Source organism: Bacillus sp. FJAT-27231 (genome assembly GCF_001183975.1).
GTDB lineage: Bacteria > Bacillota > Bacilli > Bacillales > Domibacillaceae > Pseudobacillus > Pseudobacillus wudalianchiensis.
In genome coordinates, this window is record NZ_LFZU01000001.1 from 2,386,749 (window position 1) to 2,444,419 (window position 57,671).

The window sequence follows — 57,671 nt, forward strand, 5'->3', positions numbered from 1 at the left end:
CGGAGTTTGTCTGAATTCGGTAACCCGAGGGGGGCCCCTAGTCCAAACAGTGCTCTACCTCCAAGACTCTTCCCTTGAGGCTAGCCCTAAAGCTATTTCGGAGAGAACCAGCTATCTCCAGGTTCGATTGGAATTTCACCGCTACCCACACCTCATCCCCGCACTTTTCAACGTGCGTGGGTTCGGGCCTCCAGTAAGTGTTACCTTACCTTCACCCTGGACATGGGTAGATCACCTGGTTTCGGGTCTGCGACCTCATACTCATACGCCCTATTCAGACTCGCTTTCGCTGCGGCTCCGCCTTTACGGCTTAACCTCGCATGAAATCGCAACTCGCCGGTTCATTCTACAAAAGGCACGCCATCACCCATTAACGGGCTCTGACTACTTGTAGGCACACGGTTTCAGGTTCTCTTTCACTCCCCTTCCGGGGTGCTTTTCACCTTTCCCTCACGGTACTGGTTCACTATCGGTCACTAGGGAGTATTTAGCCTTGGGAGATGGTCCTCCCGGATTCCGACGGAATTTCACGTGTTCCGCCGTACTCAGGATCCACTCTGGAGAGAACGATGTTTCGGCTACAGGATTGTTACCTTCTCTGATGGGCCTTTCCAGACCTCTTCGCCTACACCGTTCTTTTGTAACTCCGTATAGAGTGTCCTACAACCCCAGAAGGCAAGCCTTCTGGTTTGGGCTGTTCCCGTTTCGCTCGCCGCTACTCAGGGAATCGCGTTTGCTTTCTCTTCCTCCAGGTACTTAGATGTTTCAGTTCCCCGGGTATGCCTTCTCCTGCCCTATGTATTCAGGCAGGGATACTGTTCCATTACGAACAGTGGGTTTCCCCATTCGGAAATCTCCGGATCCATGCTTACTTACAGCTCCCCGGAGCATATCGGAGTTAGTCCCGTCCTTCTTCGGCTCCTAGTGCCAAGGCATCCACCGTGCGCCCTTTCTAACTTAACCTAAGAAAAAATATAATCGGCGCATTTCGTCGTCAGCTTCATTCCTTCCCTCACGTATGCAAATACGCTCGGTCAGTCACTCAGTTGCTTCCTAGAACTGCTTGCTTCTCTTCTTTCTTTGAAAAATACCTAAAATGGCGATTACTCGGTTATTGCTTGGTTACTTTTATACGATATTATCCAGTTTTCAAAGAACAAGTTTGCTTACCTATATAGAAGGAATTCATCCTTCAAAACTGAACAAAAAACAGTGCCGTTAATTCGTTTATGAGAACGATGTTCTCTGTTGCTACTCTGTGGGGACGAGCCTGTCACATTTCACAAGTTCCTTAGAAAGGAGGTGATCCAGCCGCACCTTCCGATACGGCTACCTTGTTACGACTTCACCCCAATCATCTGCCCCACCTTAGGCGGCTGGCTCCCGTAAGGGTTACCCCACCGACTTCGGGTGTTGCAAACTCTCGTGGTGTGACGGGCGGTGTGTACAAGGCCCGGGAACGTATTCACCGCGGCATGCTGATCCGCGATTACTAGCGATTCCGGCTTCATGCAGGCGAGTTGCAGCCTGCAATCCGAACTGAGAATGGTTTTATGGGATTGGCTAAACCTTGCGGTCTTGCAGCCCTTTGTACCATCCATTGTAGCACGTGTGTAGCCCAGGTCATAAGGGGCATGATGATTTGACGTCATCCCCACCTTCCTCCGGTTTGTCACCGGCAGTCACCTTAGAGTGCCCAACTAAATGCTGGCAACTAAGATCAAGGGTTGCGCTCGTTGCGGGACTTAACCCAACATCTCACGACACGAGCTGACGACAACCATGCACCACCTGTCACCGCTGTCCCCGAAGGGAAAGATCTGTCTCCAGACCGGTCAGCGGGATGTCAAGACCTGGTAAGGTTCTTCGCGTTGCTTCGAATTAAACCACATGCTCCACCGCTTGTGCGGGCCCCCGTCAATTCCTTTGAGTTTCAGTCTTGCGACCGTACTCCCCAGGCGGAGTGCTTAATGCGTTAGCTGCAGCACTGAAGGGCGGAAACCCTCCAACACTTAGCACTCATCGTTTACGGCGTGGACTACCAGGGTATCTAATCCTGTTCGCTCCCCACGCTTTCGCGCCTCAGCGTCAGTTACAGACCAGAGAGCCGCCTTCGCCACTGGTGTTCCTCCACATCTCTACGCATTTCACCGCTACACGTGGAATTCCGCTCTCCTCTTCTGCACTCAAGCCTCCCAGTTTCCAATGACCCTCCACGGTTGAGCCGTGGGCTTTCACATCAGACTTAAGAAGCCGCCTGCGCGCGCTTTACGCCCAATAATTCCGGACAACGCTTGCCACCTACGTATTACCGCGGCTGCTGGCACGTAGTTAGCCGTGGCTTTCTGGTTAGGTACCGTCAAGGTACGGACAGTTACTCCCGTACTTGTTCTTCCCTAACAACAGAGCTTTACGATCCGAAAACCTTCTTCACTCACGCGGCGTTGCTCCGTCAGACTTTCGTCCATTGCGGAAGATTCCCTACTGCTGCCTCCCGTAGGAGTCTGGGCCGTGTCTCAGTCCCAGTGTGGCCGATCACCCTCTCAGGTCGGCTACGCATCGTCGCCTTGGTGGGCCATTACCCCACCAACTAGCTAATGCGCCGCGGGTCCATCTGTAAGTGACAGCCGAAGCCGCCTTTCCATCCTTCTCCATGCGGAGAAGAAAGAATATCCGGTATTAGCCCCGGTTTCCCGGAGTTATCCCAGTCTTACAGGCAGGTTACCCACGTGTTACTCACCCGTCCGCCGCTGACTTCAGGGAGCAAGCTCCCATCTGTCCGCTCGACTTGCATGTATTAGGCACGCCGCCAGCGTTCGTCCTGAGCCAGGATCAAACTCTCCAAAAAGATTGTTTGCATAGCTCATAATTAAAAATAAGAATTAACTTACTGGCATGTATTTTGTTCAGTTTTCAAAGATCAATTCGTTGTCGTTATCAGCGACAGCTATATCATAATAACACTTATCAAAATTAAAGTCAACTAATTTTTAAAAACTTTTTCTAAACTACTAGAACCACTGTTTTCAACAGCGGATAATCAATATATCATGCGGCAATAGATAAAGTCAATCATATAATTTAATATTTTTATTTACTTAGAGTAGCAATAGAAGCATCTTTAAATTTAAGAAACAAAATCAAGAACTGGCTATATCTCTCCTTTAAAGAAGTGAGTGGTTTAAAACTATATTTCTCTCATAGCTTTTTTCAATAGTAAGAAAACCTGTTATATCTCCTTATTGTTATTCATAAAAAAAAGAAAAGAATTTTATAGGAGGCTAAACTTTATGAAAACAAATTATAGAAGATGGTCGGAATACCCTTATCCTGGTGAGCAAAGCCTTCCTAAGGGGTTACCTCAAACAGGGGAGTGGCCAATGTTCTTTATTACTAAAGAACAACACCAGCAATTTTTCGACCCCTTCCACCAACAGATCCATTGGAACATTCAACACCCTAACATGATTGACTGGGAAACGGAATTACTTATTGTAGAACAAACTTTACGCTCTCTCACTCCTCAGCAAATGTGGATCGTACAATATTGGGGCACAGGGGAATTAGTTTCTAAAATAAAGATGTTGATTTTTCATTTAGCTAAAAAATATCAACTAAGTTCAATGACTCTCTCCAGGTTATTAAACTTTTTTCAGGCAGCTGTAAACGATGTATTTGTTATGTCCAGCTTTTTTAAATATTTTTGGGATGCAGCCCGCCCCATTCAATATAATCCGAACCTACCTACATTATTAGTAACTCCTCATTCTCCATCTTATCCCTCTGCTCATGCCGCTCTAGCAGGTTGTACAGAAACTTTATTAAATCACTTCTTCCCTCTAGAATTCTCTACTGTCAAACGATTAATGGATGACATGGCCCTATCGCGTCTCTATGCCGGCGTACATTTCAAAGCAGATATCACTGAAGGCATGACTCTAGGTAAACAAATCGGAAAAATTATTGTTACTTTAATCGAGACACGGAACACATCAGTCTTTTGACGGCTGAAAAAGACAGAGTACTGAGAGAGCTAAAAAATTCCCTTACACTACTTTATTTAAAAATCAACTTCAGATTTATTAATTACTTTGCGTCTCATAAAAAGATCATCCTGTAAAAAACTTTCTACTATCATTTAACGTTGCGACTGTTTTTCTTCTCTTAACTCTTTCTTCCGCTTCCTACATTTTAGTTTCCGTAACCGTATAATCTTCTTCTTGCATGAGTAAATCATCCACTAAGAAATAAAGATCTATCCCTTTAAACTGTCCTTGTTTAATTAAAGTCGGAAGAGCTTTTTTCACATATGGAAGCCAGCTTTCCGGAAAGCGCATATCATAATGGATCTCTTCCGCTTCCTTCCCATTCAGCTCGTAGGCCGATAAAAATTCAGAACTTCGCGTATATTTAATATAATCATCTTCACTATTAAAGTCAGATCGTTTTTTAATCATCAAGGTTCCTCCAGTTACTTGTACAGTCCGTTTTTAATTTTAAATAGTGACTGCCGATATCATTTTTAATTATATGTATCTCCTCTATCTATTCTAATCGAACTCATGCTGGAATATCGTTAGACGGCAATACATTTTCTTTTAGTGTGCCTCGTGATTTTTTTATCCATAATGCGATGAATAAAATGACGATGAAACGAAATGAGATGCCAACTATCCCTCCCTCAGGTCCGTATGCCCCTCCTGAAAACCATGTTTGATCTAACAAATTCAGTTTTACTATCCCTTCTACCTTGAATCCGCTCACCGGAAAACCTAAGATCGGTGCCTGAACGTAATTCCAGGCAAAATGCAGGGCCCACGGAAACCAAATTTTCCGCGTTTTCACGAAAGCGATTCCGAACATAACACCCCCAAGACCATTACTAAAAGCAGATAATAAAGTAGCATGATCATTATCTAAGTGTACATATCCAAAATAAATAGAGGTAATGAGAATGGCGATCCATGGGTTTTTAAACCATTTTATGAGAAGGGTTAGTAAGAAGCACCTAAACACCAGCTCTTCCCAGCCAGCAGCAACCAAAACGAGGCCAGTGTAATACATTAAACTTTTTAGATTAACCCCTATACCTGTCACTTCCACTAAACCTAACAGCAAACTCACTATAAATATTCCAAACATTGCGAACGTTGTAATTCCTACCCCCACTATGACATCTTTCCCCGAATATTTATCAGTCGTTAGCGGCGAAATAAAAGCCTTTACCGTATTCTTTCTTCTCACACTTCCAGCCTCCGAGCTTATTTATAATAGTGAACATACAACTAAGTATACAACATATAACATGGAAGGAATGGAAATTAAATCAATAAAAAGTTCAGTTGAGCCCCTCTTTTTTTCCTCTACAAAATTACAAAAAACATCTAATCTGTATTGATATTGAAATAATTCCAAATTATAATTACTTTACTTTTATTTGTAGGTTAATAGTTGTTTAAAGAAGGAGTGTTGTAGATGCTTATGTTATTTGAACTTTCAGCTGGATGGCCTTTTCTTATTCTTGCTCTTATCTTGTCTATACTTCCGAAGAAGTTTTATCCTCTTCTCTTCAGTACTCTTTTAGATGTTATTTGTATAGGTGCAGGGGATATTTTAAGAAAGCGATATTCTAATGGGATCATTGCTGCATTATCATGTGCGGTCATTCATTTTTTTGCTCTTTTATTTACCTCTTCTCTTTCTTCCTTTGGAAGCTCCGATACGATTCAAGTGATGTCCGCTGTTTTTGGATTGGTAATAGGGATCATAATGATACTTTTCCTCCACGATGCTCGTGTAGATGAACGAGATGAGGAGAAGAGAAGAAAAATGCTTCAAGAAATGGAGGAAAGTATAAAGAAAATAAACCCTCATTATGTTCCGAGCCTTTCTTTTTCAACTAGTTCCTCCTACAGCGATTATAGTAGTGAGGACCATGATAATTTCGATATTTTAAAACAAACGATGGAGTATCAGCAGCAAATGTTCAGAGAAGAACATGAGCGCCAAGCTTTAGAAGATTTAAATATGCATAACCATCATACCCATTATTAAGATACTTTATAATAGTAAAACCCTGCTCAAAAAGCGGGGTTTTAGATTGTCGACAAAGTCTACTTTATATACCATTAGGCTGTTAACAATCTGATCCTCGCATCGAATGAACCTCTTCTATGCATCATTAGCTGATTATTGAATAGTAACCAATGTTTAAAGTATCAGGTTGTCTCTTTACGGAATTATACGGGGAGGTGTAACAGCCGCTCTTTCTTCCTTTATCACTCGAAGCCCTCCTATTACTTCATAAGCTGAACCGAGTGACGCAAGCGCATCTCCTTCAATAGCTACTTTTTGCTCTTGCAGGAGTCTTATTGCATTTGTTTCACCGATCTGACTTATAACGGAAACAGCCTCTAAAAGTTGACCAATCGTCTTAATCCAAACACCTGTTAAAATTTGCTGTTCACCAATTGAACCCTCGTCCTCCTCGATATACAATAACCCGGATAAACCTCTAATTTCAATGATTTGACCAATCACCTGTACCCAGAGACCGAGTACAACCTCTTTTTCCAGTTCTACTTTTTTCTTTTCATAAGCGTTCTCACTTTTCTCTTTTTCTTTGTTTTTGCTTTGCTGACATTTCATTCTTATCCTCCCCCCCAACCGCCTGCAACAGGAAAGTTGAATCAACTTATCAGAAGCTTTAAACTAGTGCAGAGGAAGACTTCTATTGTACGATTCGCTCTGACTTGGGAGGTATAACGATGAAACAGCAAAAATCAATGATGGTTTACTTGGTAACGCTGCTTCTTTTCACTCTCTCTTTCTCACTGCTTGCTCTTAATCAATTGTTAACAAACCAGTCTGCTTCCGATGAAGTAAAACAGACAACCGCTGTGAAACCCGATCCTTTGAACATGAAAGCAGATAAAAAGCAGGCCGCTCCAACTAAAGAGGAAGCGAAAGAAAAACCTAAAGCAAACGATCATCAGGAAGGAACGGTTGCCGAGTGGTTCAAACCATCAACTAAGAAAGACTCTACATCTAATAATGACGAGGCGGCCGCTAAAAAAGACCGCCCCCAAAAAGATAAACCACTCATTATACCCGAGCCTCCTACTATTGAAAAACCTAACTCCCCCTCTTTTAATCAGAAAGAGTAAATGAAGAAAACGAGTGTTTGTCAACCATCTGAAACCTTCTTTAACAATAAGGAAGGTTTATTTCTATTTGGTTGCGTTTATTAAAAAACATTACATTTTCTCCGTTTTCTTTTAACCCGTATGTTAAAAGGCTATAGTGAATCTGATAGGATGATCCTATTTATAAGGAGGGGAATTATGAACAAGATAAGAAAAATTTTGTTAGCTTCTACAATGATGCTTGGTGGAATTAGTATTGCCGATGTTACAAACACCTCGACTGCTAAAGCAGAAGTTAGGGAAAACGTGGGTGTAACAGCTGCTTATTCTTCTCCAGCGGATAATGTTTTCCGAACCACTCTTTTTATAAGTGGCAACTCATCTAATATGACAGATGTTAAAACAAAGCACATCCCTGTTTTTTCCATCAAAAATAGTTCTGGCATTTTAGCTAAAGAAGGTTCTCTTAGCACATGGGTAGAGCGCACGAATCCACTGTTTGATTTATATGAATTTGATAGCATATCCGATATAACTCTCTCTACTCTGCCTCCAGGCAATTATCGTATTCAGGTCACCATTCCTATGGATGATGGCTCTATTAATTCTTCTGTAAATAAAAGCTTTACACGAGCTTTCACGCTTAATCCAGACCGAACGGTGACAAATGTTCGTCCTTAATATTCACAAGGCTCCGGCTTCTAGCTTCCGGAGCCTCTTTATTTTCACTCCTTTTCATTAACCGCTCCTTTCAGTTATAAAAACATACTGATCATCCTCTGGATGCTATAACCGCCCTATTTTTGTTTTTAATTTGGTTGTTGATTTCCCTTCAAGCGGACACTTTCCGCTCTAATCAACCATTAAAAATATTATTTACCTTTAACAGAGCCTAATTTTAAAGCGGCACCAATTTACTAACAAATCCTTATAGTTAAAACAAAAACCATTCATTTAACATAACATCCATGTTTTTTTCATATACCAATTTAATCAGATCTATCATTCTACTTCATTGATATGTCATGAGATTAAAACCTTTTAAAAAAACTCTTTCTATCTCCCTATAATGGTGGTACTATTTTCTTACTAAGTAAAGGTTTTACAGTATACTAACCAAAAGGAGAATAGCACCTTATGTCCAGAAAGAAATTAACATTGTTGAAGCCTCTTGCGGCAGCCGTTCTATCTTTATCGCTGCTTGGCAGTTCATTTACACCTTTTGCAAGAGATCCTATACAAGAAAAAAACCATGCGGAGGCAGCTGTACCACAAACAGCGATTACTTCTAAAGTGAACGAAGTAGTGGACGGTGATACGATTAAAATCACTTATAAGGGAAGAAAGGAAACAGTGAGACTGATCCTAGTTGATACTCCCGAGACAAAAGATCCGAATCGATGTGTTCAACTATATGGCCCAGAAGCTTCTGATTTTACGAAGAAAAGCCTTCTTGGAAAAGATGTGAAAGTGGAGATTGGCATCCAAAGCCGCGATAAGTATGGACGCATTCTTGCCTACATTTACCTTGGCGACAAAATGTTCAATAAAACGTTGTTGGAAAAAGGATTGGCCCGTATTGCGATCTATCCTCCAAACACACAATATTTAGAGGAATTACAAGCTGCTGAAGCAACGGCGAAGCAAAAAAAGCTTGGCATCTGGTCTAACGCGAACGCTATAAATGGAGGTTGTGCGCCGAAAACAACGGCTCCTGTGAAGCCAAAACCAGCTCCAACACCCAAGCCGGCACCTAAAAAAGAGTCCTTTAAAAACTGCACAGAGCTTCGAAAGAAATATCCAAAAGGTGTTGCCAAAGGACATCCCGCTTATGATTCAAAGCATGACCGCGATAAAGATGGCTGGGCTTGCGAGAGGTGATAGCTGGCTGATAAGATCAACCCGAATAGTTAGAAACATCATGGTCAGCGGTCATATATCGAGCGACAGTAATACCCCCTGTCAAAAAGACAGAGGGTATTTTATTACTTATCGTTTAAATCGCTTTTCCCAGCTTTAAAATTAATGCCGGATAGAGGAATTTTCTTGTTGGGCCTGCTGCCGTTGGTTTTGCTGGTTTTGCAGGTATTGTTGGGAACTTAGTTGTTTCAACTGCTGTTGAGACTGATCAATCTGTTGAGTCATTTGGTTAAGAATGCTAAACGATTGAAGAGTTTGCCCTACACTTCCTAACATTTGTGCTGCTTGTTGAACGGTTTGTTGAAGTTGTTGGAAAGATTCTTGTTGTTGACTTTGAGCTTGTCTTCTAAATTGCTGCATTTGCTGAAGCAATTGAGACGCTTGCTCGTTCTGCATCGTAGATGATTGGCCAACAGAACCTAATTGCTGTTGAGAGCTCTGAAGCTGATTCAACGCAGATGACATGGAATCTAACTGCTGTCTTAAAGGAGCTAACTCTTCTCCGATCTCTTCTTCGAACTTTCTTCCAGCTACTCGCTCTACTACTTGCTCAGTTACTTCCTCTGTTGTTTTTTTAGCCATTATAAAGTCCCCCCTTGTTAGATTTGGCACATCTTCTATCGCCAAGTCAGCTGCACTGTTATCCGTTTGCCCTTTCTTGCCTGCGGAAGCAAAATAAATAACAGCCACAATAACCAAGCCCAGTACTAATAACCCAATAATCAAATTTACTACCTCCAGAACTGGCGACTGTGTACTGCATTCCGTGACACATTGATATTATGGACTGGATAGCCAGCTCTTATAAATGTTAATAATAACTTTTTAAGTCTTTATATGGCGCATTTATTACTTCATTTTCCAGTATAAAAAAGAAGGATCTACGCATTATAGAAGGACATCATGATCCTTAGCCATTAGAAAGCACACTTGGACAACCGAATTTTCTCTATGTAAAAAATCCACTTCTCTCCCGTACAGCAAGAAGAGAATTTCTTATTTTCTGTCTGGATCATGCAAAAAAGCCAACATTCCTGTTGACTTTATTTCATTCTGGTCATATTTTTAACGTCATCCACTCATTATGACTGTTGTTTTACCATAGCAATCGCGATTGATAGCCCTTCAACAACGCCCCTCAGATAAGATTCTTTTTTCTCGTTGTCTTTTTTCAGTGCATTTTCGATTTGTTTATTCTCATACAAATCTTTTTCATGCTGCAACATCTCCAGCAGCGCTTTTTTATCCATTGACACCCCTCCTATTTTCCCAGGTTCTTTCGTTTTTCTGAGCAATAAAATCGAGCGCTCATTCATTTCCACAAATAGCTCCGTCTATTTCTGTATCACTAATTTACCCACCAAACAAGCGATTTAATCCACTGCTTTCTCGGAAAAGTAAAAAATGGATTAGCTATTTAATAACCTTTTTAATTTTTTCTCAGCTGCTTCACTTTCCATAGGAAGTTCCGTCAAAATATTGAGCATGATGTTTTTTTCAGCCATTTTCCGTAACGCATAAAATACGTTAGGCTTATACTTTTTAAGCAACGTCATAATTTCGATTGTCGGTAAAGGTTTTTTAGATTGTATTTTTAAGAATGACCGTAAATAAACGACGAAATCATACGCTGCATCGGGGCTGTCTGGATATTTTTTCAATAAGTCATAAAATCGTTGAATGCTATTTTTCAGTTCGCTATTTTCTTCTGTCAAACTTTATCCCTTCTTTCCATTACACGATAATCCGAATGAAAAATACGCTTTTTCCTTGTTAATTAGATAGATCACTTTACTTCTACGCAAAATCATACATTAAAGCAGGCAGTATGATTATTTCATGTTATTGGCTGCTAATGATTCTGCAATTTTCTTTAATTCCCTTGCACGAGAAATAATAAACCTTCTCATATACTTTTCCAAAAATAGCTTATCCGCTAGAGAACCTAACAGGCCGAATGGAGACTTATAGTCAAACTTATCTACCATGATGGTTCCCGCCTCTTCTTCTGTAAATTGGTGAGTATGTACAAAAGAGTGAAAGGCTCCTTTCACCATAACATCCACAAACTGATGAGGTTTTTCCATACAGGCTACTTTAGCAGTCAGCCTTTGTTTAATCCCAAAGTGAACGGCTTCCCAAGTAACGGTATCCCCTTCTTCCAACAGCCCTTTTGTAACGCCGCCAATGGCTCTTTCTTTTGTTTTTTCTGTCGTTTTTGTATGAATCTCTACGTTCCTCGCAAGATCAAAACACAATGCAATAGGTGCTTTAATAAATTGGCGATGCACAATAACAGGCATTCCACATTCTCCCTTCTAAAGTCGCAATATTCCGTTTACAATCACCATAAAGTTGATATAATTTACCTATTATATTTTAGGAGGTTATAAGTTGAGTAAAATCAGTGGGTTCAAAAGCTTACTAGCATTTATATTAGTCTTAGCGATAGCACTGCCTTTTTCTGTAACCACTTCTCAAGCAGCGGGCACTGCTAAAGCTGGCTGGGTAAGTATTGATAGCGGAGCTTTAACCGTTAGAAGCGGGCCGGGGACAAATTATCAGAAGGTCGGTTCATTAATGAATAACGCCGCCGTAACCGTATATTCTCAACTGAAAAATGGCTGGTCCCAAATTAATTATAACAACAAAAAAGCCTATGTTTCTTCACAATACGTTAGAATGTACAGCTTTCTAATGGATAAAACAAAAATATACACTTATAAAACAGAAGGCAGCTATTATAAAACCCAATATGCCGGGAAGTATCGCGACTGGGATAAATGGGTTGATAACGAGGGCTTTTACATTACAAAGGAAGACAATAAAGGCCTGTATACCGACTGGCCTAACGCTGCCTTTTTCACTGATCTTGTCTATCCTTTAAAAGTCGGAACGGAATGGACAGACTGGGAAGTAAAAAATAAAATAATCGCTATCAATGGAACTTTAAAAACTCCAGCCGGAACGTTTAAAAATGTCGTGACGATTAAATCAAGTGATGGCTATACGACCTATTTTGCCCAAAACGTCGGTTTCTTAAAAGCGGTTTCCAACGGCGTCACGATGAGCGAGTTAACTAGCTTAATTAAGAAATAACTAATTAGATCTCTATTCCTTCTATAAATAATTTTTGCATACGATAGTCGTGTGGTTCACTTAATTTTTCTTCAAACATAGAGAAAGCCGCGAACTGATGACACCTCAGTTCGCGGCCAATAAGTAAATACGTTTTATAATCCTCCCGGAGTCCTTGCACTTAATGGGATTTTTTCATAGTCTTCAGGATTTAATTTTTGGACAGATCCATCGGCCACACCATTGATGATTCCCATCAAACCGGTTTCCACTGTTTTGACAAGCTGTCCTTTCTGCTTTTGTCCGAAGGTTTGTGTTTGGCCGCTCACTTCAAACAGAACCGTTCCACTTCCATTTAGCGCAAATGACCCTAAAGCAGTGCCAGGTAAATCAATATTTTGATCATACAATGAAATGTTGGTGAAAACTGACTCTCCTTTTGCTTGTAGAGCATTGTACAAGGCTACATTTAGCTGACGGGAGAAATCATACTTATATTGATCCGCATAGGCTGCATATTTTTCACCGCCAGGACCGTTTGGATTTGCAACAAACTTGCCCGATATCGACATTGTCGCTCTGTCATCTGTTCCCTCTACATAAGGGAAGCCTTGGTGATGAAGATCAATGAAAACATCGACATTTCCAAACTGTGCTTTTAAATCCTTGTATACATCTCTTAGCGTCTGTGCTTCAGGTGTAATATACCAACCGTATTTATTAGATGCTCCTGGGAAGTCTTCTGCTTTCGGAACATAATTTAAGTCTGGATGGAAATCACGGTTTACGTCAAAACCAGGTTTTTTATCATAATTCCAGCTCCCGGGGTAGGAGTAATAGTTCCATGCCGGCTTGGCCGTTGCCAGCTGTGGAAATTCAGCCACAACCTCCGACCAATTCATATCATTCGCACGGCGGCTCAACTCCGAACCATCCACATTCATCATAGGAATGACAACGAGCGTCAGTTCATCTAAAATTTTCTTTGTTTCTGGAGAATTACTTGACCCAATATTTTGTAAAATGTTTAGGAGGGCGACTGTCCCTGTCTTCTCATTTCCGTGAATTTCACTTTGGATCAAGACGACTTTTTTGCCGTGACCTACCGACACCTTATAAATTCCGCGGCCTTGATTTGTGTATCCTGCAGTTTCAACCTTTACTTTCCCTTGACTGGACTTTTGAATCTGCTCTAGCTTTTTGCCGAGTTCTTCATAATTAACGAAACCTTCAATGGATAGATTTTCTCCTTGTTGCGGACTGGGCCCTGGGTCTGCGAAACCCATTGTTGGCACTGCAAATAAAGAGGCAGCTAAAGCAGTAGAGCTTAACACCTTCCAAGCCTTTTTCATTCTTATCCCCCCATTGTTTTATGTAAATCCATGGAAGGAATTCGCTAGTATTTACCCATTTCCTTTCCTTTATTAGAAAATGAATAGAAAAGACTAAAGAGCTTATGGAAGAGGTAAGTATTAATATTCAAATTTTTCTGAACATATTTTTATTAGACTATCTTTAGAACTATTTAGGAAAGTCAGGATTATGAATGACGACTGCTGCTCAACAAAGAAAATAAAGGCGTGTTTTGACAACGATGACTCAAAACACGCCTTTATAGTAAACAAAATTTTATTCTTTTACCTTCAACAGCCTTAAACTGTTAAGCGTAACAAGCAATGTTGCTCCCATATCAGCGAATATGGCAATCCACAACGTTAACCATCCAGGCACTACTAAAAGCAACGCCACTAATTTTATCCCTAAAGAGAAGGTAATATTTTGTTTAATAATGGACAACGTCTTTCGGCTAAGCTTGATCGTGTATGGCAGCTTGCTCAAATCATCGGACATTAGTGCAATATCAGCGGTCTCTAACGCTGTATCCGTGCCGGCACCGCCCATTGCGATGCCTACCGTTGAAGCAGCAAGCGCCGGTGCATCATTTACTCCATCCCCTACCATGGCAACATTTCGATACTTTTCACGAAGCTCTTTTATAACATGTAGTTTGTCTTCAGGGAGTAACTCAGCCTTGATAGCCGAAATGCCTGCTTCTTTTCCAAGTGCCTCCGCTGTACGTTGATTGTCTCCTGTCAGCATAACTGTTTGATCAATACCAGCTTGATTGATTTTTCTAATAACCTCGGCGACAGATTCCCTCATTTCATCCGCTACCGCTATGAAGGAAAGAATTTCTTTTTCCGTCCCTACTACTATGACCGTTTTTCCTTGTGCCTGCAGCTCGATAATGTTTTGCTTAATAGCACTTTCCATATGCCCATGTAATTCTTCAAAAAGGCTCGGGCTGCCTACATAATAAAAGATGCTATTCACATTTGCTTTGACTCCCTTGCCGGTAATGGATTGAAAGTCTTTCACCGCAATATTATTAAAGTCTACTCCCATTTCCTCTGCTTTTCTCGTGATAGCTGAGGCAAGTGGATGCAGTGACCCTTTTTCGATGGCAGCTGTGATCGCCAGAACTTCCTTTTCTGTTTTCTCATGTACAATAATGTCTGTTACAGCTGGAACGCCTTTTGTTAATGTTCCTGTTTTATCAAAAGCAATCACCTTTAAGTGTCCTGCCTCTTCTAAATAAATACCGCCTTTAATTAAGACTCCATTTTTCGCGGCATTTCCTATTGCCGTCACGACAGCCACCGGCGTGGAAACAACTAATGCACAAGGGCAGCCGACTACTAGCACAGCTAATCCCTGATAAATCCATTCACCCCAAGCTCCGCCGAATAATGGCGGTACTACAGCGATGAATAATGCGAGTAAAATGATGACAGGTGTATAGTATTTCGCGAATTTATCCACAAAGGCTTGGGCAGGCGCTCGTTCCGCTTGTGCTTCTTCGACTAAATGAATAATTTTTGACAAGGTTGTGTCTGCCGCATGTTTTGTCACTCTTACTTCTAATAAGCCTTCTTCGTTTAATGTTCCAGCGAATACCTCATCGTCTATCGTTTTGGCAACAGGAACGCTTTCTCCTGTAATCGCGGCTTGATTCAAAGTGGATGTCCCCTTGATTACGGTCCCATCCATTGCGAGCTTTTGGCCTGGCTTTACAATCATAATGTCACCGATTTGAATGTCATCTACGTGGACTATGATCTCTTCTTGTCCCCGCCGGATTAATGCTTCTTTCGGAGCAATATCCATTAAGGATTCAATTGATTGACGGGCCTTATCCATTGAATAACGTTCTAGAGCCTCACTAATCGCAAATAAAATGACGACTGTTGCTCCTTCACCCCACTCACCGATTGCAGCAGCTCCTAAAATCGCAATTGTCATCAGCGTGTGCATATCAAACTTCAATTGGATTAGATTTTTTAATCCCCTAATAAATAATGAATAGCCGCCAATGACAATAGCTGTCGCGTAACCAGCAGTCGATAAAATATGCTCTTCTCCATATTGCTCTCCTAGAAACCAACTCACAACAAGCACTAGCGCTGAAATATACACTTTAATCGTTTGCTTTTGCTTCCAAAAAGGTTCCCGCTCAATCTTTTGTTCTTTTTCATCTCGAATTTTTAAGTTTTCAAACGCCCCTGCTTTTTCTAATTGTTCAATAGTGGTGCTTCCTTGAACATAAATTTTAGATGCTCCAAAGTTTACTCTTGCCTGTTCTACTCCGGGCAGATCTTTTACATTATTTTCAAAGGTGCGTGCGCAGTTTGCGCAAGTAAGTCCTTGAATGCGATAGGTTTTCATCTCTTGTGTGTTATCCATTAACGGTCACTTCTTTCTTATGTGCCAGCGTAACGAACATCAACTGCCGAACTTGTTCATCATGTAGTGAATAAAAGGCCAACTTTCCTTCTTTACGATACTTTACAACCTCTTGTTTATGAAGGGTCCGCAAATGATGGGACGCTGTTGCCACAGAAGAACCAATAATATTGGCAATATCACATACACACAATTCCTCCTCTTGGCAAAGAGAATAAGCTATTTTCGCTCTGTTTTCATCTGCGAGCACTTTAAATAATTGAGCCACTCGTGAAATATTCTCTTTTCGTAATTCTCCTTGTATTCGACTCACTTTTTCTTCGTTATAGCAATACGTTTCACACGTATCTTTTTTGCTCATCAAGCTTCAACCCCTTCATTCAAATATATATTTGAATATAGTATACTCTCTTCTTATTCAAATGTTAATTTGAATGAAGAAATTGAGCAAAAATTCTTTCCAATCCGTCTTTTCCTCTAGTCCCGGCTTCATGACAGCGTTAACGGCAACAGTTTTTAGATTTAGCAGCAGCGTTTCATTCGGAATTAGGTAAACCCTAGTCCGAGCTTTCCACAAATGAAATGATATAAGATATTTTTCATACTTCCAATCAAGATATCCCTCTAAATTAGTAATGTTAAATGCGAGTAATTCTAGAAATATTTCTTAAAAAAAGTATTGAGCAATGGAAGGAATAGCAAAAGTCATTGCAAAATAAAAGAACCGACATAACATCGGTTCTTTTTACATACTGTCAAGTTTTTCAAGAAAACTTGCTTCTTTACTTATATATTTGTTGATAAGCTTGACTTTTCTTTTTAAAGAGCTGCCAACCACTAGTTTTATTTCGATTGACAACAGCTATACCTGCGGCTACGAGTAGAAGTGCTACAAAAGTATTTATCGTTAAATGTTCACCAGGAATAAACACCGCCGATAGGGCTGTCCCAGCAACAGGCATGACAAATTTATAGAGAGAAACTTCTCCAGCCTTATTGTATTTTAACAAAGCTGTCCACAAGGCAAAGGCTGCTGCCGATAAGATGACTGTATAGATGAAAAGCCACCAGCCCTTTAATGTAAAGCTTATCGCATGAGCTTCAAGACCGGGCATTCCGATAAGCAGCATAAAAAACGCCCCTGCAAACATTTGCCAACCAGTCAAAGCGAATGGATGAATACTGGCAGATAACCGTTTGGACAAAAAGGTTCCTAGGGCCCCAGCCAAACCGGAAAACAACATAAACCCTTCTCCCCCAAAAGAGAAGTTTAGCGAAGCGTCCTGGCCCCAGTTTGCCAGTACAATTCCTCCGAAGCCGGTCATTAAACCACAAAATTTGCGCCAATCTAGACGATCATCCGAGTAAATAAAATGAGCCAGAAAAACAACGAAAAAGGCTTCACTGGAGTTTAAAATAGATGCTTTCATTCCAGAAGTGTGGGCCAAACCATTATAGAAAAAGAAATACTGCAGGCTGGTTGACAATATTCCTAAACCGATAATAGCCGGCAGTTGCCGCCAGCTTAATTTTAGAGAGCGTTTGTCTACGAAGAACATCATAACTAGCAACAGAAGGGCTGCCATCATAAAACGCATTCCCGCAAAGACGATCTTCGCTGACAAGTCATCTTCTGCCATACCTAGCTCTTCATAACTGAATTTCAGAACAGGGAAAGCGCTGCCCCATAAGATTGAGCAAAAAACTGCGATAGATATTACCCAATATTTATTTGTGAGAAAGCGCGTATTGCGCTTTATTGCTTTCATGTTGGTCAACTCCAAAGTTCTGTCTATTATTCTGTTACGTCACTTACATCGGAAGTACCTTAAAATATCTACTTTCAAACTATAACCATTATAGCTTCATTTGAGCAAACTCATTTATTGGAAATGTTTGATAGTAGAAATTAAAGAAAACCTGAAGACCTGCAGCCTTCAGGTTCATGATTCGGTTTCATAAGAAAAAGTGTATGGTGATAGATTTATACATTATCCCGGTTAAAGTCACACTCTTTTAACGGCACGACTTTCGTCTTTTTAATTATTTTATATCCTAACCAAAGGATAATGAAGACCGGTAAACTAATATATGAAACAAGCAGACCATACCAGTTAATAGTGTCTCCCGAAATAATATCACTTCCTTGGCCAATAATAACAATAGTACATAATGCTAAAGTTAATAAAGGTCCAAACGGATACCATTTTGCTTTAAACTTTAATTCATTAAGGTCCCTGCCTTGTGCTACGTAAGCTTTACGGAATCTATAGTGACAGATCGCAATACCGACCCATGTCAGGAAGCCTGTTAGCCCTGTCATGTTAAGAAGCCACAAATATACTACTCCATCACCCACAAACGAAGATAGAAATACTATTAATCCAAAAAGGATGTTGGCATAGAGAGCATAGATCGGTACCCCTTTTGAATTGATTTTACGAAGCAACTTAGGAGCTTTGCCGGACTGCGCAAGAGCCCAGAGCATACGTGTTGAAGCATAGGTAGCAGAGTTCCCAGCCGATAGAACAGATGTTAAAATAACGGCATTCATTAATGAAGCAGCGAAAGCCAGTCCAGCTTTTTGAAACACTAGTGTGAATGGACTTATCGTAATATTATCAACATCTGATTTAAGAAGACTTGGATCTGTATAAGGAATAATGAGCCCTATAACAAGTATGGAGAACACGTAAAAAATCAATACTCTCCAGAAAACAGTGCGAATCGCACGCGGGACGTTCTTTTCAGGATTTTCGCTCTCGCCTGAAGCAATACCGACCATTTCTGTCCCCTGAAATGAAAATCCGGCTATCATGAAAATTCCTATAATTGCTAAAAAACCGCCTTTAAAAGGGGCTTCACCTTTCGTGAAATTCTCAAAACCTATTGCAGGACCAGTAAATATACCAAAAATTATAGCAACCCCGACAATTAAAAAGACAGCGATTGTGATAACTTTGATTCCGGCAAACCAAAACTCTGCTTCGCCGTACCCTTTAACGGAAAGCACATTCAAAAGAAATATTAGAGTTAAGAAAATGCCACCCCATAAAAGGTCGGAAGATCCCGGCAGCCAATATTTCATAACTAATGCGCCAGCGGCCAATTCTGCGGGAATGGTAGTGGCCCAACTCAGCCAATAGTTCCACCCAAGAGTGAACCCGAAAGCGGGATCGACAAAGCGAGTACCATACGTTTCAAACGATCCCGAAACAGGTAAGTAAGTGGCCATTTCTCCAAGACTTGTCATTAAAAAATAGACCATGCAGCCGATAGCGAGATAAGCGATAAACGCTCCTCCTGGGCCTGCCTGACTTATGGTTGCCCCGCTGGCAACAAATAAGCCTGTACCGATCGCCCCGCCAATCGCGATCATGGATATGTGACGGGAACGTAATCCCCTCTCCAGCTTTCCAGCTGGAGAGGCAGCATGCTCTTCAATGGTTGGTTTAACTTCTAAATTACTCATAAACTCCCCTCTTTCTCTATAATAACTCTATTTATTTCTGAATTTTCCGCTAATTATAACGTTATTTGCTTAACTTTTTGTAATTGACGATTCAGATAAAGATTGACTAATTTCCTTGCTGTCCATTCCTAACAGTCTGCAAATAACTTCATTTGTAATGTTTGGTACCATTTCTGTCGAGTATTTCAGTTCCATACGTTCATATCTGTTATGAGCATCATATCCGTATGGGCCAATGTTAATAGCAGGAACATTAATCTCTTGAATAGCTTGGTAATTGACATAATGTTTCGTGCCCCAGCTTGGATTGTTTACACTGGCGGCTCCTATGCCCTCTTCATCGTCGCTTAGCGCTACGCAGCTCATGTCGCATACATAAGGGAAGTAGTTTCTTGTGACGATAGGATAAGGATAATGAGGCTGGACAACTTTAACTGCTTCTTCTAGTGCGTTCAGTAAATTTTGTTCGGCTTGATCTTTGCCAGTCAGCTCTATTCGCGGGGAATAGAGTGAAGAATAAAATAAGATAATAGCCGGACTTTTATCAGTCATCCAATTCCATTCTTCTTCTACAACCCTTGCTGAAAACATACGCGTATCAAGAGTGCTGTCTAACAGCAGTTTTTTCTTAAAGGCAGCCATATGTTCAATAAACTTCTCTCCATGCTCCTTAATCAATGTCTTCTGCATATCTTCATAAACGATTACTCTGGTTTTCCATGGCAGTTCGCTGTAAGGATGTCCGCTGATTTCACAGTATCTTTTATGTCTTGCTTTTAAATTGCTTAAAGCATTATCAAAGGCAGTTTCCGCTTGTTCCTTCAGCTTCACTAATACGTCTTTTGGAGACCATGATTGTATAAAAAAATTAAAATATACATAGGCAGCCAAAGCTGTTTGTATGGTGTAAGCTGGCTTTAAATCTGTTTGTTTCAGAGATACTGGAGGAACTGGAGTTTCTCCCAAAGACTGGTCGCATAATTCCGGATTGTAACTAATTTGTCTCGTTAATTCCGCCGCTATATAGTTAGGATCCAATCCTTCAAAGCAAGAACCGGCATGCGTCTCTAAACCTGTAATAAAAAAAGAGGGAAGAAGCTTTCCGACGGTTCCTTTGTAAATGTAGCGCTTTGTATCACCTTCGAATCGAGGAGCTACAAAATCAGAATTAATAAGGGCTAAGTACTCAAATTCATGCTCTTCTTTCCAGCGCTTTAAATCTGTAAGAGCGGACAACACACCATGAGAACTGTCTTCTTCATCGCATTCCGCTAATAAAACAAGGTTGCCAGCTAACTCTTCAGGATGATCGGAATAATATTTTAATAGATAGAGATGGCTCGCGACCCCGCTCTTCATATCTAACACACCTCGGCCGAAGTGCCACTCGCTAGAGTTCAGGTGCTCTTTAACGAGATCGGGAAGGTCTTCACTCGACAGTGCTTCCATAAGCTTATCTGGAAAACATGCTTTGTCTTTTAGATGCCCATAATCCTCAATTCCAACCGTATCAGTATGACCCATCAAAATTACGGTTTTGTTACTCTTTTCCTTTGTACCTTCTACAAACGCCATTACGTTGTAACGTTCGACTTCATCGTTCTCTGTTCTGGATTTAATAAGGCTGCTGGGGTTTTTTTGAAAGTAAGGAAAGGAACTTATAAGCTGATGCAAGCCATTTGCGACATCAATTTCTCCTTTGGTGTTGACAACGCTTTCAATTTGCACTAATTTATCGGTTAAATTTAAAACATCTTTTCCGCAGTATAGCATTGACTAACACGCTCCTTATAAATGCTCATTTATTTACAATACTTGCTGTAAAAAGCGTCGAGTTCTTTCTTCTTTCGGATTAGTGAAGAACACACTTGGATGTCCTTCCTCGATAATGTTGCCGTCAGCTAGCATAATCACCCGATCCGCTACTTCACGGGCAAACCCCATTTCATGCGTAACAATGACCATTGTCATTCCTTCTCTTGCCAAGTTTTTCATCGTTTCAAGAACTTCTCCAACAAGCTCAGGATCCAATGCAGAGGTAGGTTCGTCGAATAACATGACAGCGGGCTCCATTGCCAGTGCCCTGGCGATTGCCACCCGTTGCTTTTGTCCTCCAGATAACTGTTCAGGATAATAAGGGGCTTTATCCTCCAGTCCTACTTTTTGTAAAATGTCCATCGCCTGATCAATCGCTGTCTGCTTGCTTTTCTTTTTTATATGAATAGGCGCTTCAATTACATTTGCCAGCACGGTCATATGAGGAAATAAATTAAAATGTTGAAATACCATCCCCATATCTTCACGTACTTTATTGAGATTCGTTTTCTTTGTATCAATGACTTGACCACTAATTTCAATTTCGCCGCTGTCTTTTATTTCAAGAAAGTTAAGGCATCTTAGTAAGGTGCTTTTTCCTGATCCGCTCGCCCCGATCAAAACGACGACCTCGGATTTGTTAATCTCAAGAGAAATATTCTTCAGGACTTGCAGCCCGTCAAACGCTTTGCACAGCTGTTTTACCTTGATCAAATCGCTTCCCCCCTCTACGCTTTCTGCCTTTGCTCACATCTAATCTTGCCTCAATTCTGTTAAAGATTAACGTGAAGATCAGAACAAGAATCAGATAATACATTCCAACTACAAAATAGGTCTCAAATGGCATATAGTTTTCGGCTTGCGCAGAGAGAGCGTGGTTGAATAATTCTGTCACAGCGATGTAGGCTACAAGTGAAGAATCTTTCAATCCGATAATAAATTGATTGCCTAATGAGGGAACCGCTCTTTTAAAGGCCTGTGGCAAAATAATACGGCGCATTGAAAGAGAGTATGGCATCCCTAAGGAGCGAGCTGCTTCCATTTGCCCACGGTCGATAGATTGGATGGCACCTCGAAATATCTCAGCTATATAGGCGCCAGAATGAATGCCTAAAGCGATGGCACCTGCTGTGAAATCTGATAAAACGAATACACTGGATATGCCATAGTACAAAAACATAAGCTGTACAATTAAAGGCATGCCTCGTACGAGAAAGATGTACGTATCGGCTAGCTTTTCAAGAACGAAAATGTTTGAAACTTTGAAAAAGGCAAAAACTAAACCAATGATCATGGCGATTAATAAAGAAACAGCTGTTAGTTGTACGGTAGTCAACGTAGCTTTTAGAAATTCGAATCCATGTGTTTGAAAAATAGAAATCATACTAGTTATGGAATTCAAGATTACCTCATCTCCTCATCACACTTACTCCAATAAAGTGGGTAAACTTTTTATTTTTCTAAAAGGTTTTCTCCGAACCACTTTTTGCTGATTTTTTCATAAGTTCCATCTTCCACCATAGATGCAATCGCTTCATTTATTTTCTTTAAAAGAACCGGGTTGTCTTTATTGACGGCAACCGCAATATTTTCTTGTTTGAGGATTTCATCTACAGTTTTTATTTTGAGTCCTGCTTCTTTCATAGCATTGATGCCGACGATTTTGTCCGTAATGACAGCATCCACCCTTCCTGGTTCAAGATCTTGCAAAGCATATACATCGCTTGGATAACCTTTTATGTCTTTCGTGTACTTCTCGGCATCTTGTTTGTACGTGCTGGCTTGTACAATCCCGATTCTTTTATCTTTTAAATCTTCTTTTGTTTTCAATGTATCATTTGTTTCAGCTACAAATATTTGAGCACCAGAAATGTAATAGGGATCTGAAAAGTCTACTTGTTTGGCACGCTCTTCTGTAGCGGTCATGCTGCCAATAATGGCATCGTATTTCTTTCCTTTTAACCCTTGTAAGATTGTTTCCCACGGATTTGTTACCGGATTTGGCTCAAGTCCAGCACGTTTAGCTATTTCCTGACCGATTTCTACATCAAAACCAACTAATTTATTGTTTTCTTTGTAGTTGAGCGGCTTAAGCAGACCACTCATGGCGAATGTTAATTTCCCTTCGTTAACAAGCTTCATTTCTTTATCTTTTTCATTTGTTTCTTTCGCCGTGCCAGTTTCTTTAGTTTCGTTGGATGCACAGCCGCCTAATACAAAAAGAAAGAACGTGCTAATAAGTAAAGCTAGTGATGCTACCTTTTTCATTTACATACACCTCTTATCAATAGGATTTTTCTCACTCACTGCTGTTACTTTATTGAAGGAAAATTAGATAAGGGAGGCAATCAAGTTTGAGCTTGATTGCCTTCCGGATTTATATGCGTTCTGGCTGTTTTGTTTTCTTCTGATAGGCTCTCCATGTAATGCACCATTTTTCAGGATCGTCGAGAAAGTCTTGTTCATCCAGTTTATGAATTGTACTGTTGTACGGAGCATTCTGAACAATTTCCGGATTCTCATAGGCTTCTTCAGAGATCTGTTCAAGAGCTGCAATATACTCATCCAAATCGGTTTTTGAGTAGCTTTCAGTTGGCTCTAAAGTAAACGGCTGAGGCACTATATACGGATGGTGGCTAGTCCAGTAATGAAGACCGAAGTCTGTCATCCTTCTCTGTACATCTTCTGTCGTGACGCCTGTTTCTTTTGCCATCTGCTCCCAACTGTAGCGCACCTGTTCCAAGCGCTGTCCTTTTACATAAGGAGCACTTGCACCGCGGATCTTTTGCACTTTGTGATACAAATAGTTGTTGTTAAGTACGGCTGTTTGAGCAACTTCTTTTAACCCGTCTGGCCCTAGTGCACGAATCCAAGCATAGGATCTTAAAACTGTTTGAGCTACACCGTGGAAGGCACGTACTTTGCCGATTGAATGTTCCAGATCTTCGTTAAGGTAATACTTATCTCCATCAAACTCCACAATCGGAGCAGGTAAAAATTCTTTTAATTCTTCCACTACACCGAGTGCACCTGTTGCCGGGCCTCCGCACATGTGAGGAGCGGCAAATGTTTTATGAAGGTTAAAGAAGCACATATCAAACCCGGCTTCTTTAGCGCGCGTGATTCCTAAAAGGCCATTAGCGTTTGCCTGATCGTAATAGCAGATGCCTCCTGCTTCGTGAACAATATCAGTGAATTCTTTGATTCTAGGGTTGTAGATTCCTGTGTCTTCAGGATTTGCCACCACAAATCCAGCTGTGCGTTCTGAAACAACTGCTTTCAGTTTTTCAATGTCAGGGAATCCATCTTCATCGGGATGCAATGTAATGACTTTAAATCCTTTTACAGCAGCGGTAGCGGCCTGAGAAGGATGAGAAAAAATCGTCGTGATAATTTCATTACGCTGGTCAGCTTCCCCGCGAGATTCATGATACTTTCTAGCAATTGACGCCATTGCAAATAATGCTTGAGTTCCGCCGCTTGGTTGGAAAGAAAAATGATCCATTCCGGAAATCTCTCTCATACATAAGTCGAGTTTATAAATAATTTCGAGCATTCCCTGGACCGTGCTCTCATCTTGGAGAGGATGCAATTCCATAATTTTAGGGTTTCTTACTAACAGCTCATTAATCTTTGGGATGTACTTCATCGTACAAGTTCCTTGACCGATTTCAACATTGAAATCTGATCCTAGCGTTTCTTGAGAGAGGCGAACATAATGTCTGAGGACGCGAGCTTGCCCAATCTCAGGAAGGTTTGGCTTTTCTTTTCTGGCCATACTGTTAGGGATTGCTGAAATCCCATCGCCTACTTCTGATACGATCGCTTTATTGGAAAGAGGAATTTCGACTCCTCTTTCCCCTTTTTGATGCAATTCAAAAATAACGGGTTCATTCCACTTTGCCTGGTGAAAATCCCTTACTTTGCTCTTTCTTTGAATTCTTTCCATTTGTCAGGTCTCCTTTCTTCTTGCGCAGTTTAGTTCGTTACTATTTCTTTTAGAGCATTAATTAATTGATTAAGGTCATCTTGTGTGTGCACTTCTGTCACACAATATAGAGCGGATTGACCGTACTCTGGAAACTCCTTAGAAAGATCCTTGCCGCCAAAAATCTTTTTCTCTAATAACTTTTTATTAATAGTTTCAACTGAAAGGCCTGTATCATTAAAATCGATAATAAATTCTTTAAAGAAAGGAGAGCTCAATCTCGAGCCTTTTATTCCTGGAATTTTGTTAATTTGCTTAACTGCATATTGGCTATTTTGCATAATGGTTTGTCCCAGCTCGTACATTCCATTTGGGCCAAGCAAAGATAGGTATACACCGGCTGTAATTCCCCATAATGCCGTTTGCGTTCCTACAGATTCTTTTCCTTTTTCGCGCAAGGCAAAGGACGTTCGTTCGTAGGCTACATCGCCAAATCCATATTCACCTTCTTTGACTGTCGGTACGATGCCAAATAGGCGAGAAGGATACTCATTTACAAATTTCTCTTCGTCCCGTGTAGCGATGAACCCAGCGTGGCCGCCGCTGTAATTCATGTGCATTCCAAGAGGCTGCAAGTCACCGCAAACAATGTCAGCGCCATATTGGCTTGGCGGTGCGAGCACGCCTAATGAAATTGGGTCTACTCCAACAACCATAAGAGCTCCATGCTTTTTAGCAAGCTTTGAAATTTCAGCTCCTTGGGACTCGATGAACCCCAAGTAGGAAGGATTTTCAAAATAGATCGCTGCTGTGTCATTGGATAATTTGCTTGTTAGATCGTCCAAATCTAACAATCCTGTATTTTCCTCGAAGCCAACAAAATCAAATTCAAGCTCCGGAGATCCATAATTGACAACAATTTTTGATCTTTCTGGTGCAACAGTGCTTGCTAATAAGATTTTCTTTCTCCCTGTTATACGAGCTGCCATTCTAATGGAGGTAGCTGCTGCTTGCCCCCAGTCAAACGTAGGTACGTTTACAACATCCATATCGACGAGTTCTGCCAGCAAACTTTGGTATTCAAATAGAGCCTGGTAGCGACCATGATCTTCATAAGGTTCACCAGCATAAGCGGTTAAAAATTCTGATCGCTGGTTCACTTCATCACAAACAGCCGGAACAAAATGCTGCCAGCACCCCGCTCCCAAGAAATTTAAGTATTCGTTGGCACTAATATTTTTGCTTAATAAACCTTCTACATGACGGCGTAGCTCATATTCCGTCAGCGCTTCCGGGATATTCATGTCTTTCTTGAAATGAAGCTCTTCAGGAATGCAGGAGTACAGCTCCATAGTAGACTGAGCGCCGATTTCTTTTAACATTTCTTCTTTTACTTCAGGCACCATATTAGGTATGTAAGGATGCACCTTGTTTGTCATAGTAATACCTCCTAAATTTTTGTGATTAAGCTAAACCGCCTCCATCAACAACTAGCTCTGTCCCTGTCATCCAAGCGGATAGATCACTTGCCAGGAATAAGACGCCCTTTGCGATGTCACGCGGTGTGCCAATTCTAGCTAATGGACGGTCTGTTGCCGATCCTTGAAGGAAAGCTCCTTCTTCTACCTGCAATTGTTTAGCCTCGTCTCTTAATAACGGTGTATCAGTGTCGCCTGGACAGATACAGTTCACCCGGATATTTTGCGGTCCATGGTCAATGGCCATGGCTTTTGTCAAATTGACAACGCCCGCTTTTGCAGCGCAGTAGGCTGCAGCCTTATCGCCGCCTTTTAAGCCCCATCCTGAACCGGTATTAATAATGCTCCCACCACGTTCGCTGTCCATGACAGGAATTAGGTATTTTGATAAAAGGTATACACCTTTTAGAGAAACATCAATAACGGCATCCCATTCGGACTCTTCTAGATCAACCACTGTCTTTCTTCTTATGATTCCTGCATTATTAAAAAGTACATCGACGTTTTTATACGTTTCCTTGATGTAGTTGCCAACTTCTTCGCAATCCAACTTGCTAGTGACGTTGCACTTTTTAAATTCTGCTTGAAAGCCTTTATCGCGCAAACTTTGTGCAGCTTGTGAACCCTTTTCCTCATCAATATCAAGAAGAATAACTTTGGCTCCCACCTCAGCTAGAAGTTCTGCTGTAGCATACCCAATTCCTGATGCTGCCCCTGTCACAACAGTGACTTTATCTTTTAGTTGAAAATAATCCTTTTCCAAAAAATAACCTCCTTTATGGTTTTGCTAGTCTATGTTGCAATAAGTATGCCAAGTTTATAAACTACGTAAAATCAACGATTGTACAACAATGTTTCAGCATCACTTTGACAAAAATGTCAATATCTATTCGATATTGACATTTTTGGAATCCAGAAATTATAATCATGAATAATATATTTCTCTCCAGTTACTTAGACCTAGAAAAATTTCTAAAACCTTTCAAACTCAGGTTCTAATACTGAAAGCTATCCGTAAAATTTTCATCATGTCTTTAATCTTTCATCTCTTTATCACACGTTCCTAAATAGTTTCCATTTGAAGGAGGGTTTCTTTTGTCGTCAGCCAGTGTCATCACAAAAGTCATTCATACATTTTCAGAACTTTTACAAATCGAAATAGCCTTTTTTAATCATGAAGGTGTACTGACCGCTTCAACAGAGGAGTACAAGAAAAGAAAAGGAAGCCGGGTACATCTACCGTTTTTTAGAAAGCTGTATAAGCATCCGATCAGCTTTCTTCACAAACCGGGACATATGAAAATGTGCCAAGGCTGTCATTTTCAAAAAAACTGTCCATCAACCGTTGAGATTGTACGAAACATCGTTGAAAACGAAAAACACTACGGCTATCTTGCATTTGTGAGCTTTTCTCCGGACGGTGAGAAAAGACTAATGGAAAGCCAGAAAGAATACAGTCATTGGATGTCACAATTAAGTGACGTTATCATGAACATCCTTCATGAACTTGGGGATTTTAAACTGATATCAAAGAAAGAGACGGAGAAGACAGACTATATTCTCGGAAATAGTCAGACCTTACAGGAATTAAAAGGGTTGATGAAAAGCCTTGTTAACAGTACCTCTTCTATCATTATTACAGGAGAAACCGGGACGGGAAAAAGCTTATTAGCAAAGATGCTTCATGAACGAAGTATCTTTCGGCAAGGAAACTTTGTTGAAATAAATTGTGCAAGTATTCCAGAATCTTTATTTGAAAGTGAATTATTTGGTTATGAAGAAGGAGCTTTTACCGGAGCAAGAAAAAAGGGAAAGCCAGGATATTTCGAATTAGCAGATAGAGGAACCCTTTTTCTAGATGAAATTGCTGATCTTCCTTTACAAATGCAGCCTAAATTGCTAAAAGTATTGCAGGATGGTATCGTGCAAAGAATTGGCGGAACGGTTTCTAAAGAAGTAAATGTTCGTGTTATTGCAGCAGCTAATCAGTCATTAGAGCAGTTAATGGAATCAAAACAATTCCGTTCCGATCTCTATTACAGACTTAATGTTATTCCTATTCATTTGCCTCCTTTGCGGGAAAGAAAAGAAGACATCGATGAGATCGTGCCTGTGCTCATAGAAAAACTTCAGACAAGAACAGGTAAATTTATTCAAACATGCGACATTGAATTTTTAAGAAGATTAAAACAACATCACTGGCCTGGGAATATTCGTGAGCTAGAAAATGTGATTGAGTATAGCATGAACATGGAAAAAAGTACTCAGTTAAGCATTTCATCCTTGCCGCCATTTCTCAGAAAGTTGGAAACTACTAATAACTCTATTCAAAAGGAAAAAAGAGCTTTTAAAGAAATGGAGAGAGAAATGCTTATTCAAAAGCTCAATCAATATGGTTACGATCATGAAGGGAAAAAATTAGTCGCAGAAGACTTAGGAGTAAGTGTAAGAACAATCTATAGAAAAATAGACAAGTTACAGATACCTATATCAGCTAGATAAGAAGAGTAATTTTGCGATACTGGCTTAAGGACGTCTCCAAGGCGTCCTTTTCTACATGTAATAAACTTCTATACTTTTTATTTAAAATCTATTTCCTCCCGACTTCCTGCAAATATCTTTTTTCCACAATTAATGCTCCATTGTACCTTATAGCTGAAGCTTTTTTAGGAATTTGCAGAAGGAATGAACTCTACTTATACAAGCTTAGAAAATATTATATCTTCTGCTATGGGTAGTATCTTGTTTGACCTTAATATTCATTTCCCTTATATCTTCAATGCCATTATCCTAGCGGTTGCCCTATTTATCACGATATCTTGGAAAGAGCAGCAATTGATGGATAGAGCCGCCGGATAAAATAATTCATTAAATATTTGTTGAATTACGTGCTGTGATCCCTAATATTGCAGCGAAGCTTCTCTGACTGTTCCCCTTGGAAAAGATATTGTGTAAAGACAGTGACTTCACCGTCTTTACACCCTAATATCTCCCGCATTTCTTACGTATACAGATTGCGCTGCTGTTCTTTAATATGTAAGAACATACAGATGGCTCCTTCTTTAATGCGTATTTTTGTTTACATACTTTCCATAGTCGGGTACAGCAATCTGATCAAATTCGTTAACGAGTTTTTTTAGGCTTGTTGTTAGCAATTCACCGGACATTGGCAGCCCGTGGCCGGTAACAGCAACTGCAGGCTTTAACTCACTTAACTTAATGACTGATTCCTTGGCAGCTTCCCAGTCTGTTGTTAGATAGCGAGGAGGACCGCTTATCTCCTGTTCCTGGGTGAACACTTTGTACAGATATTCCTGTTTCACCGTAACGAAAGCATCTCCAGCAATTAGCGTCCGGTCTTTTTCTCGGAATAACGAAATATGGCCCGGAGCATGTCCTGGTGTATGAATCCATTTAAATCCTGGCATATGAGGAACAGTTCCATCAGAAGGAAGCGCTTGTACATTATCTCCTAAGTCTATCGGTTCATTAGGGAACACTGGGGACATTTTTGCTACCATCCCGCCCTCTACCGTAGGGTCCGGTTCCGGATAGCTTTTCTGACCTGTCAGGAAAGGCATCTCCATTTGATGGGCATAGACCGGAACATTCCAATGCTTGACCAGTTCAATTAGCCCCCCCACATGATCAAAATGGCCGTGGGTCAAAATGATCGCTCTCGGTCGGCTGTTGGCGCCAAACCGTTCTTCGGTGACAGAAATAATTTCATCAGCAGATTCAGGCATGCCGGCATCCACTAAAACAAAATCAGCTGTTCCTGGATTCCCTGCTAAACAGATGTTGACGATCTGAATAGTGTGACAAAATAAATCAGGTAATACTTCGATCCCAATACCACTTCCAATTGAAGTAGCTGGAATGAACTTGTAATCACTCCCATAATTCATTTCTTTATCCATTTTTAACCCTCCTTAAGTTACTTCAATGCCTGATGTTATTATTCCCTAAAGAAAAATGCATCTAGTAGTTTCTTCTTGGTAAAAAGTGAAAGAAAAGGACAACGGCCGCCTTAAGTTCTCTAAAGCCCTTCTACCTGTCCACTGATCCCTTAGTGCATCTATACAACCGAAACCAGCAATACAGCCTATATCTAAAAAGTGTTGATCACAAGAAATGACGTATATCTTGGTTTCTGTTCTCCTATGCTAAAATCACATCAAGCTTTTCTTGATCTGTGTAAGGGATTAGCCCACAGTCGTAATACTTGTTTTTTTTGGTGGTACATCTAAATGAAGGGATACACACGATCGAAAAAAGGTGGTGGAAGTTTTTCATAGTATCACACCATTCTGGAAAATGAGTAAAATCGGTCTTTTACAATGTTCAAATGAGAGTCAGACCTCTAGTGAATAAGAAAACCGATTATTCCTGAGCGTAGGAATAATCGGTTTTTGATAGTGAATACTACATACTTCTCTTTATATTCATCGTTCAGTTCTTGTTAAGAACTAGCTTGACTGGAAAATACTCTGTAATCTTCAATACATGATCTGTCAATTCAGCTATATTTCATTTAAGCAAGCCCAGTCAATTGCTGAACAGTATTTTATCATCTTAGACTAGTACGACGAATTAAACTCTAATTTTCATTTTTAGAATTTATGCTATATGCAATGGCACCTCGGCAAATGGTGTATTGAACATTTATTTCATCGTCTACTATTATCACATCGGCATCTTTCCCAATCGAAATGCTGCCTTTGCGGTCAAATACTCCGATCTGCTTTGCCGGATTGACAGAAGCCATTTCAATAATATCCGAAAGGGTGACCCCCTTAAGCTTTAGCATCTTTTTGGCGCCGTCATTCATTTTGAGAATACTGCCGGCGAGCGTTCCATCTGCTAAAACGGCACGATCTTCTGTCACTTTCACAGGCTGTCCACCAAGCTCGTAATCACCGGGAGCAAGCCCCTTAGCCCGCATCGAATCAGTAATCAGCATCAGCCTTTTGCTTCCTACATGATCGAAAATCAACTGTAACATCTCTGGGGATACGTGTATTTCGTCTGTAATCAGCTCACTTCTTAACTCCTCTAATTGAAGTGCCGCTCCTACGACGCCAATATCCCGATGATGAATGCCTGACATCGCATTACACAAATGCGTAGCCTGACGAACTCCAAAGGAAACGGCTCTTTTCATTCCAGCAAAATCCGTATCCGTGTGTCCAGCTGATACGTTTACGCCAGACGCTGTTAACCCTTTGATAAAGACTCCGGTTGGGTCATGCTCAGGCGCCATCGTAACCGTTTTAATCCGGCCGCCTGAAAGCTGCTGCCATTTTTGAAACAAGTCAAGATCCGGCTCGATAATGTATTGCAGCGGCTGGGCACCAGCCCGCTTTTTTTCTACAAACGGCCCTTCCAAGTGAACACCGATTATTTCTGCCTGTCCCTCTTTATTTTGATGCTTTGCTAGATTTATTAAAGCTTGCTCAATGTTTTCCGGAGCTTGCGTAATCGTCGTGGCAAGAAAACTGGTCGTTCCTTCGCTCGGTAAAGCCGACGCCATTACTTCTAATGCACTCTCTGTAGCATCCATTACATCTGCGCCATTCGCCCCATGAATATGACCATCAATGAAGCCCGGCAGAGCTAGCAAGTTTGCCCCGTCAATGACCTGGACATGTTCAGGCAACTTCTCAGGGTTCTGTTTAAAAATGCCGGCGATTCGCCCTTCTTTTATGAGTAAATATCCCTTCTCAATCGTTTCTTCTTCAGCATAAATCGTTGCATTCTTTATTAAAATCGGATTCAACACAATCGATCCTTTCCTCTCAAACGGAGATAGGATTAATAAAGCTTGCTGGCAATATTTTCAGTAATCTCCATTTTTACTTTTTTCGCTTCTTGATAGTTTTTCACTGTAAGACCGGTACAAATTAAATCAATTAGATAAAGCTGAGTCACTTTCGAGACGAGCGATCCACTATCAAGCGGGTTTTCTTTAGCAGAAGTGAGCAAAATGTAATCAGCATATTTCGTTAAAGGAGATTTAACATAGTTCGTTAAAGCAATAACCGTTGCCTTTTTTTCCTTGGCAATTTGGACCGTATCCACAATGTCCTTTGTACTTCCTGTTAAACTGATGGCAACCACTACCGATTTTTCATTTAGTGAGGAAGCACGCATCACTTGGAAATGGGGATCGGTAATAATACTGACATTTTTGCCAATCCGCATTAATCGGTTATGCATATCAAGGCCGGCAATTCCTGATGAACCAATTCCAAAAATGACAACGTCTTCAGATTGATCAATAGCGGCAATACTGCCTTCAAGTGATGGAACATCTAAAATATCATACGTATCCTCAATTGACTGAACCATGTTCGTTCGAATTCGTTCCATGTAAGTCTCTTGCGAATGCTGATTTGATTCAGCTGCCACTTCTTGAGCTAATAAAAATTTAAAATCTTGAAATCCTTTATACCCTAATTTGCGAAAGAAGCGCAGCACGGTCGCTTCTGCCACCTTGCTTGCATCGGACAACTCCGTTAATGAATGGTAGAGAACCGATTCCGGATTTGCTAGAATGTATTCGTAAATTTTTTGATCCGACTTGGTGAAGTTATGTTTGTTTTGCTCCATAACGATGGAAGGCTTAGGACCATTCATTGACCTCGTTTTCATCATTACGCTCTCCCCTATGATTTAAATGTTTAATAACTTGCCATTTAAAGCCATTCTATTTACGTTAAACTTTCATGCATCATCAGAAAATGCTTAGCTGCCCCTAATAGGTTCGCTCTGTTATCTTGCTGGGCGAGCTTGACTTCTAGTGTCTTGCGGTGATTCGGCATGATCTTTTTATAAAGGGAGGACTTTACAGCGTCCAATAAAAAATTCCCCTGAGCAGAGATGCCTCCGCCAATGACAATTAATTGCGGATTGAATATATGAACAAGAGACTGTAAGCCTGTAGTAAGATCATCTACCCAATGCTCAAAGACCGCTACTGCTTTTGCTTCTCCTTGCTTGGCCTTCGTAAAAAATTCTTTTAAATCTATTCTCGTCCCAAATTCAGCTTTCACAAGCTCTGCTAATGCTGAACTAGAGGCATATTGTTCATAACACCCCTTATTCCCGCACGTACAAGGCTTGCCGTGAGGATAGAGGCACAGATGGCCTATTTCCCCTGCTGAAAAATGAGCTCCTGTATAAAGTCTGCCATTTAAAAATAGGGCTCCGCCAATCCCCGTTCCAATTGTAATACAAAGAAAATCGTTGATTCCCTTTGCTACACCCTGCCAATAATCGCCGAGTGCCGTACAGTTTACATCATTTTCGACGGCTACCGGAAGCCCTGTGTGCTTAGCAACGAGCTCTGCTACGGGTGTTCCAGTATAGCCGGGAATATTGTCTGTTGCGAAGACAACAACCCCATTTCGGTGGTCAATTTGACCGGCAGAGCTAATCGCGATCCCTTCTAGTGTATACTGTTCCATCAGTTTGTCACAAATAATGAAGACTTTTTCCATCAGTGCCTTTCCGCCTTTAAGAGCATCGGTCGGAGTAGAGTCATGACTAACAAGGATCCCCTCCCTGTTAACGACTCCATATTTAATGGAGGTTCCTCCAATATCAATCACGCCCAATTGCATCATGGTCCATTCTCCTTTTTCATTTTAAATAAGAAAAGTACCGGTGGTTAACACTAAAAAGAGAAAAACCTATATACAGGTTTTTCTCACTTTTTAGTGGACGATAAAAGAAAGCTATTGATTTAGAAACGTAAATTGCAGCGTTCCAGCCTGTGGTTCCGATACGAATAAACGCTTCTCAAATGCTGGATCTTCACAAGGGTAATCCTCACGGTAATGAGCTCCCCTGCTTTCTCTTCTCTCAAGCATCGATTGTAGTAAAATTTGTGAAAGCTTCATAAAATTCTTTACTTTTATCGCAAGTTTTCTTGTAATAGGCTGTTGAAAAATTAGACGAACATTTAATTGTGATTCCAATATTATAATTTCTTGAAGCGCTTGTACTAGCTGCTTCTCAGTACGAACCACATTTCCATCATACCACATGATCTCTTTGATTCTGTCAATCACGTGGTGAGCTTGTTCCTCTAAGTTCTTGTATTCATGGCCAATAATCTCCTTATTGCTATGACTAGCCCTGAATAACTTCTCTAAGTGAGCAAGCTGCTCCTCTTCGCTAATCTCATATTCTTCTGTTTTCCGGATGTACTCTCCACAGTCGGCCGCGGCTCGCTTGCCAAATACCATACAAGCACCTGTAGAGTTTCCTCCAAGACGGTTGGCTCCTTCAATATTGCAGGAGAGTTCCCCGATTGCATACAAGCCATCCATTCCAGTGCGGCCATTGGTGTCAATGTAGACACCACCGTTGCTGGCATGAGCAAAGGGAGCAATCCGGATTTCGTTTTCAACTAAATGAATATTTTTTTCTTTTAACCAATTTAAATAAACGGTGTAAAATTCCTCTTCATTCTCATACAGCTCTTGATCATATAAAAGCTGAAAGCCTCTTTCATTTCTTGAAGAAATAATGTTCTTCATCATGGCAATATCAAAATACTTAGATTCCAGTGAATGAGTAAACGGTCCATGTGTACTTCTGATTTCCAAGCATTCTTTTTTGGAAAGATCTTTAGGAAGAAAGGAATCCAACAAACTTCCCCCAGTCTCGTCTATAATATCGTGACAGTACATAAGAGTATGTTCTCCAAATAAGGTTTTATAGCGAGGAGTTGTAATACCTGGTATAAATTGAATGAATTCCATATTAACGAGGCTGGCACCTGCTTCAAGAGCGAGAATATGTCCAGAACCATCAACATCATTTGGATTTAAATTGTGTTTATAAATACTTCCAAACCCGCCCGTGGCCAAAACAACAGCCTTACATTCAACTAAAACGAGATCATTTTTTTCATCTAGGAGCAGTGCTCCAACAATCCGCTCTGCGTTCTTTATTAAAGTAATGACGACGTTTTTTTCCATGATAGCAAGATGACCATATTGCGCAAAAATGCCTCGAACATTTTCCCGAATTTGATCCCAATCACTTAACAAATAAATATCACGGGAATGGGGCGCAAAACAAGCCTTGCGCTCCCCTTCTAACTTCTTAGCCTTAACACCGATGTCTTGGTATTCTTTGACTCTTTCAGCAATCTCCTGAACGTATACCTCAGCCAAGTCTTGACGATGCATGCCCCGGCTTAACTCTTCGATATCACTTAAAAAAGTCTGCTCATCTTTTTTATCCTTGGATACTTGTGTTCCAAGTGAAGCTTTTAAAGGATAAAAGCTTGAGCCAGATGCCACCTTCATCTTTGTTGCCAGCAGAACATGATGCTTCTGATCAGCCAATTCTTTGCTGACTTTTATCCCTGATAATCCGCTTCCCACGACCAAAACATCGGTTTTGACTTTCTTATCAATTTTCATGCTGATCTCACCTGGTTCTATCCTCTATTGTTGTTACCCTAACTCTTTTTTATCGTAAAAAGTTAATTCTGCGCCTTGGGCTTTGCTTTTTTCATTAAAGAGCAAGCTGAAGCCATATCCAAATACAAGAGAAGCAACTAGATTGATAATGGAATAAGCCCATAATGATATGTCAGTAAAATAAGAAACGTAAATAGCGACAACCGTCGTAGCAACAAAGCCTAACAACGCCCCCGTAGAGTTTGCCTTTTTCGTCATAACACCTAGCGTGAAGGTACCTCCGATGATTCCTAACGCTAATCCCATTAGCCCGTTAAACCATGAATAGGCCGAAGACACATCGGAATAAGCAAGCACAATAGCAAAAGCAATGGAGAAAATCCCAACAAGAGTGGAAATGTTTCGGGCAATTTTCGTACTCTTTTCATCACTCATATCCGGCTTAAGCACCTTTTGAATATCCAATGTCCAGCTTGTTGCGACACTGTTTAACCCAGTTGACAAAGTGGATTGACCTGCCGCGAATAAGCCGGCAATTAGTAAACCAGATACCCCAGCCGGCAGTTCACTAACGATAAAGTTAGCAAAAATTAAATCTGCCTTACCTTCTGGCATCGAGCCTGCTTGCTGAGTATAAAACACATACAGTGATGTACCAATAAAGAAAAACAAAGTGGCCGTTCCAAGAGAAAGAAATCCATTTAAGTACGTCATTTTGTTCATTTCTTTCAAGTCATTCGTCGTCAAATAGCGCTGAACCATATCCTGGCTTGAAATATAAGAAAAGGCTGTCGACAATCCTGCACCAACCAGGACGAGAAGAATGCTGTTATTTACAAAGTTCGGATCGAACAGCACCGTATCAGTAAAGAATTTGTGGTCAGCCGAACCGACACGCAACACTTCTCCGACTCCGCCATCGATCGAGAAAAGCAAAATAATCAAAGCAAAGATTCCGCCGCCGATCAATACAACCCCTTGGATAAAGTCTGTCCAGAGTACAGATTTGATTCCGCCGAAAGCTGAATAAATCGTGGCAATAACACCCATGAACAAAATAATGACGACAGTATTGATGCCTGTGACAGCCGCTAAAGCAATGGCTGGCAAATACATAATGATCGACATCCGTCCCACTTGATACACGATAAAGAGGACACTGCCAAGGATTCTCATCTTTCTATCAAAACGCCGCTCTAAATACTCGTAAGCTGTATCTAAATTTAACCTTCTATACACTGGAAGGAAGAAGTAAATAGCAATCGGCACGGCAATAAACAATCCTAACTGAGCGAACCACAGCTCCCATGTACCTAAATAAGAGTTTCCCGCAAGTGATAAAAACGAAATGGGACTTAAAAGCGTGGCGAATAAACTTACGGATGTTACCCACCAAGGAATCGAACCATCGCCTTTAAAAAACTCTTTCCCTTGCATTTCTTTTTTAGCTACAGCAATTCCCACATAGAGAATAAACAATAAATAGGCAAACAAAATCACATAATCAATAATGGCAAATTTCCCGTCCACTTTAATCCCCCCTTACCGAGTGCTTACAGATATCTTTCCGCGATCTGTTTTGCTTTTTCGATTTTTTCATCCGTTAGAGTTTTCATTGGCTTTCTGCAAACACCAGCGTCTACACCTTTTAGTTTTAAAATTTCTTTGATCGTTTGATATAACCCATTTTCTAGAATGGCGGAAATAAGATCATTCGTTACTTTTTGAATTTCTCGTGCTTCGGCAATTTGACCCTTCTGCGCTAATTCAAAGATCTGCTTGGCTCTCTGTCCATTCACATTGAATGTGCTGCCGATGGCTCCATCTACATTTAAGACACTTGCCGATAAAAGCATCTCATCAAAACCAGAATAAATCAGCTTTTCAGGGTAGGCGTGGCGAAGTCTCTCTAATAAGAAAAAGTCTGGAGCAGTAAACTTCACACCGATAATTTTCTCATTTTCAAAGAGCTCGCCAAATTGATCTAAGTTCATGCTGACTCCCGTCAAGGCTGGAATGGAGTAAATGATCATTTGGTTATCTACGTTTTCTAGGATGGTATTGTAGTAATCCTTAATTTCTTCAAAATCAAACTTATAATAAAAAGGGGTAACCGCTGAAATAGCGTCGTATTTTAAATCCGTTACAAATTGGGCAAGCTCTACTGCCTCATCAATGTTAAGAGAGCCTACTTGGGCAATCAGTTTTACTTGTTCTTTCGCTTCATCTTTTACAATTTCAAATATTCGCTTTTTTTGCTCTGTGGAAATTAAGAAATTTTCTCCTGTACTTCCATTTACATAAAGACCGTCCACTTTAGACTGATCAATATTGTAACGAACGATTTCTCTTAATCCTTTTTCGTTAATTTGTCCTTTCTCATCAAATGAACACATTAATGCTGTAAAAATCCCTTTCATGTCATCACCTTCTAATTATTTTAATTAGTACTTTGGAATAAGTTAGACGCTTCTGTCCGATGCCATTAGCAGTCACTTATTGCATTTGTAAATTTTTCTGTAATGTACTTTGGACGAGTAATGGCACTTCCCACAACCACTGCATGTGCCCCCATGTCCAGGGCTGCTTTTGCTTTTTCAGGTGTATCGATGTTTCCTTCTGCAATGACAGGAACAGAAACATGGGCGACTACTTGTTTGAGTAATTCCAATGGAACGGTCCCTTCAGAATAAGGAGTATATCCCGCCATGGTCGTTGCTATAATGTCCACTCCCATTTTTTCAGCAGCTACCGCCTCTTCAAGTGTAGATATATCGGCCATAAATAATTGGTCTGGATAGTTTGCTTTTGCTTCCGCGAAAAACTCCTGAGCACTTTGTCCGCCAGGTCTTGCCCCTTTTGTCGCGTCAAAGGCAATGATGTCGACCCCCTCCGTATAAAGCTCTTCGACTTCCTTTAAAGTCGGGGTAATATAAACCTCGCTATTCGGAAGATCCCTTTTGATAATTCCAATAATCGGAAGATCCACTTCTTGCTTAATAGCTTTTATATCTTCTACCGTGTTAGCACGAATTCCCGATGCTCCACCAAGCTTTGCAGCTAAAGCCATTTTGCTCATAATAAAGGAACTATGGAGCGGCTCATTCTCCAATGCTTGACAGGATACAATTAATTTCTTGTTGATTCGGTCTAAACTATTCATTTTACTCTCCTACCTTATTGCCAATAGTTTCATTTCTTTTCCTTGTTTCTATGCGTGTGTTATATCCTACCTTGCACCATGAAAGAAAACGATTTCATAATCAAAATATATCACCTTGATATTTAATTGTCAAAAATATTTTTAAAAATGACAATTAACAATCATGAAAAGCAAATTGAGTAGATATAGATTTAATAGCAGGTTTGAGATCGTTATGGAGACAGTAATGATTTAGTTTTAAATATGTTTTTGAATTTTGCACATTATGTATTTTATAAAAGTCTAGTATATCTTACTATGTTTCTTTATTTACTAGTGAGCAAGATGTTTAGAGAAATCAAAATTCGAAAATCTAATGAAGTTTCTGGTTTGCCAATCAACTTAGTTGCTGACTCCTCTTCATAAAACCTTAGTGTATTTGTTAACACGTTTTAATTCCGAACACTATTCTGTCAACTTACACAATGGGCTTGTTCATGTCATATACAAATGGCTGGCTAAAATCCCTCATACCAAAAAACCCCTTCTCAAAAAAGAAGGAGTTTTGGTTACTTTTTTATCTTCAGCTTAAAGTACTTCTGGAATTAGCCGGGTACTTAACAAGTCTGTTGCTAAAGGTTCACTAGACCCGTTCTTCGCCCCTCGCAATAAGCATGTTATTAAGTTTCATGCTGTCTAGCAAAAACCCTTAACTTTCTTCTGCTTTTTTAATAGCTAATCCATTCGCTTCAGGGACAGTAATAGAGTAATTCATCTTACGTTTCATTGGGAAATAATAAAGTGCTGCCGGTAAGAAAAGTCCTACCGCCCAAGCTAAATCAGCCCCATTTAGCATTTTGGCTATTGGCCCCATATAAAAGGAGGCATTGACGAAAGGAATTTCGGCAATGATAGAGGCTACAAAAGCAAATGTTGCAATCCAATTGACCTTCCCATACTTCCCATTCAGATCAAAGATATCTTTAACACTATATTCACCTGAGCGCAATACATAATAATCCACAAGGTTAATAGATGTCCAAGGAATCAGGAAGTAACTCATAAAAAAGATAAAGTTCAAGAAAAACTCTAAAAAGTTACCTTGGCCTACAATACATAAGCCAGTTGCTATGAATGTGATCGCAAGAAGAAACATAAAGCGAACTTTAGGAGTTACTCTAAATTTAAAAAACGGCTCAATCGTTGTAATCGAAGACATAAATGCTCCATACAAGTTGAACACATTGATTGCAAGCTGCCCGAAAATAATCAATATATACATTAGAATGGCAAAGCTCCCGTACAGCGCAGCTAAATTCCCCCCTGTATTATCAAAGAAGTTCGGGATCGCTATTGTTAAAACTGCCCCTAATACCATCATCCATACAGCACCGATGACTGTGCCCGAATAACTGTACCAAAATGTTTTTGAGGGAGGTGTATCACTAGGAAGATACCGGGAATAATCGGCAACATATGGAGCGTATGACAATTGCCAAGTAACAGCGATACTCACGGAAAGTAGAAATGCTGACAAGTCAAATTCAGAAGGCAGCCATTGCTCGGCAGGTACCGGCAGTTTAAAAACAATGTAGGTCATGATTAAGAATATGACCAATGAAGCGGCTGAAAACCACTTTTGTACTTTATGAATTAAATCGTACCCGTAGAGAGCTACAACAAAACAGACAGCACCAATAAAGATGATATTCCAGGTTTGGCCAATTGGAAGGATATCTCCAATCGTTTGAGCAGCGAGCAGCGTATTGCTTGCAAAAAACCCCAAGTATATAAACATAACAAGAAATAAAGGGATAATGGCGCCAATAACCCCAAATTGGGCCCTGCTCTGTATCATCTGCGGGATTCCCAGCTTAGGCCCTTGTACAGAGTGAGATGCCATGAAAATTGCTCCGACAAGCGCTCCGATAATGATAGCGGCCACACTCCAGAATAAGTTAAGTCCCAACATAATAGGCAGCGATCCTGATACGAGCGTTGTTATATTCATATTAGCCCCAAACCATATTGGAAATAAATCTTTTGCTTTCCCATGCCGCTCATCTGCCGGGACATATTCAATACTCCGCGTTTCTACTTTCAAATGAATTCCCCCCTTTTTGAGTATACATACGTACTTTCTTTTCATCGTTCATAGTTAGAAAATTCCAAATGAGACTACTTATCTGAGAGCCGTGAAAACACTGTTTTTAGATTATCCGGTGAAAACTGGAGTTGATCCGGGCTGGATGATTCCCATCCGCGGAACTCCTCTCCATTTAATTGGCCCACCATCTGCTCCGCATCATAAACTTTAAGGTCATATATCCAGTTGACCATCATTAGTATGGATGCCATATGGGCCCCTAAGGTTGTAGTTCCACACATATCTTTAACAAGATTAACTTGATAATCCCGATAATAAGCATCTAAAACTGTAGCTAGCACACAACAGTCCGTGAGTACTCCTCCAACAATCAAATGTTTAACACCTAAACTCTTAAGTATTAAATCAAGGCTTGATTCATAAAAACCGCTATATCTGTATTTATCGATAACAATGTCGTTTGCTTGAGGCTTTATCTCATCAATAATTTCAATCGTATTTGTTTGGTTGTTATAATAGATGGGTTCTCCCTGCTCATTGACCGGTTCTTTGTTAGCAAGACCAATGGCATCAGCCCTGCTAATATGGCGGGTATAAATCACAGGCAGTCCCTGCTGGCGGCATGCTTCAATAAGTGTCCTGGCATTTTGAACGACTTCACTCATCCCGACAACATCCGAGGTACCGCTTTCTTTTTGAAGATCAATCAATAAAAGAGCTGTTTTTTTCAAATCCATTTTGCTTCACTCCCAATTTGCCTCTCCTGTTTTCCCTATTTCTTTCGTTCGGTTATCTCAAAGCATCATGCTGAAAGACCTAAATTCTACCATGTACCATGCCAGAATTTGCGAAAAGAAAAATAATCTCTATAGGAAGCTAACTTGTAGCATCCTCATTAAACTGAATAATCGAAAAATTACCCACACACCTTGTCATTCCATTGCTTAGATCTCTTCTTCGTTTGTATTCAAATATCCAGTTACCTTTTATACAATGTGCCATTCCTTTATCTCTAGTCGCCGAGCTCTTCCAACAACATGCGGATCTCTCACTGCTAAAGAAAAGGCTTCCTCAAAGGTGTCAGCAATGTACACAACAAGCCCTCCTGATCCGTCCAAAAAAGGACCTCTTGCATAGATTTTCCCCTGCTTATCCAATTCATCTAAATAGGCTATATGAAGCGGCCTAGTCTTTTCATTCTTTACAGGATCAATCATATACAACATGGCTGCATAATAAGCCATTTTCGCATCCCCCTAATTGCGGTTCCAAACAACAAGCTTTAATTCTGTCATTTCTTCCACAGCGTATTTTAGCCCTTCGCGTCCAGTTCCGCTTTCTTTCACTCCCCCATAAGGCATATGATCAACCCTAAATGTTGGAATATCGTTAATCATTACTCCTCCAACATGCAGATGATCCGCCGCCTCTAAGGCAGTATGAATATCATTGGTATATACGCCTGCCTGCAGTCCGTAACGTGAGTCATTCACTTTCTCAATTGCTTCTTCAACTGATTTTACTTTATTGATTAAAACAATTGGGGCAAATACTTCCTGACAAGATACTTTTAAATCGGCCGGAGCTTCCAAGAGAACAGTAGGATAAAGCATATTGCCTTCTGCTTTTCCACCTGCAGCTATTTTCACTCCCGATTGTTCAGCTTCTCTTATCCATTCCAAGGTGCGGTCAACATCTCCAGGCGTAATTAATGCCGATACATCTGTTTTTTCATCAAGCGGATCACCTAATGTTAAACTGTTTGTTTCTGCAACAAATTTTTCAACAAACTCATCATACAATCCTTCGTAAATGTAGATTCTCTGTAAGGAGATACAAACCTGGCCTTGGAAAGAAAAAGCTCCTGTTACACACCGGGAGATAATCTTATCCACATCGACTCCCTTGTCGATAATTACAGCCGCATTTGATCCAAGCTCTAACGTTACTTTTTTCAAACCTGCTTTATTTCTAATACCAATACCGACTGCCGGGCTCCCTGTAAATGTAATCATACTCACCCTGTCATCGGTCACAATTTTATCACCTACGATTCTTCCGCTCCCTGTAATAACATTAAGCGCTCCTTCTGGCAATCCGGCTTCCTGAAGAAGTTCTGCAATAAAAAATGAAGACAGCGGCGTTTGTGAAGCAGGCTTTAAAACAATAGTATTGCCGCTCGCAATTGCTGGCCCCACCTTGTGAGCAACAAGATTCATAGGAAAGTTAAAAGGAGTAATAGCTCCAATGACACCTACCGGTTCGCGCATCGTATAAGCAAGTCTGTTAACACCACCACTTGCAGCATCCAACGGCAATGTTTCACCATGAATTCTCTTTGCTTCTTCCGCCGCAAACTTATACGTTTCGATAGTCCGGGCTACTTCACCTCTCGCTGTTGTCATGGGTTTTGCTGCTTCTAGGGCAATAATTCCAGCCGCTTCTTCTCTTCGCTCTTCCAGTAACCGAACGAGATTTTCTAAGATCTCCGCGCGTTGGTAGGCAGGCAGCTTCGCCATAACTTTACGTGCTTTGTATGCTGCTTCAATCGCTTGATCAACCTCTAATTCTGTAGCCACAGGAACCTCTGCAATAATTTCTTGCGAATAAGGCGAGCGCAAGGAAGCGTATTCTTTTGTGTCTACCCACTTTCCGTTAATCAACAAAAATTTTCTCATTACGCTATCTACATGGGCCATGCTATTTCCAATCCTCCCTTTCATGAACATACTAACCTTAGAAATTAGAGGCCGTTTTTGAATAGGTTCCGGAAAAATACTCCTGTAAATTTATAGTCAAGCCCCCGGTTCCAAACTTTTGTTTCGATCCTGATTCCCCGTTTTTTCTCTGTAAATAATCAAGAAAAAATAAAATATTTTTGCGGCGGTCCAAAATATTCGTTACACCTTGTCTGTAAAACCAAGCGTCAATCGTATTGTAAATCCCCTTGTTAATTCCGTAATTTTCAGAGCACAAGCGTATAAATGATAAATCATTTAGATGGATTCTCTCTTCTACTGCTGGATTCATGATGACCCTCCTACCTAGGGAAAACATATTGACTAATGGTTTGTTCTTAAAATCTCTTTTGAACAAAATCAATGTCCCTTGTTATTTGTCCCACGAGCTGATCTAAAGAGTTAAATTTTGTTTCTTTTCGTATAAAGAAGCACACATCTATCGTCAGTATCTGATCATAAATCATTTGACTAAAGTTTAAAATATGCACCTCATAATGGATTTTCAAATCCTTGCTGTTAATTGTTGGACGTGTTCCAATATTCATTATTCCAAGGTATAGATGATTGTCATGAAAAACACGAACACCGTACACGCCCTTTTCTAAAGAGAGATCTTCTTTGTCAATTGATAAGTTTGCCGTTGGAAAACCAATTGTGCGGCCGATTTTATTTCCACGAACCACTTTACCTGTCATAGTGCCAATCAGCTTTTTAACGCGACCGGTTTCTCCCTTATTTCTTGACATGGTTACATTTTCAGCTGTGCTGATACTCATGCCGATTTCCCTTTAATGCCTTTTGCATGGAAACAATCTCGTTGCTTAAATTAGCGATTCGTTCTAAAACATGTTCATCGACTAGTTCTCCCTGAGCGTTAAAATGGTCGTGTTGCACATAGACAGAGCCCGGTGTAACGTATGACCTGAAGTAACCGGCGATTGGTTTCAATTGGTTCTCAATGACTAAATAGTGCTGATATGTGCCTCCTGTAGCAGCGAACCCAATTACCTTATTGCGAAAAACTTTAGGAGGAACTAAATCAAACAAATTTTTCAGCGCCCCAGTCAAGGAACCTTGGAAAATCGGTGTACCAATAATGTAAAAGTCAGCGGAGGACACTAAATCGATCACTTTCTTCGTATCTCCACTATAAGACGAAGGATCGCGACCATCACAGAACTCAACCTTATAATCTTTTAAATCAAGCAGTTCTACCTCGATTTCCGGATAATTGTTTTTTACTTCTTCTAATAATTTCTTGATTACTGTCTTTGTTTTTGATCCTGTAATTGTTCCTGAAATTCCTAATAACTTCATTGAAATCTCCTCCCTTTGGTCAATCTCTGATGTCTTTTCGGTCATCTATGCTCTGTTACCGCATGATAAATGGATCTGGCATTGGTTCAGATGATGTATTGATCCAAACAACTTTACTCTGTGTATATTCGTGAATGGCCTCATAGCCGCTTTCTCTGCCATAACCGCTGAGTCCCGAACCTCCAATAGGTGCAATTGGAGAGATACTCCGATATGTGTTCACCCAAACAATTCCTGCCCGAACAGCCTTCGCTACACGATGAGCCTTCGCTATGTCCTTCACCCATATGCCAGCTGCCAAACCATAGTCCGTACTGTTGGCCAGTTGAATAACCTCTTCCTCACTTTTAAATGGAATGACACTTAATACCGGTCCAAAAATTTCTTCTTTTGTAATACGAGATGCGTGATCTGTATGTTCGAAAATAGTTGGTTCAAAATACCATCCCTTCGTTAAATGTTCCGGTTTTTTGCCTCCATAAGCTATTTTCCCTCCATTCTCTAGTCCAATAGCTACATACCGTTCTACACGTTCTAATTGTGCTTGCGTGGCAAGAGGCCCCATTTCTGTTTCATCCTGAAGCGGGTCACCGACTTTAATTTTAGACACACGATCAATGAGTCTTTCCATCACTTTATCGTAGATGTCCACATGTAAAAATGCCCGTGAACCAGCGACGCAGCTTTGACCGGATGCCCCAAAAATCCCAGCAATAATTCCCATAGCTGCGTTATCTGGGTCTGCATCATCAAAGACAATATTTGGAGATTTCCCTCCAAGTTCAAGCGTTACTTTTGCAAAGTTTTCTGCTGAATTGCGGACTACATGGCGAGCCGATTCTGCTCCACCAGTAAAAGCCACACGTCTCACAAGTGGATGTGATGTTAATGAATCACCAACCGGCATACCGAAACCAGTCACAACGTTAACAACTCCAGGTGGAAAACCAGCTTCTTCAACAAGCTTAACTAATTCTAATAAGGAGGCTGATGTCATTTCCGAAGGTTTAATCACAATCGTATTCCCTGCGACAAGGGCAGGTGCTAGTTTAAGGGTTGTTAAATAAAGAGGTGAATTCCAAGGTGTAATAGCAGCAACAACTCCGAGCGGTTCCCTTGAAGTGAACACAAACATATCTTTTTTATCAATCGGCAGTGTTTCTCCGTGAATTTTGTCTGCTAGTCCTGCGTAGTAATAGAAGAATTCAGGGAGGTACTTTAACTGACCGCGCATTTCACGGATTAATTTCCCATTATCCAGCGTTTCGAATTGCGCTAGCTCTTCTACACGTTCAGCAATGAGTTCACCAAGCCTTCGAACAAGACGCCCCCTTTCTGTGTACGTCATTGTTGACCACTCTGAATTTAAAAATGCTTGATGGGCTGCTTTGACAGCAAAGTCTACATCTTCCGCCGTTCCCTTTGCCACATAGCACCAAGGTTCACCTGTAGCTGGATTATAACTAGGAAAATATTCTCCGCTCGTTGATCCTACCCATTCACCATTTATATACATATTGTATTTTTTTAGCTTTGTTTGAACTGACTCTGTCATCCTGTCCCCTCCTCACTTTGCTGGAATTGCTTGTTTTTCAATAAAAAATCTAATTGCTTTATTTACAGTATCCGCTCCTTCTATCGGCAGCATATGTTTCATCCCCGGTACAATTAAAACCTCTGAATGTGCAATTTCATGATGCATTTGCTTTGCCATTGCTGGGTTTGAACCAATATCATGTTCTCCTGTGAGGATAAGCGTCGGCTGGCTAATTTGCTTAAGGCTAGGCCATAACGCTTCATCTGCTGTAGCAAATAGTGTATAGGCTGCTAAGTAGGAAGATGGATCATTGGTTTCAAGCCTCTTTCGGATACGATCGACTATCGCTTTTTCTTTCTTCATAAATTCTTTGTTAAACCACCGCTGGATCGCCGGCTCAATTGTCGATGCCGCTCCTGTTTTCTTTACCTCTTCCACTCTTAGAAGGATAGCTTTTCTTTGTTCTGCTGTTCGATTCGCTACGGCACTCATAATTGTCAGCGTTTTCATTTTCTCTTGATATTTTAATGCAAAAGCCTGCGCAACCATTCCGCCCATTGAAAAGCCGACAACATGACTTTTCCCGATTTTTAGATGATTCATTAATCCAGCTAACTGTTCTACAAATTGAGAAAGTGTATAGGGAGCAGGAGGATGCTCAGATCCTCCATGCCCGACCATATCATAGACAATTACACGAAAGTGCTTTGATAAGCCCTCCACTTGTTTTTCCCACATTGTATGATCTAAGCCGACACCATGAATAAGGATAAGCGGTTCTCCCATTCCTTTTTCTTCATAACGAATAACTCCCTGATCACACACTGCAATTGGCATTAAACAAGCCCCATTTCAACCATATCTTGATGGCGATTTCCTGTTCTAGGGAACGGACGGCCGCCTGTAGAAGCGCCAATCGCGACTACAATTTCATCTGCCCGCGGTGCATCCGGAATAGAAGCTTCAAATGTGATATAGTGAGAACGCTGCGATTCATCATTTTTATGAACCATTGGAATGATGACTGCCGACCCTGCTCCACTACGCTTATTTGTAAAAGGTAATATGCTTTTTGCTTGGACAGCATCCCGGAACTTGTTTCCAAACTTTAATGTATGGATGAAGGCAGAAGCATGTTCTACTTCTCCATCTACCCCAACAATTGCCGCTTTTCCAAACGCTTCAACATCATCTGCAGAATTAATGTGCTTGAACAATTCTTTTACTAATACCTCGCCAATTTCCGGCGCATACTCGTTAATCTCCGGCATTAAGTTCTCCACAAAACCTTTGCCAGCCCATGGATTTTTCATCACCAGCATGGCAGCAATCATCTTAATTGGTGTTTCTAGCTTTCTGCCGCCTTCAATGCGAGTTTCTTCAATAGCTGTGTATACTTTACGAATTTCTAGCATGAACTTTTACCCCCTGATTTTCATTTGCAAATTTAGGCATAACTTCTTCTGTGAATAATTTCAAGCTCTTCATCATTTTGTCGTGAGGCAATCCATTGTGATTTACCCACAAGAGCAATTCCTGTAAATTCAATTCTTCTTTCAGTTCTTGAATTTTTTCAGCTACATATTCCGGCGTACCAAATAATAAGTTTCTCGGATGCAGGAAGTCATAGTTTAATTCTTGACCTTCTTTTACTTGCTCTCCTGGATCCATTAAATTGCCAAGCCCTCTCCAGTGGCAAATCCAACGATAGTTGTTCAACACAGCCTCTGCTGCGTCTTGACGGGCTTGTTCCATCGTTTCGGCAACGTAGACATCGCGTACCAGAGCAATACCTTCGCCGAGTGGCACTTCATAACCGCGTGCTTTTGAAGCGGTTTCACGATATAGCTCGAAACGTTCTTTTAATTCTTTTACAGTCGGCATCCAGAACATGCCTTTTACGTTATTTTCCGCAGCCCATTTAATGGAACGGGGTGAATCAATCACCTGCCATAGCGGCGGCATTGGCTTTTGATATGGTCTAGGCATTAAGGAAATTTTATTAATTTCACCTTTTTCCATATCCATGAATTCAGGAGAAGCAGGACTCATCGGATGATTCCACTTCAGACCTTTTGGAGGAAACTGATAAATTTCTCCTTCATGAGCGAAGAAACGATTTTCCCATGCTTTCTTTAATATTTCTAATGTTTCTTCAAACACTGCGCGGTTCTGCTCTTGATTTGTCGGGTCAGCTAAAGTGTTTAAGTTAGCTGCTTCTCTGCCGTATAATCCGCGTGCCAAACCCACTTCTACACGACCCTTGCTAAGCTGATCAAGCATTGCAATGTCCTCTGCCAAACGAAGAGGATGCCAGAAAGTAATGACATTAGCTGCTTGCCCAATCCGAATTCTCTTTGTACGTGCAGCAATATCTGCTCCCATTAGAATAGGGTTTGAAATTAATTCGTTTCCTTCATGTCCAAAATGATGCTCTGTATACCAAATAGAATCATAGCCATTTTCATCGCAGTAAATAGCTTGCTCGCGAGCTTCATCAAGAACTTTGTAATATTCTTCGTGCCGTTCTGGCCCGCTAAGATTTGCGAAAATTCCGAATTTCATAATTTTGTTCCCCCTAAAATTATTTTCCCTCGTATAGCTTTTTGGCTATGGCCTCTTTTAAGCGCATTCCGCTCGACCTTACGTGTTCTCGCATAGTTTTTTCTGCTTCCTCACGCTTTCCATCTTCGATAGCTTTTAAAATTGCTTGGTGCTCTGCTAATGATTTTTTACGGCGGTCAGGAAGACCAATACTTAAATAAACATAGCGAGTATAAGGAATTTGATTAAGCAGCATATTTAACATAAAGTTTAGCTTTGAGTTATCTGCGCCATCTAAAATAGCTTCATGGAATGCATCATTGGCCTTAACATAGAGGTCATTATCGGATGTCTGAATAGCTTTTTCCATATCAGTTACAGCTTTTCGAATGATGTCAATCTCTTTTTCACTTCCTCGTTCTGCTAGTAAACCAGCAGCAAGGCCTTCCAAAACTTCTTTTAATGTAAATAACTCATCCAATTCTTTCTCGGTTGGTTTTGTTACACATGTCCCGACTCGAGGAATAATTTCAACCAACCCTTCTCTTTCTAACTGTTTCAAGGCCTCCCTGATCGGAGTTCGGCTAACCTTGTAGTGTTCTGACAAGGCAGCTTCTGATAATTTCCTTCCAGGCTCATATTCTCCTTTCAGGATGGCTTCACGTATTGCATTCGTTACTTGGGAAGTAATACTAGTTGTTAGAATAGTAGTAATGGGAAATCCCTCCTTGTTTGTACCATGTACCATGGTAGAACATTCGATGATTCATTTCAGGATTTAAAATAAATCCTTTCTCCAATAATTCCTTCTCTGATCAAGAATATTGGATTATTGTCTTTTAAATACCTTTTAGGCTACCATGTACCATACAAGATATTACGCTTAGTATAATTTATCCAATAAAATACGTCAATTGTTTATTTAAAATTTTCTAAAAATTTATTCTTATCTTACTATAAAACTTATATGCTATTAACATCTTGTACCTTATTAGCCTGCTGTGTAACCATTTCTTTCTCCTCAACTATCCCCTGCTCTCTCCCCATCTCTTTAGCAATTCGAGGAGCATGCCATAGTATTGGAAGCATTAAAATTGAAACGGGCACAGCTGCTATAACGACGAATGATTGCAAAGCCCCAATCCCTCCGCCTCCTATTTTAATCAGAATGATCGCGATAACCGCCATAATGACTGCCCAAAACACACGCATAGCCTTCGGAGGGTTTTCTTCACCTGTTACACTCATGGCAATCGAATAGGACATTGAGTCAACAGTTGTAACAACGAAAAGCACGGTTAATATAAGAAAGACAGTCGGCATGATGGATCCTAGCGGCATTTGTTCAGCAATAGCAATAATAGCTGCTGGCAAACCGCCTTCTGTTAGAGGAGTACTGACTGACCCAGCACGATGTAATTCATAAAAAATTCCCGTGCCTCCTAAAACCGTAAACCAAAAGTTTGTTACTAAAGCTGACAGAATAGAAACCATCAAAAAAACTTCTCTAATTCTGCGCCCTCTTGAAATCCTAGCGACAAGTAACGCAACTAATGGGCCAAAGCCAATAAACCATCCAAAGAAAAAGAGCATCCAAGCGCCCATCCATTCTGGGCTTCCGCGATAAGTACTCACAGGAATAAATTCACTCACATACGTTCCAGCAGACGAAATGAACGAATTAATAATGAACTCCCCAGGACCAAAGAACAATAAAAATATAGCGATTGCTACCGCCATATTTACATTTAATCTACTCAGCCATTGTATCCCTTTATCAATACCAGTCAACGTTGAAAATAATACAACGCCTGTAAGGGCAATAATGATGATCACCTGCGTACTGTAGGTGTCTGCCCATCCAAAAATCGCATTTACACCATAACTTACTTGTAAACCAAGGAACCCAATGGGACCTATTGTTCCCGCCACCGCTCCGATAATACAAAATACATCAGCAAATGTTCCCCAAAGACTATCCTTAATTTTTTCACCGAAAATCGGATACAACAGTGTTCTCGGCTTAAGAGGCATTCCCTTATGGTAGTGAGCGTACATAATAACAATCGTACTAATTGCACCGTAGATCGCCCAGGCTGTAAATCCCCATGACATATAGCTTTGTGCTAGCGCGGGTCCTATCGCTTCTGCGGTTCCGGCTTTAATCCCTGAATACATAGGTGGAACCTCTATAAAATAATACATTGGTTCGGCAGCTGCCCAAAACACTCCACCTGCTCCCAGACCAGAAGTAATAATGATGGCAGCCCATTTAAAAAAGCTCATTTCTGGCCTGTGTAAATTTCCAACTCTTACTTTTCCATACCTTGAAAGAGACAATACACCGCCTACAACAAAAGTAGCTAACAAAAGCAGCTGCCAATAAGCTCCAAAGTATCTAATCGAAAGATCAAAACCAGTATTTACATACTTTGTAACCATATCCACTTTTACCACTGATAAAAAAACAAAGAGAATCATAATTCCGCCACTAAGACTAAAAACAGGCCAATCCACTTTCTCTTTAATAAAGTTCCAGTAATTGCTCATATAGTTGCCTCCTAGCCATTCATATATTTTTCTGTTGAACTCTAATTAACTCTTTATTCTCTAGCAAGCGCTTTCAAACAACAAAATATGATGCCTGCTGTCAATGAACAAATAGTTACTTTTAACCCCTCCTTATCATTGTTATTCGACAAACAAAATTAGCAGTCTATACCTTTGTACAACAATACAGCTTAAAATGATTAACCACTTTGTTGCATGTACCATGGTAGACAATCATAAAATATACTATCTTCGTTAAGTTGTCAATAAATTTAGTAAATTCAAAATAAAAACAATATATTTTTAATACCTTTCATTTAAATGATGGCTTTTCTTTTTAATCTTCAGCTTTGAGAATTAAGTCTAAATGCATGTTCAGGGGACACTACCCTTCTGCGAGATTCTACTTTTCCAATCTATAATTAAATGCAAAAACTTCCTTTCTAAATGTAATTTCCTGTTCATCTTTCGTTCATATAAGGCATGTAGACTAAAGGCATCAAATAAAGAACTGGGAGGAACGATGATGAACATCGCCTGGAAAGAAATAAAAAAGAATAAAGGCCGCTTTCTGATTTTAGGTTCCATCATTTTTTTAGTGAGCTTTCTGACGTTCATTATTTCCGGATTGGCAAACGGCCTTTCACAAGACAACGCCGCTTTAATTAAGGATTTACCGGACGGTCAATTTTATATGAGTGCCGATGCTGACGAAACCTATAATTTATCGAAAATAGAGAGCCCTATCCAAGACAACATGCTAAACGAGAAAAAGGATGCTGTAGCACTGTCGATTCAAATGGGATTTTTAAATGATCAGAATGGCAAACAACAAAGTGTCGCCTTTGTCGCTTCGACCGATTCCAAGCTGTTTGAACATGTGAAAGATGGCGAAGTCATACTAGATCGCTCTATGAAGGAGAAAGGAATAAAAGTTGGAGATGTTTTAACGAACAATCAATTTAACGGCAAATGGATTGTGAAGGGGTTTGCGGATGATAAGAAATTCAGCCATGCACCTGTCGCCTTTGTAAATATAGAGAACTACAAAGAAATGTACCGGACCGATGCTATGCAATTGGTTTTCGTGCCTGGAGAAGAGAAAGCGCAGGCAGCTGCCGGATTACAATCCTTTTCAAAAAAAGAATTCCTTTATACGATTCCAAGCTATAGTGCAGAGCAAATGTCCCTTAATATGATTGTTTGGTTTTTAGTCGTGATTAGCGGCATGTTGTTCGCTATCTTTTTCTATATGATGAATGTTCAAAAGATTGGATTGTATGGGATCTTAAAAGCGATTGGTGTGAAGACCAGTACGTTATTTAAAATGATGTGGACGCAAATGATTTTTATTACCGTACTGTCTCTTGGATTATCTGTTGCATTCAGCCAAGGATTTAACATGATGTCGCCTGATGGCATGCCTTTTCATTTAACTCTTGAAACAACACTCCAATTATCCGTTGTCTTCCTCGTTATTGGATTTATTGGTGCTACACTTTCTGGAATGCAGATCAAGAAGGTTGAACCATTACAAGCGATTCAACAAGGAGAGGTTTAATATGTCCGTTTTTACAATTGATGAAGTGAAAAAAACGTTTACTAACGGGGAAGTAGAAGAGGAAGTGTTAAAAGGGGTAAATCTTTCTCTTACAGAAGGAGAAATTACGGCATTAGTGGGGGCCTCTGGTTCCGGCAAAAGCACCCTTCTCACGATAGCAGCGGGACTTCAGCCTGCTTCAGACGGAAAGATATGGTTCGAAGGGCAAAATATGAATGGAATGAACCAGGAGCAAATCCGAAAAATACGGGCAAGCAAATTCGGTTTTATTTTTCAGTTTGCTCATCTCGTCCCCTTTCTTACAGTAGAAGAGCAGCTCACGCTTATGCTCGATGTGTCAGAAACAAAGTTAAAAAGACAGGAACAGCAGAAAGAAATTGACAACGTTTTAAATCTAGTCGAAATGGAACATCGAAAGAATGCTTATCCTTCATCCCTATCTGGCGGGGAAAAACAACGGGTTGCCATTGCTCGCGCTATTATCCATAAGCCTAAGGTTCTCTTTGCAGATGAACCTACTGCAAGCTTAGATTCAAAGAGATCTAAAGACGTCATGCAGCTCATCCAGCGTTTAACTAAAACACTGAACATCACCACTTTGCTCGTCACGCATGATGAAGAAATGCTTGCTTATGCTGATCGTGTCATTAAAATGAGCGATGGACTCGTTTCATAAAGTGAAGTCTCACCCCCTGTGTTCAATTTCTATTCCATAGCCCCGGCACATGGCGGGGCTATTTCTTTTTACTAAACATAACGGGATTGAATTTTGCTATACATGACAACATTAGAAATAAATCCAAGGTTTTATCATTCTTTAGTTATTCGTGTTAATTGGCCACAAGAGTCATTTAGAGGAGTAGGTACGATGACAAATATTATAATTGTTGATGATGATCCTAGCGTGTTAAAGCTGCTAGACATCCACCTGCACGAAGAAGGGTATCGAGTATGCCAAGCAAAGAATGGCGTGGAAGCTCTCGAAATCCTAAAGAAGAAAAAGTGTGATTTAGCCGTCATTGATGTCATGATGCCTTACATGGACGGTTATACTTTAACACAAGAGATCCGTAAGCAATATGATATGCCCATTATTCTTTTAACAGCTAAAAGTCAAATCGAAGATAAAGCACATGGTTTTCAATCAGGAACAGATGACTACCTTGTCAAACCATTTGATCCAAAGGAATTGCTCTTTCGCATCAAGGCACTGTTGCGACGATATCATCCACCATTAGATGAGTCGCTCGTTCGCCTAGGAAAGACAACGATCAATAAAAAAAGTTATGAAGTTCAAATTGGCGATCGCACGATATGGCTGCCTTTAAAAGAATTTGAATTGCTGTTCTTTCTAGCCGCAAATTCTATGCAGGTGTTTTCCCGAGATCATCTTATTGAACAAATTTGGGGATTAGATTATGAAGGGGATGAACGAACAGTAGACGTGCATATAAAAAGACTAAGAGAACGCTTTTCTACACTGACGGACGATTTCTGCATTAAAACGGTTCGCGGAGTTGGCTACTTATTGGAGGCCAAACGCTCATGAAGTCTCTTTATACAAAATTCATTGTCATAACAGCTGGAATTATGCTTCTGAGTGGCCTTTTAGCTTTTTTTATTTCTAATACTTATTACCAGCAAAGATTAAAGCCCTATAACGATCAAAAAAACACAAAAATCGCACTAGGTATTGCTGCCTTTGTGGATGAGCATCCTGATACGAACCTTAAAGAGTATCTGCAGAATATTTCCTCTGTAGGCTACCAAATTTACCTCGTTGATCAGGCAGGAAATGACGTTTATTTTGGAGCTCCCTTCAGAGTGAACAATCTCTCTGCTTCTATAAAGGAGCAAGTTCTAAAAGGGACTCTTTATCATGGCATTCTTTCCTTTCCTCAGGAAACCTTTGTAACCGGCTTTTTTGCGAATGAATTAAAGAATACAATTGGCGTCCCGTTGGTGCACAACGGAAAAAATTACGCTCTCTTTCTTAGACCGGATATTAAACTTCTCTTTAACGAGATGCACCTTTTATTCGGGTGGCTGCTCGCCCTCACGATCGCTTTAAGCATTTTTCTAGTAGTGTTTAGCACAAAATATTTAGTGAAGCCCATTTCTAATCTAACGGCAGCGACAAAGTCACTCTCGAATGGCGATTTTAATGTTGAGCTAGATGTAACCCGACATGACGAGTTAGGCGAACTTTCTACCAGCTTTTTGCGAATGGCCCGAAAATTAGAACAAATGGATGACATGAGAAAGGAGTTTATTTCCAATATCTCACACGACATCCAATCACCGCTATCCAATATAAAAGGCTATACCAACTTGATAGAAAATGATTCCGTAAGCCGAGAAGAACGAGCTTCCTATATTTCTACTATTAATAGTGAAATTAAACGGCTTTCTACCTTAACTGAACAATTATTGCTTCTTGCCTCACTGGACCGCAATGAAGACATTGTGAAAAAGAAAACATTCAATGTCGGGCAGCAAATCAAGGAATTAGTGCAAAGTTATAAATGGATAATCGGTGAAAAAGGACTGATGCTTAGCTACTCCTTGCCGGATATAGACATTACTGGCGACCCTTCTTTGCTCAATACTGTATGGGACAATCTTTTAACAAATGCCATTAAATATAATAAACCAAACGGCAGCATTGAGATATTAATTGAACAAAAAGAAGAATCGGTCGTCATAACTTTTAAGGATACAGGAGTAGGATTGAGCCCAGCGGAATTGGAAAGGATCTTTGACCGCTTTTACCGCGCAGACATTACACGTTCACGTACCGTTGAAGGAACAGGGCTAGGCCTTTCCATTGTCGCGACGATCATTAAGCTTCACAATGGTCAGGTAACGGTAAGCAGCAAAGAGAAAGAAGGAACAATCTTTATTGTGGAGCTTCCTCTTCGTTAGCAACGTGTTTCACAAGTGTCATCAAGGCCTTTGCTCCTTCGTTTTTAACATCACATCCTTCTATTCGATATTAAAAATGCTGCAGTGCTTCCCCCCTCTCCGGTCAATGAAAATGAATAAGTCTAAAACTGGGAATGCAGGCAAAATCCTCACTCCCAGTCTGAGTTTGCATTATGGTTTTTCCACATTTACTATCACATTTCCAAAAAGCTTTTCGCCAAAATAGGCTTCTAGCTTCCACAACCCTTCACTCGGCAGCGTCATCATGGACGGTATATGATGATCCGCTCCTGAGTTAGGTGCCAGCACGTGATTACTTGGAAATTCAAAAACAGTTACTTCCTCATCCGTTTCTTTGCTCACTCCAACGACTTTGAATGGTTTGGTTAACACTTCTTTCCCGCCCCAAAATGCCACATATGCTTCTGTGGTTCCCCTGCAATAAAAGGACCGTACTCTCCAAATCCCAGCTTTCCATTATCGCCAATCCGAAAAACGAAATCATCTGTTTTTCCGTCATCCGTAATGACCACTTCTCTGACTAACGCCGGACTTTCTCTCCACTCTTCTGCTCCTATAACGGTTTGTTCTGCTTGGGAACACCCGACTAACAAAAGACCAACCGTTATGAATAGACTCCATGTTTTTCTCATAACTCCCCCTTGTACAGACTGTCATGAAATTTATATACACTTTGTAATTGGACTAACTATGTAACATTGTTTTTCTACGCTTATAAATCTTGAGATAAGCGAATCATATCTCTGCATCGTATGCCATTTTCGAAAATTTCTTCTGAATAATGCCTTATAAAAAAATCAGGATCGACTCCAATCATCCTGAAGCCGCATTTTTGATAAAGAGCTAATGGCCCGATGCTAGAGTTGCCAGTGCCGACTTCTATTGTTTTGTATCCTCTTTCCTTAGCTGCTTGGATGGCATGCATCACCAGCCTTTTGCCTATCCCTTTTCCATGCTGTTCCTTTGCCACGGCAACATTTACTAGCTCTACAGTATACGGTCTCGTAGGCAGCAGTACATACACTCCAACAACCCCTCCAGCATTTACAGCAATAAAGCTTTCTCCTCTTTTTACATACTCCTTAATGGTTTCTTGGGAAGGATCGGCTAATAACAGCAAATCCATTGGCGGTTTTTCATTTTTCTTTAGTTTCCTAATCTCCATCTCTTTTTCTTCATTCCATTCTAAGAAAATTTTTTATAATA

At 40.5% G+C, this 57,671-nt stretch carries 54 protein-coding genes, 2 rRNA genes and 1 pseudogene (1 of these 57 only partly in view); 11 read left to right on the top strand and 46 right to left on the bottom strand.

All coding sequences use genetic code 11. The features are described 5' to 3' along the window. A 23S ribosomal RNA gene (locus AC623_RS11325) occupies positions 1–963 on the bottom strand (it extends 1,969 nt beyond the left edge of the window). A 332-nt stretch (positions 964–1,295) separates the two neighbouring features. Next, positions 1,296–2,848 (bottom strand): 16S ribosomal RNA (locus AC623_RS11330). Together the 16S and 23S rRNA genes form the textbook arrangement of a ribosomal RNA operon. Positions 2,849–3,290: 442 nt before the next feature. On the opposite strand from AC623_RS11330, the gene AC623_RS11335 reads away from it, so the two are divergent. After that, on the top strand, positions 3,291–4,004 hold the full coding sequence (locus AC623_RS11335; RefSeq protein WP_049662526.1) for a phosphatase PAP2 family protein: 714 nt from the start codon (positions 3,291–3,293) through the stop codon (positions 4,002–4,004). A 180-nt stretch (positions 4,005–4,184) separates the two neighbouring features. On the opposite strand, the gene AC623_RS11340 is transcribed toward AC623_RS11335, so the two are convergent. Then, complete coding sequence (locus AC623_RS11340) at positions 4,185–4,457, bottom strand: hypothetical protein (RefSeq protein ID WP_049662529.1); 273 nt, start codon at positions 4,455–4,457, stop codon at positions 4,185–4,187. A gap of 103 nt (positions 4,458–4,560) precedes the next feature. After that, entirely contained in the window at positions 4,561–5,244 is a 684-nt protein-coding gene (locus tag AC623_RS11345; protein ID WP_049662532.1) for a CPBP family intramembrane glutamic endopeptidase, read from the bottom strand. Positions 5,245–5,475: 231 nt separating this feature from the next. Between AC623_RS11345 and AC623_RS11350 the strand changes: the two genes are divergently transcribed. After that, positions 5,476–6,054: a hypothetical protein gene (locus AC623_RS11350; RefSeq protein ID WP_049662534.1), complete on the top strand. Its 579-nt coding sequence runs from the start codon at positions 5,476–5,478 to the stop codon at positions 6,052–6,054. A gap of 177 nt (positions 6,055–6,231) precedes the next feature. On the opposite strand, the gene AC623_RS11355 is transcribed toward AC623_RS11350, so the two are convergent. After that, entirely contained in the window at positions 6,232–6,648 is a 417-nt protein-coding gene (locus tag AC623_RS11355; RefSeq protein WP_049662536.1) for a hypothetical protein, read from the bottom strand. A 119-nt stretch (positions 6,649–6,767) separates the two neighbouring features. Between AC623_RS11355 and AC623_RS11360 the strand changes: the two genes are divergently transcribed. From AC623_RS11360 to AC623_RS11370, 3 genes are all read left to right on the top strand, one after another. Beyond that, positions 6,768–7,166 (top strand): hypothetical protein, encoded by a 399-nt coding sequence (locus tag AC623_RS11360; RefSeq protein WP_049662537.1) that lies wholly within the window; start codon positions 6,768–6,770, stop codon positions 7,164–7,166. A gap of 177 nt (positions 7,167–7,343) precedes the next feature. Continuing rightward, positions 7,344–7,826, top strand: coding sequence for a hypothetical protein (locus AC623_RS11365; protein ID WP_049662540.1), 483 nt, complete (start codon positions 7,344–7,346; stop codon positions 7,824–7,826). Between the two features lie 456 nt (positions 7,827–8,282). Next, a complete protein-coding gene (locus AC623_RS11370) occupies positions 8,283–9,026 on the top strand; it encodes a thermonuclease family protein (protein ID WP_049662543.1) in 744 nt (247 codons plus the stop codon). Positions 9,027–9,167: 141 nt separating this feature from the next. On the opposite strand, the gene AC623_RS11375 is transcribed toward AC623_RS11370, so the two are convergent. The 4 genes from AC623_RS11375 to AC623_RS11385 form a co-directional block, all read right to left on the bottom strand. After that, positions 9,168–9,791 carry a hypothetical protein gene (locus tag AC623_RS11375; protein ID WP_049662545.1) on the bottom strand — a complete coding sequence of 208 codons (624 nt, stop codon included), beginning with the start codon at positions 9,789–9,791 and terminating at the stop codon, positions 9,168–9,170. A 356-nt stretch (positions 9,792–10,147) separates the two neighbouring features. Beyond that, complete coding sequence (locus AC623_RS21495) at positions 10,148–10,315, bottom strand: hypothetical protein (RefSeq protein ID WP_156187032.1); 168 nt, start codon at positions 10,313–10,315, stop codon at positions 10,148–10,150. Between the two features lie 159 nt (positions 10,316–10,474). Then, entirely contained in the window at positions 10,475–10,780 is a 306-nt protein-coding gene (locus AC623_RS11380; protein WP_049662547.1) for a hypothetical protein, read from the bottom strand. Between the two features lie 117 nt (positions 10,781–10,897). Further along, positions 10,898–11,368 carry an SRPBCC family protein gene (locus tag AC623_RS11385; RefSeq protein WP_049662549.1) on the bottom strand — a complete coding sequence of 157 codons (471 nt, stop codon included), beginning with the start codon at positions 11,366–11,368 and terminating at the stop codon, positions 10,898–10,900. Between the two features lie 91 nt (positions 11,369–11,459). On the opposite strand from AC623_RS11385, the gene AC623_RS11390 reads away from it, so the two are divergent. Beyond that, positions 11,460–12,164: an SH3 domain-containing protein gene (locus AC623_RS11390; protein ID WP_049662550.1), complete on the top strand. Its 705-nt coding sequence runs from the start codon at positions 11,460–11,462 to the stop codon at positions 12,162–12,164. Positions 12,165–12,298: 134 nt separating this feature from the next. On the opposite strand, the gene AC623_RS11395 is transcribed toward AC623_RS11390, so the two are convergent. The 12 genes from AC623_RS11395 to AC623_RS11450 all read right to left on the bottom strand — a co-directional run bounded on the left by AC623_RS11395 (position 12,299) and on the right by AC623_RS11450 (position 27,343). Beyond that, positions 12,299–13,495 (bottom strand): M14 family zinc carboxypeptidase, encoded by a 1,197-nt coding sequence (locus AC623_RS11395; RefSeq protein ID WP_197090964.1) that lies wholly within the window; start codon positions 13,493–13,495, stop codon positions 12,299–12,301. Positions 13,496–13,772: 277 nt separating this feature from the next. Next, positions 13,773–15,887, bottom strand: coding sequence for a heavy metal translocating P-type ATPase (locus AC623_RS11400; protein ID WP_049662554.1), 2,115 nt, complete (start codon positions 15,885–15,887; stop codon positions 13,773–13,775). After that, positions 15,880–16,248 carry an ArsR/SmtB family transcription factor gene (locus tag AC623_RS11405; RefSeq protein WP_049662557.1) on the bottom strand — a complete coding sequence of 123 codons (369 nt, stop codon included), beginning with the start codon at positions 16,246–16,248 and terminating at the stop codon, positions 15,880–15,882. Before AC623_RS11405 ends, AC623_RS11400 begins: the two co-directional genes overlap by 8 nt. 421 nt (positions 16,249–16,669) lie before the next feature. Continuing rightward, positions 16,670–17,656: a DMT family transporter gene (locus AC623_RS11410; RefSeq protein ID WP_049662558.1), complete on the bottom strand. Its 987-nt coding sequence runs from the start codon at positions 17,654–17,656 to the stop codon at positions 16,670–16,672. A gap of 215 nt (positions 17,657–17,871) precedes the next feature. Beyond that, complete coding sequence (locus tag AC623_RS11415; RefSeq protein WP_049662561.1) at positions 17,872–19,359, bottom strand: amino acid permease; 1,488 nt, start codon at positions 19,357–19,359, stop codon at positions 17,872–17,874. Positions 19,360–19,428: 69 nt separating this feature from the next. After that, positions 19,429–21,132: a M20/M25/M40 family metallo-hydrolase gene (locus AC623_RS11420; protein ID WP_049662563.1), complete on the bottom strand. Its 1,704-nt coding sequence runs from the start codon at positions 21,130–21,132 to the stop codon at positions 19,429–19,431. A 33-nt stretch (positions 21,133–21,165) separates the two neighbouring features. After that, positions 21,166–21,888, bottom strand: a complete 723-nt coding sequence (locus tag AC623_RS11425) for an amino acid ABC transporter ATP-binding protein (RefSeq protein WP_049662565.1) — start codon at positions 21,886–21,888, stop codon at positions 21,166–21,168. Beyond that, a complete protein-coding gene (locus AC623_RS11430; RefSeq protein WP_049662566.1) occupies positions 21,854–22,558 on the bottom strand; it encodes an amino acid ABC transporter permease in 705 nt (234 codons plus the stop codon). Before AC623_RS11430 ends, AC623_RS11425 begins: the two co-directional genes overlap by 35 nt. Before the next feature lie 68 nt (positions 22,559–22,626). Beyond that, the gene (locus tag AC623_RS11435; protein ID WP_049662568.1) at positions 22,627–23,442 is read right to left on the bottom strand and encodes an ABC transporter substrate-binding protein; all 816 of its coding nucleotides are present in this window, start codon (positions 23,440–23,442) and stop codon (positions 22,627–22,629) included. Between the two features lie 109 nt (positions 23,443–23,551). Beyond that, a complete protein-coding gene (gene gcvPB, locus AC623_RS11440; RefSeq protein WP_049662569.1) occupies positions 23,552–25,123 on the bottom strand; it encodes an aminomethyl-transferring glycine dehydrogenase subunit GcvPB in 1,572 nt (523 codons plus the stop codon). Between the two features lie 29 nt (positions 25,124–25,152). Then, positions 25,153–26,541 carry an aminomethyl-transferring glycine dehydrogenase subunit GcvPA gene (gene gcvPA, locus AC623_RS11445; protein WP_049662571.1) on the bottom strand — a complete coding sequence of 463 codons (1,389 nt, stop codon included), beginning with the start codon at positions 26,539–26,541 and terminating at the stop codon, positions 25,153–25,155. Between the two features lie 25 nt (positions 26,542–26,566). Next, positions 26,567–27,343, bottom strand: a complete 777-nt coding sequence (locus AC623_RS11450) for an SDR family NAD(P)-dependent oxidoreductase (RefSeq protein ID WP_049662572.1) — start codon at positions 27,341–27,343, stop codon at positions 26,567–26,569. Between the two features lie 332 nt (positions 27,344–27,675). On the opposite strand from AC623_RS11450, the gene AC623_RS11455 reads away from it, so the two are divergent. Then, complete coding sequence (locus AC623_RS11455; protein ID WP_049662573.1) at positions 27,676–29,082, top strand: sigma-54 interaction domain-containing protein; 1,407 nt, start codon at positions 27,676–27,678, stop codon at positions 29,080–29,082. 560 nt (positions 29,083–29,642) lie between these two features. Here AC623_RS11455 and AC623_RS11460 read toward each other — a convergent pair. The 22 genes and pseudogenes from AC623_RS11460 to AC623_RS11560 all read right to left on the bottom strand — a co-directional run bounded on the left by AC623_RS11460 (position 29,643) and on the right by AC623_RS11560 (position 51,958). After that, a complete protein-coding gene (locus AC623_RS11460) occupies positions 29,643–30,500 on the bottom strand; it encodes an MBL fold metallo-hydrolase (RefSeq protein ID WP_049662574.1) in 858 nt (285 codons plus the stop codon). 680 nt (positions 30,501–31,180) lie between these two features. Continuing rightward, positions 31,181–32,362 carry an N-acetylglucosamine-6-phosphate deacetylase gene (nagA, locus tag AC623_RS11465; protein WP_156187033.1) on the bottom strand — a complete coding sequence of 394 codons (1,182 nt, stop codon included), beginning with the start codon at positions 32,360–32,362 and terminating at the stop codon, positions 31,181–31,183. A gap of 32 nt (positions 32,363–32,394) precedes the next feature. After that, positions 32,395–33,237, bottom strand: a complete 843-nt coding sequence (locus tag AC623_RS11470; RefSeq protein WP_331456994.1) for a MurR/RpiR family transcriptional regulator — start codon at positions 33,235–33,237, stop codon at positions 32,395–32,397. Between the two features lie 56 nt (positions 33,238–33,293). Next, positions 33,294–34,208, bottom strand: a complete 915-nt coding sequence (locus tag AC623_RS11475) for an ROK family protein (RefSeq protein WP_231603485.1) — start codon at positions 34,206–34,208, stop codon at positions 33,294–33,296. Between the two features lie 111 nt (positions 34,209–34,319). After that, positions 34,320–36,020, bottom strand: a complete 1,701-nt coding sequence (locus tag AC623_RS11480; RefSeq protein WP_049662575.1) for an FAD-binding protein — start codon at positions 36,018–36,020, stop codon at positions 34,320–34,322. 33 nt (positions 36,021–36,053) lie between these two features. Next, the gene (locus AC623_RS11485) at positions 36,054–37,550 is read right to left on the bottom strand and encodes a sodium:solute symporter (protein ID WP_049662577.1); all 1,497 of its coding nucleotides are present in this window, start codon (positions 37,548–37,550) and stop codon (positions 36,054–36,056) included. A 23-nt stretch (positions 37,551–37,573) separates the two neighbouring features. Beyond that, positions 37,574–38,440 (bottom strand): N-acetylneuraminate lyase, encoded by an 867-nt coding sequence (locus AC623_RS11490; protein ID WP_049662578.1) that lies wholly within the window; start codon positions 38,438–38,440, stop codon positions 37,574–37,576. Between the two features lie 65 nt (positions 38,441–38,505). Next, positions 38,506–39,183 carry an N-acetylmannosamine-6-phosphate 2-epimerase gene (locus AC623_RS11495; RefSeq protein ID WP_049662579.1) on the bottom strand — a complete coding sequence of 226 codons (678 nt, stop codon included), beginning with the start codon at positions 39,181–39,183 and terminating at the stop codon, positions 38,506–38,508. 688 nt (positions 39,184–39,871) lie between these two features. Then, positions 39,872–41,266: a purine-cytosine permease family protein gene (locus AC623_RS11500; RefSeq protein ID WP_049662581.1), complete on the bottom strand. Its 1,395-nt coding sequence runs from the start codon at positions 41,264–41,266 to the stop codon at positions 39,872–39,874. A gap of 74 nt (positions 41,267–41,340) precedes the next feature. Continuing rightward, positions 41,341–42,006: a cysteine hydrolase family protein gene (locus tag AC623_RS11505; RefSeq protein WP_049662584.1), complete on the bottom strand. Its 666-nt coding sequence runs from the start codon at positions 42,004–42,006 to the stop codon at positions 41,341–41,343. A gap of 249 nt (positions 42,007–42,255) precedes the next feature. Continuing rightward, positions 42,256–42,513 (bottom strand): YciI family protein, encoded by a 258-nt coding sequence (locus AC623_RS11510; RefSeq protein WP_049662586.1) that lies wholly within the window; start codon positions 42,511–42,513, stop codon positions 42,256–42,258. 12 nt (positions 42,514–42,525) lie between these two features. Next, positions 42,526–43,968 carry an aldehyde dehydrogenase family protein gene (locus AC623_RS11515; protein WP_049662588.1) on the bottom strand — a complete coding sequence of 481 codons (1,443 nt, stop codon included), beginning with the start codon at positions 43,966–43,968 and terminating at the stop codon, positions 42,526–42,528. 37 nt (positions 43,969–44,005) lie between these two features. Then, positions 44,006–44,299 (bottom strand): hypothetical protein, encoded by a 294-nt coding sequence (locus tag AC623_RS11520; protein WP_049662590.1) that lies wholly within the window; start codon positions 44,297–44,299, stop codon positions 44,006–44,008. A 46-nt stretch (positions 44,300–44,345) separates the two neighbouring features. Beyond that, positions 44,346–44,786: a riboflavin kinase gene (locus AC623_RS11525; RefSeq protein ID WP_053104133.1), complete on the bottom strand. Its 441-nt coding sequence runs from the start codon at positions 44,784–44,786 to the stop codon at positions 44,346–44,348. Continuing rightward, a complete protein-coding gene (locus AC623_RS11530; protein ID WP_049662592.1) occupies positions 44,767–45,327 on the bottom strand; it encodes an NADPH-dependent FMN reductase in 561 nt (186 codons plus the stop codon). Before AC623_RS11530 ends, AC623_RS11525 begins: the two co-directional genes overlap by 20 nt. Positions 45,328–45,382: 55 nt before the next feature. Continuing rightward, positions 45,383–46,882: an aldehyde dehydrogenase gene (locus AC623_RS11535; RefSeq protein WP_049662594.1), complete on the bottom strand. Its 1,500-nt coding sequence runs from the start codon at positions 46,880–46,882 to the stop codon at positions 45,383–45,385. Between the two features lie 12 nt (positions 46,883–46,894). Further along, positions 46,895–47,701 carry an alpha/beta fold hydrolase gene (locus AC623_RS11540; protein ID WP_049662595.1) on the bottom strand — a complete coding sequence of 269 codons (807 nt, stop codon included), beginning with the start codon at positions 47,699–47,701 and terminating at the stop codon, positions 46,895–46,897. After that, a complete protein-coding gene (locus tag AC623_RS11545) occupies positions 47,701–48,279 on the bottom strand; it encodes an amino acid synthesis family protein (RefSeq protein ID WP_049662597.1) in 579 nt (192 codons plus the stop codon). Before AC623_RS11545 ends, AC623_RS11540 begins: the two co-directional genes overlap by 1 nt. Next, a complete protein-coding gene (locus tag AC623_RS11550) occupies positions 48,263–49,429 on the bottom strand; it encodes an LLM class flavin-dependent oxidoreductase (RefSeq protein WP_049662598.1) in 1,167 nt (388 codons plus the stop codon). The genes AC623_RS11545 and AC623_RS11550 overlap by 17 nt, the downstream gene beginning before the upstream one ends. 19 nt (positions 49,430–49,448) lie before the next feature. Beyond that, positions 49,449–49,970: a GntR family transcriptional regulator gene (locus AC623_RS11555; RefSeq protein WP_231603619.1), complete on the bottom strand. Its 522-nt coding sequence runs from the start codon at positions 49,968–49,970 to the stop codon at positions 49,449–49,451. Next, positions 49,971–50,156 (bottom strand): annotated as a pseudogene (locus tag AC623_RS22320) (GntR family transcriptional regulator); the annotation flags it as partial. 215 nt (positions 50,157–50,371) lie between these two features. Beyond that, positions 50,372–51,958, bottom strand: a complete 1,587-nt coding sequence (locus AC623_RS11560; protein ID WP_049662602.1) for a BCCT family transporter — start codon at positions 51,956–51,958, stop codon at positions 50,372–50,374. A 526-nt stretch (positions 51,959–52,484) separates the two neighbouring features. Here AC623_RS11560 and AC623_RS11565 point away from each other — a divergent pair. The 4 genes from AC623_RS11565 (at position 52,485) to AC623_RS11580 (ending at position 56,444) form a co-directional block, all read left to right on the top strand. Next, on the top strand, positions 52,485–53,519 hold the full coding sequence (locus tag AC623_RS11565) for an ABC transporter permease (protein WP_049662603.1): 1,035 nt from the start codon (positions 52,485–52,487) through the stop codon (positions 53,517–53,519). A gap of 1 nt (position 53,520) precedes the next feature. Beyond that, the gene (locus tag AC623_RS11570; RefSeq protein ID WP_049662605.1) at positions 53,521–54,195 is read left to right on the top strand and encodes an ABC transporter ATP-binding protein; all 675 of its coding nucleotides are present in this window, start codon (positions 53,521–53,523) and stop codon (positions 54,193–54,195) included. Positions 54,196–54,387: 192 nt separating this feature from the next. Beyond that, positions 54,388–55,068, top strand: a complete 681-nt coding sequence (locus tag AC623_RS11575) for a response regulator transcription factor (RefSeq protein WP_049662607.1) — start codon at positions 54,388–54,390, stop codon at positions 55,066–55,068. Continuing rightward, positions 55,065–56,444, top strand: coding sequence for a sensor histidine kinase (locus AC623_RS11580; protein ID WP_049662609.1), 1,380 nt, complete (start codon positions 55,065–55,067; stop codon positions 56,442–56,444). Before AC623_RS11575 ends, AC623_RS11580 begins: the two co-directional genes overlap by 4 nt. Positions 56,445–56,615: 171 nt before the next feature. Here AC623_RS11580 and AC623_RS21970 read toward each other — a convergent pair whose 3' ends face one another. The 3 genes from AC623_RS21970 to AC623_RS11590 form a co-directional block, all read right to left on the bottom strand. After that, positions 56,616–56,837, bottom strand: a complete 222-nt coding sequence (locus tag AC623_RS21970; protein WP_231603487.1) for a hypothetical protein — start codon at positions 56,835–56,837, stop codon at positions 56,616–56,618. Further along, positions 56,831–57,097 carry a hypothetical protein gene (locus AC623_RS21975; RefSeq protein WP_231603489.1) on the bottom strand — a complete coding sequence of 89 codons (267 nt, stop codon included), beginning with the start codon at positions 57,095–57,097 and terminating at the stop codon, positions 56,831–56,833. Before AC623_RS21975 ends, AC623_RS21970 begins: the two co-directional genes overlap by 7 nt. Positions 57,098–57,177: 80 nt before the next feature. Beyond that, positions 57,178–57,630, bottom strand: a complete 453-nt coding sequence (locus tag AC623_RS11590; protein WP_049662611.1) for a GNAT family N-acetyltransferase — start codon at positions 57,628–57,630, stop codon at positions 57,178–57,180. Positions 57,631–57,671 lie beyond the last annotated feature (41 nt).

Excerpts from the sequence above, each read along its gene's own strand:
- AC623_RS11475 (WP_231603485.1), bottom strand. The coding sequence starts at position 34,208 with ATGATGCAATTGGGCGTGATTGATATTGGAGGAACCTCCATTAAATAT.
- AC623_RS11415 (WP_049662561.1), bottom strand. The coding sequence starts at position 19,359 with ATGAGTAATTTAGAAGTTAAACCAACCATTGAAGAGCATGCTGCCTCT.
- AC623_RS11360 (WP_049662537.1), top strand. The coding sequence starts at position 6,768 with ATGAAACAGCAAAAATCAATGATGGTTTACTTGGTAACGCTGCTTCTT.
- AC623_RS11495 (WP_049662579.1), bottom strand. The coding sequence starts at position 39,183 with ATGAATAGTTTAGACCGAATCAACAAGAAATTAATTGTATCCTGTCAA.
- AC623_RS11565 (WP_049662603.1), top strand. The coding sequence starts at position 52,485 with ATGAACATCGCCTGGAAAGAAATAAAAAAGAATAAAGGCCGCTTTCTG.
- AC623_RS11400 (WP_049662554.1), bottom strand. The coding sequence starts at position 15,887 with ATGGATAACACACAAGAGATGAAAACCTATCGCATTCAAGGACTTACT.
- AC623_RS11545 (WP_049662597.1), bottom strand. The coding sequence starts at position 48,279 with ATGCTAGAAATTCGTAAAGTATACACAGCTATTGAAGAAACTCGCATT.
- AC623_RS11560 (WP_049662602.1), bottom strand. The coding sequence starts at position 51,958 with ATGAGCAATTACTGGAACTTTATTAAAGAGAAAGTGGATTGGCCTGTT.
- AC623_RS11385 (WP_049662549.1), bottom strand. The coding sequence starts at position 11,368 with ATGCCTGTTATTGTGCATCGCCAATTTATTAAAGCACCTATTGCATTG.
- AC623_RS21975 (WP_231603489.1), bottom strand. The coding sequence starts at position 57,097 with ATGAGAAAAACATGGAGTCTATTCATAACGGTTGGTCTTTTGTTAGTC.
- AC623_RS11570 (WP_049662605.1), top strand. The coding sequence starts at position 53,521 with ATGTCCGTTTTTACAATTGATGAAGTGAAAAAAACGTTTACTAACGGG.
- AC623_RS11550 (WP_049662598.1), bottom strand. The coding sequence starts at position 49,429 with ATGAAATTCGGAATTTTCGCAAATCTTAGCGGGCCAGAACGGCACGAA.
- AC623_RS11580 (WP_049662609.1), top strand. The coding sequence starts at position 55,065 with ATGAAGTCTCTTTATACAAAATTCATTGTCATAACAGCTGGAATTATG.
- AC623_RS11395 (WP_197090964.1), bottom strand. The coding sequence starts at position 13,495 with ATGAAAAAGGCTTGGAAGGTGTTAAGCTCTACTGCTTTAGCTGCCTCT.
- AC623_RS11530 (WP_049662592.1), bottom strand. The coding sequence starts at position 45,327 with ATGAAGTTATTAGGAATTTCAGGAACAATTACAGGATCAAAAACAAAG.
- AC623_RS11535 (WP_049662594.1), bottom strand. The coding sequence starts at position 46,882 with ATGACAGAGTCAGTTCAAACAAAGCTAAAAAAATACAATATGTATATA.
- AC623_RS11370 (WP_049662543.1), top strand. The coding sequence starts at position 8,283 with ATGTCCAGAAAGAAATTAACATTGTTGAAGCCTCTTGCGGCAGCCGTT.
- AC623_RS11520 (WP_049662590.1), bottom strand. The coding sequence starts at position 44,299 with ATGAATCCAGCAGTAGAAGAGAGAATCCATCTAAATGATTTATCATTT.
- AC623_RS11335 (WP_049662526.1), top strand. The coding sequence starts at position 3,291 with ATGAAAACAAATTATAGAAGATGGTCGGAATACCCTTATCCTGGTGAG.
- AC623_RS11350 (WP_049662534.1), top strand. The coding sequence starts at position 5,476 with ATGCTTATGTTATTTGAACTTTCAGCTGGATGGCCTTTTCTTATTCTT.
- gcvPB (WP_049662569.1), bottom strand. The coding sequence starts at position 25,123 with ATGGAAAGAATTCAAAGAAAGAGCAAAGTAAGGGATTTTCACCAGGCA.
- AC623_RS11510 (WP_049662586.1), bottom strand. The coding sequence starts at position 42,513 with ATGGCTTATTATGCAGCCATGTTGTATATGATTGATCCTGTAAAGAAT.
- AC623_RS11480 (WP_049662575.1), bottom strand. The coding sequence starts at position 36,020 with ATGAAAATTGATAAGAAAGTCAAAACCGATGTTTTGGTCGTGGGAAGC.
- AC623_RS11590 (WP_049662611.1), bottom strand. The coding sequence starts at position 57,630 with ATGGAGATTAGGAAACTAAAGAAAAATGAAAAACCGCCAATGGATTTG.
- AC623_RS11410 (WP_049662558.1), bottom strand. The coding sequence starts at position 17,656 with ATGAAAGCAATAAAGCGCAATACGCGCTTTCTCACAAATAAATATTGG.
- AC623_RS11515 (WP_049662588.1), bottom strand. The coding sequence starts at position 43,968 with ATGGCCCATGTAGATAGCGTAATGAGAAAATTTTTGTTGATTAACGGA.
- AC623_RS11355 (WP_049662536.1), bottom strand. The coding sequence starts at position 6,648 with ATGAAATGTCAGCAAAGCAAAAACAAAGAAAAAGAGAAAAGTGAGAAC.
- AC623_RS11340 (WP_049662529.1), bottom strand. The coding sequence starts at position 4,457 with ATGATTAAAAAACGATCTGACTTTAATAGTGAAGATGATTATATTAAA.
- gcvPA (WP_049662571.1), bottom strand. The coding sequence starts at position 26,541 with ATGACAAACAAGGTGCATCCTTACATACCTAATATGGTGCCTGAAGTA.
- AC623_RS11490 (WP_049662578.1), bottom strand. The coding sequence starts at position 38,440 with ATGAAAGGGATTTTTACAGCATTAATGTGTTCATTTGATGAGAAAGGA.
- AC623_RS11540 (WP_049662595.1), bottom strand. The coding sequence starts at position 47,701 with ATGCCAATTGCAGTGTGTGATCAGGGAGTTATTCGTTATGAAGAAAAA.
- AC623_RS11420 (WP_049662563.1), bottom strand. The coding sequence starts at position 21,132 with ATGCTATACTGCGGAAAAGATGTTTTAAATTTAACCGATAAATTAGTG.
- AC623_RS11460 (WP_049662574.1), bottom strand. The coding sequence starts at position 30,500 with ATGGATAAAGAAATGAATTATGGGAGTGATTACAAGTTCATTCCAGCT.
- AC623_RS11365 (WP_049662540.1), top strand. The coding sequence starts at position 7,344 with ATGAACAAGATAAGAAAAATTTTGTTAGCTTCTACAATGATGCTTGGT.
- AC623_RS11575 (WP_049662607.1), top strand. The coding sequence starts at position 54,388 with ATGACAAATATTATAATTGTTGATGATGATCCTAGCGTGTTAAAGCTG.
- AC623_RS11525 (WP_053104133.1), bottom strand. The coding sequence starts at position 44,786 with ATGAGTATCAGCACAGCTGAAAATGTAACCATGTCAAGAAATAAGGGA.
- AC623_RS11405 (WP_049662557.1), bottom strand. The coding sequence starts at position 16,248 with ATGAGCAAAAAAGATACGTGTGAAACGTATTGCTATAACGAAGAAAAA.
- AC623_RS11430 (WP_049662566.1), bottom strand. The coding sequence starts at position 22,558 with ATGATTTCTATTTTTCAAACACATGGATTCGAATTTCTAAAAGCTACG.
- AC623_RS11470 (WP_331456994.1), bottom strand. The coding sequence starts at position 33,237 with ATGATGAAAACGAGGTCAATGAATGGTCCTAAGCCTTCCATCGTTATG.
- AC623_RS21495 (WP_156187032.1), bottom strand. The coding sequence starts at position 10,315 with ATGGATAAAAAAGCGCTGCTGGAGATGTTGCAGCATGAAAAAGATTTG.
- AC623_RS11505 (WP_049662584.1), bottom strand. The coding sequence starts at position 42,006 with ATGGATTTGAAAAAAACAGCTCTTTTATTGATTGATCTTCAAAAAGAA.
- AC623_RS11435 (WP_049662568.1), bottom strand. The coding sequence starts at position 23,442 with ATGAAAAAGGTAGCATCACTAGCTTTACTTATTAGCACGTTCTTTCTT.